This window comes from Pseudomonas sp. G7(2022) (assembly GCF_052660475.1).
In genome coordinates this window covers 2,989,289-3,044,555 of the sequence record NZ_CP109659.1, presented here as the reverse complement: position 1 = coordinate 3,044,555, position 55,267 = coordinate 2,989,289, and the positions used below count along the sequence as shown (strand labels likewise).

Annotated in this window: 56 protein-coding genes and 1 pseudogene (2 of these 57 cut by a window edge); 31 read left to right on the top strand and 26 right to left on the bottom strand. The window is 60.4% G+C overall.

Features of this window, described 5'->3' with window-relative positions; all coding sequences use genetic code 11:
• Positions 1-59, bottom strand: the start of a protein-coding gene (locus NE357_RS13770; RefSeq protein ID WP_169430329.1) for a DUF1652 domain-containing protein. 211 nt of this gene lie to the left of the window's left edge; only the first 59 of its 270 coding nucleotides appear in the window; its start codon is at positions 57-59; its stop codon lies beyond the left edge, outside the window.
• 371 nt (positions 60-430) lie between these two features.
• Between NE357_RS13770 and eco the strand changes: the two genes are divergently transcribed.
• Positions 431-916 (top strand): serine protease inhibitor ecotin, encoded by a 486-nt coding sequence (gene eco, locus NE357_RS13765; protein ID WP_169430328.1) that lies wholly within the window; start codon positions 431-433, stop codon positions 914-916.
• 26 nt (positions 917-942) lie between these two features.
• On the opposite strand, the pseudogene ilvA reads toward eco, so the two are convergent.
• Positions 943-1,932, bottom strand: a pseudogene (gene ilvA / locus NE357_RS13760) (threonine ammonia-lyase, biosynthetic); the annotation flags it as partial.
• Positions 1,933-2,182: 250 nt separating this feature from the next.
• Here ilvA and NE357_RS13755 point away from each other — a divergent pair.
• Positions 2,183-2,521, top strand: a complete 339-nt coding sequence (locus tag NE357_RS13755) for a DUF2834 domain-containing protein (RefSeq protein WP_169432637.1) — start codon at positions 2,183-2,185, stop codon at positions 2,519-2,521.
• On the opposite strand, the gene NE357_RS13750 is transcribed toward NE357_RS13755, so the two are convergent.
• Together NE357_RS13750 and NE357_RS13745 are read right to left on the bottom strand one after the other, a co-directional pair.
• Positions 2,502-3,425 (bottom strand): magnesium transporter CorA family protein, encoded by a 924-nt coding sequence (locus NE357_RS13750; protein WP_169430326.1) that lies wholly within the window; start codon positions 3,423-3,425, stop codon positions 2,502-2,504. The genes NE357_RS13755 and NE357_RS13750 overlap by 20 nt on opposite strands.
• 7 nt (positions 3,426-3,432) lie before the next feature.
• Complete coding sequence (locus tag NE357_RS13745) at positions 3,433-4,911, bottom strand: RimK family protein (RefSeq protein WP_169430325.1); 1,479 nt, start codon at positions 4,909-4,911, stop codon at positions 3,433-3,435.
• 188 nt (positions 4,912-5,099) lie between these two features.
• On the opposite strand from NE357_RS13745, the gene rimI reads away from it, so the two are divergent.
• Complete coding sequence (rimI, locus tag NE357_RS13740; RefSeq protein ID WP_169430324.1) at positions 5,100-6,203, top strand: ribosomal protein S18-alanine N-acetyltransferase; 1,104 nt, start codon at positions 5,100-5,102, stop codon at positions 6,201-6,203.
• 5 nt (positions 6,204-6,208) lie between these two features.
• Here rimI and NE357_RS13735 read toward each other — a convergent pair whose 3' ends face one another.
• Complete coding sequence (locus NE357_RS13735) at positions 6,209-7,354, bottom strand: PQQ-dependent sugar dehydrogenase (RefSeq protein ID WP_169430323.1); 1,146 nt, start codon at positions 7,352-7,354, stop codon at positions 6,209-6,211.
• A gap of 50 nt (positions 7,355-7,404) precedes the next feature.
• Complete coding sequence (locus tag NE357_RS13730) at positions 7,405-7,728, bottom strand: hypothetical protein (RefSeq protein WP_169430322.1); 324 nt, start codon at positions 7,726-7,728, stop codon at positions 7,405-7,407.
• Between the two features lie 193 nt (positions 7,729-7,921).
• On the opposite strand from NE357_RS13730, the gene ku reads away from it, so the two are divergent.
• The gene (gene ku / locus NE357_RS13725) at positions 7,922-8,782 is read left to right on the top strand and encodes a non-homologous end joining protein Ku (RefSeq protein ID WP_169430321.1); all 861 of its coding nucleotides are present in this window, start codon (positions 7,922-7,924) and stop codon (positions 8,780-8,782) included.
• Positions 8,783-8,822: 40 nt separating this feature from the next.
• Here ku and lpxO read toward each other — a convergent pair whose 3' ends face one another.
• Positions 8,823-9,722, bottom strand: coding sequence for a lipid A hydroxylase LpxO (lpxO, locus tag NE357_RS13720; protein WP_169430320.1), 900 nt, complete (start codon positions 9,720-9,722; stop codon positions 8,823-8,825).
• 572 nt (positions 9,723-10,294) lie between these two features.
• A complete protein-coding gene (locus NE357_RS13715; RefSeq protein WP_243433207.1) occupies positions 10,295-10,771 on the bottom strand; it encodes a hypothetical protein in 477 nt (158 codons plus the stop codon).
• A 515-nt stretch (positions 10,772-11,286) separates the two neighbouring features.
• Between NE357_RS13715 and NE357_RS13710 the strand changes: the two genes are divergently transcribed.
• Both NE357_RS13710 and NE357_RS13705 read left to right on the top strand, forming a co-directional pair.
• A complete protein-coding gene (locus NE357_RS13710; protein WP_169430318.1) occupies positions 11,287-12,873 on the top strand; it encodes an ABC-F family ATPase in 1,587 nt (528 codons plus the stop codon).
• A gap of 138 nt (positions 12,874-13,011) precedes the next feature.
• Positions 13,012-14,199, top strand: a complete 1,188-nt coding sequence (locus NE357_RS13705; RefSeq protein WP_169430317.1) for an MFS transporter — start codon at positions 13,012-13,014, stop codon at positions 14,197-14,199.
• Positions 14,200-14,202: 3 nt separating this feature from the next.
• On the opposite strand, the gene NE357_RS13700 is transcribed toward NE357_RS13705, so the two are convergent.
• Positions 14,203-15,240, bottom strand: coding sequence for an alpha/beta hydrolase family protein (locus NE357_RS13700; RefSeq protein WP_169430316.1), 1,038 nt, complete (start codon positions 15,238-15,240; stop codon positions 14,203-14,205).
• 235 nt (positions 15,241-15,475) lie between these two features.
• Positions 15,476-16,087: an FMN-dependent NADH-azoreductase gene (locus NE357_RS13695; protein ID WP_169430315.1), complete on the bottom strand. Its 612-nt coding sequence runs from the start codon at positions 16,085-16,087 to the stop codon at positions 15,476-15,478.
• A 131-nt stretch (positions 16,088-16,218) separates the two neighbouring features.
• Between NE357_RS13695 and NE357_RS13690 the strand changes: the two genes are divergently transcribed.
• Both NE357_RS13690 and NE357_RS13685 read left to right on the top strand, forming a co-directional pair.
• A complete protein-coding gene (locus tag NE357_RS13690) occupies positions 16,219-17,127 on the top strand; it encodes a LysR substrate-binding domain-containing protein (protein ID WP_169430314.1) in 909 nt (302 codons plus the stop codon).
• The gene (locus tag NE357_RS13685) at positions 17,124-17,483 is read left to right on the top strand and encodes an MmcQ/YjbR family DNA-binding protein (RefSeq protein ID WP_169430313.1); all 360 of its coding nucleotides are present in this window, start codon (positions 17,124-17,126) and stop codon (positions 17,481-17,483) included. Before NE357_RS13690 ends, NE357_RS13685 begins: the two co-directional genes overlap by 4 nt.
• Positions 17,484-17,485: 2 nt before the next feature.
• Here NE357_RS13685 and NE357_RS13680 read toward each other — a convergent pair whose 3' ends face one another.
• Together NE357_RS13680 and NE357_RS13675 are read right to left on the bottom strand one after the other, a co-directional pair.
• A complete protein-coding gene (locus NE357_RS13680; RefSeq protein ID WP_169430312.1) occupies positions 17,486-17,914 on the bottom strand; it encodes a DUF1294 domain-containing protein in 429 nt (142 codons plus the stop codon).
• On the bottom strand, positions 17,911-18,741 hold the full coding sequence (locus tag NE357_RS13675) for an undecaprenyl-diphosphate phosphatase (RefSeq protein WP_169430311.1): 831 nt from the start codon (positions 18,739-18,741) through the stop codon (positions 17,911-17,913). Before NE357_RS13675 ends, NE357_RS13680 begins: the two co-directional genes overlap by 4 nt.
• 303 nt (positions 18,742-19,044) lie before the next feature.
• Between NE357_RS13675 and NE357_RS13670 the strand changes: the two genes are divergently transcribed.
• The 9 genes from NE357_RS13670 (at position 19,045) to NE357_RS13630 (ending at position 27,146) form a co-directional block, all read left to right on the top strand.
• Positions 19,045-20,679, top strand: coding sequence for a methyl-accepting chemotaxis protein (locus NE357_RS13670; protein ID WP_169430310.1), 1,635 nt, complete (start codon positions 19,045-19,047; stop codon positions 20,677-20,679).
• A gap of 81 nt (positions 20,680-20,760) precedes the next feature.
• Complete coding sequence (gene pnuC / locus NE357_RS13665) at positions 20,761-21,324, top strand: nicotinamide riboside transporter PnuC (protein WP_169430309.1); 564 nt, start codon at positions 20,761-20,763, stop codon at positions 21,322-21,324.
• A complete protein-coding gene (locus tag NE357_RS13660) occupies positions 21,321-21,845 on the top strand; it encodes an AAA family ATPase (RefSeq protein ID WP_169430308.1) in 525 nt (174 codons plus the stop codon). The genes pnuC and NE357_RS13660 overlap by 4 nt, the downstream gene beginning before the upstream one ends.
• Positions 21,846-22,200: 355 nt before the next feature.
• Positions 22,201-22,650, top strand: a complete 450-nt coding sequence (locus tag NE357_RS13655; protein ID WP_169430307.1) for a hypothetical protein — start codon at positions 22,201-22,203, stop codon at positions 22,648-22,650.
• A gap of 1 nt (position 22,651) precedes the next feature.
• Positions 22,652-23,221, top strand: coding sequence for an adhesin (locus NE357_RS13650; RefSeq protein WP_169430306.1), 570 nt, complete (start codon positions 22,652-22,654; stop codon positions 23,219-23,221).
• A gap of 71 nt (positions 23,222-23,292) precedes the next feature.
• Positions 23,293-24,261, top strand: coding sequence for a heme utilization protein (locus NE357_RS13645; protein WP_169430305.1), 969 nt, complete (start codon positions 23,293-23,295; stop codon positions 24,259-24,261).
• 63 nt (positions 24,262-24,324) lie between these two features.
• On the top strand, positions 24,325-25,005 hold the full coding sequence (locus tag NE357_RS13640; RefSeq protein WP_169430304.1) for a C39 family peptidase: 681 nt from the start codon (positions 24,325-24,327) through the stop codon (positions 25,003-25,005).
• 44 nt (positions 25,006-25,049) lie between these two features.
• Positions 25,050-25,796, top strand: coding sequence for a hypothetical protein (locus NE357_RS13635; protein WP_169430303.1), 747 nt, complete (start codon positions 25,050-25,052; stop codon positions 25,794-25,796).
• Between the two features lie 45 nt (positions 25,797-25,841).
• Positions 25,842-27,146, top strand: a complete 1,305-nt coding sequence (locus tag NE357_RS13630) for a hypothetical protein (protein WP_207864406.1) — start codon at positions 25,842-25,844, stop codon at positions 27,144-27,146.
• 80 nt (positions 27,147-27,226) lie between these two features.
• On the opposite strand, the gene NE357_RS13625 is transcribed toward NE357_RS13630, so the two are convergent.
• A complete protein-coding gene (locus NE357_RS13625) occupies positions 27,227-28,552 on the bottom strand; it encodes a sigma-54 dependent transcriptional regulator (RefSeq protein ID WP_169430302.1) in 1,326 nt (441 codons plus the stop codon).
• Between the two features lie 344 nt (positions 28,553-28,896).
• On the opposite strand from NE357_RS13625, the gene NE357_RS13620 reads away from it, so the two are divergent.
• The 3 genes from NE357_RS13620 to nhaB all read left to right on the top strand — a co-directional run bounded on the left by NE357_RS13620 (position 28,897) and on the right by nhaB (position 32,311).
• Positions 28,897-29,163, top strand: coding sequence for a hypothetical protein (locus NE357_RS13620; RefSeq protein WP_169430301.1), 267 nt, complete (start codon positions 28,897-28,899; stop codon positions 29,161-29,163).
• Positions 29,164-29,444: 281 nt separating this feature from the next.
• A complete protein-coding gene (locus tag NE357_RS13615; protein ID WP_169430300.1) occupies positions 29,445-30,734 on the top strand; it encodes a hypothetical protein in 1,290 nt (429 codons plus the stop codon).
• A 74-nt stretch (positions 30,735-30,808) separates the two neighbouring features.
• Positions 30,809-32,311, top strand: coding sequence for a sodium/proton antiporter NhaB (nhaB, locus tag NE357_RS13610; protein ID WP_169430299.1), 1,503 nt, complete (start codon positions 30,809-30,811; stop codon positions 32,309-32,311).
• Between the two features lie 46 nt (positions 32,312-32,357).
• On the opposite strand, the gene NE357_RS13605 is transcribed toward nhaB, so the two are convergent.
• From NE357_RS13605 to gnd, 3 genes are read right to left on the bottom strand one after another with little or no spacing between them, the layout of a single operon-like run.
• Entirely contained in the window at positions 32,358-33,167 is an 810-nt protein-coding gene (locus tag NE357_RS13605; RefSeq protein WP_169430298.1) for an HAD family hydrolase, read from the bottom strand.
• Complete coding sequence (zwf, locus tag NE357_RS13600) at positions 33,164-34,687, bottom strand: glucose-6-phosphate dehydrogenase (RefSeq protein WP_169430297.1); 1,524 nt, start codon at positions 34,685-34,687, stop codon at positions 33,164-33,166. The genes NE357_RS13605 and zwf overlap by 4 nt, the downstream gene beginning before the upstream one ends.
• Positions 34,684-35,664: a phosphogluconate dehydrogenase (NAD(+)-dependent, decarboxylating) gene (gnd, locus tag NE357_RS13595; RefSeq protein ID WP_169430296.1), complete on the bottom strand. Its 981-nt coding sequence runs from the start codon at positions 35,662-35,664 to the stop codon at positions 34,684-34,686. The genes zwf and gnd overlap by 4 nt, the downstream gene beginning before the upstream one ends.
• 272 nt (positions 35,665-35,936) lie before the next feature.
• Between gnd and NE357_RS13590 the strand changes: the two genes are divergently transcribed.
• The 4 genes from NE357_RS13590 to NE357_RS13575 all read left to right on the top strand — a co-directional run bounded on the left by NE357_RS13590 (position 35,937) and on the right by NE357_RS13575 (position 40,867).
• Positions 35,937-36,119 carry a DUF6026 family protein gene (locus NE357_RS13590; RefSeq protein ID WP_169430295.1) on the top strand — a complete coding sequence of 61 codons (183 nt, stop codon included), beginning with the start codon at positions 35,937-35,939 and terminating at the stop codon, positions 36,117-36,119.
• A 213-nt stretch (positions 36,120-36,332) separates the two neighbouring features.
• Positions 36,333-38,081, top strand: a complete 1,749-nt coding sequence (locus tag NE357_RS13585; RefSeq protein WP_169430294.1) for a phosphoethanolamine transferase CptA — start codon at positions 36,333-36,335, stop codon at positions 38,079-38,081.
• A 146-nt stretch (positions 38,082-38,227) separates the two neighbouring features.
• The gene (locus tag NE357_RS13580) at positions 38,228-40,474 is read left to right on the top strand and encodes a TonB-dependent siderophore receptor (protein ID WP_169430293.1); all 2,247 of its coding nucleotides are present in this window, start codon (positions 38,228-38,230) and stop codon (positions 40,472-40,474) included.
• A gap of 186 nt (positions 40,475-40,660) precedes the next feature.
• Entirely contained in the window at positions 40,661-40,867 is a 207-nt protein-coding gene (locus NE357_RS13575; RefSeq protein WP_169430292.1) for a hypothetical protein, read from the top strand.
• Positions 40,868-40,948: 81 nt separating this feature from the next.
• Here the strand turns inward: NE357_RS13575 and NE357_RS13570 are convergent, their stop codons facing one another.
• The 7 genes from NE357_RS13570 to NE357_RS13540 all read right to left on the bottom strand — a co-directional run bounded on the left by NE357_RS13570 (position 40,949) and on the right by NE357_RS13540 (position 46,559).
• A complete protein-coding gene (locus tag NE357_RS13570; RefSeq protein ID WP_169430291.1) occupies positions 40,949-41,446 on the bottom strand; it encodes a GNAT family N-acetyltransferase in 498 nt (165 codons plus the stop codon).
• Between the two features lie 97 nt (positions 41,447-41,543).
• Positions 41,544-42,125 (bottom strand): DinB family protein, encoded by a 582-nt coding sequence (locus tag NE357_RS13565; RefSeq protein WP_169430290.1) that lies wholly within the window; start codon positions 42,123-42,125, stop codon positions 41,544-41,546.
• Positions 42,126-42,142: 17 nt separating this feature from the next.
• Positions 42,143-43,261, bottom strand: a complete 1,119-nt coding sequence (gene zapE, locus NE357_RS13560; RefSeq protein WP_169430289.1) for a cell division protein ZapE — start codon at positions 43,259-43,261, stop codon at positions 42,143-42,145.
• Positions 43,262-43,283: 22 nt separating this feature from the next.
• The gene (locus NE357_RS13555; protein WP_169430288.1) at positions 43,284-43,625 is read right to left on the bottom strand and encodes a nuclear transport factor 2 family protein; all 342 of its coding nucleotides are present in this window, start codon (positions 43,623-43,625) and stop codon (positions 43,284-43,286) included.
• Positions 43,626-43,676: 51 nt separating this feature from the next.
• A complete protein-coding gene (locus NE357_RS13550; protein ID WP_169430287.1) occupies positions 43,677-44,393 on the bottom strand; it encodes a helix-turn-helix transcriptional regulator in 717 nt (238 codons plus the stop codon).
• A gap of 88 nt (positions 44,394-44,481) precedes the next feature.
• Positions 44,482-45,441, bottom strand: a complete 960-nt coding sequence (gene speB, locus NE357_RS13545; RefSeq protein ID WP_169430286.1) for an agmatinase — start codon at positions 45,439-45,441, stop codon at positions 44,482-44,484.
• Positions 45,442-45,467: 26 nt separating this feature from the next.
• The gene (locus NE357_RS13540; protein ID WP_169430285.1) at positions 45,468-46,559 is read right to left on the bottom strand and encodes a polyamine ABC transporter substrate-binding protein; all 1,092 of its coding nucleotides are present in this window, start codon (positions 46,557-46,559) and stop codon (positions 45,468-45,470) included.
• Positions 46,560-46,658: 99 nt separating this feature from the next.
• On the opposite strand from NE357_RS13540, the gene NE357_RS13535 reads away from it, so the two are divergent.
• The 4 genes from NE357_RS13535 to NE357_RS13520 all read left to right on the top strand — a co-directional run bounded on the left by NE357_RS13535 (position 46,659) and on the right by NE357_RS13520 (position 50,277).
• Entirely contained in the window at positions 46,659-47,558 is a 900-nt protein-coding gene (locus NE357_RS13535) for a LysR family transcriptional regulator (protein WP_169430284.1), read from the top strand.
• Between the two features lie 100 nt (positions 47,559-47,658).
• Entirely contained in the window at positions 47,659-49,125 is a 1,467-nt protein-coding gene (locus NE357_RS13530) for a nucleobase:cation symporter-2 family protein (RefSeq protein WP_169430283.1), read from the top strand.
• Between the two features lie 70 nt (positions 49,126-49,195).
• Positions 49,196-49,669, top strand: coding sequence for an LEA type 2 family protein (locus tag NE357_RS13525; protein ID WP_169430282.1), 474 nt, complete (start codon positions 49,196-49,198; stop codon positions 49,667-49,669).
• Positions 49,670-49,719: 50 nt separating this feature from the next.
• Entirely contained in the window at positions 49,720-50,277 is a 558-nt protein-coding gene (locus tag NE357_RS13520) for a GNAT family N-acetyltransferase (RefSeq protein ID WP_169430281.1), read from the top strand.
• On the opposite strand, the gene NE357_RS13515 is transcribed toward NE357_RS13520, so the two are convergent.
• Positions 50,267-51,190: a carbon-nitrogen hydrolase family protein gene (locus NE357_RS13515; RefSeq protein WP_169430280.1), complete on the bottom strand. Its 924-nt coding sequence runs from the start codon at positions 51,188-51,190 to the stop codon at positions 50,267-50,269. The genes NE357_RS13520 and NE357_RS13515 overlap by 11 nt on opposite strands.
• Before the next feature lie 84 nt (positions 51,191-51,274).
• Between NE357_RS13515 and NE357_RS13510 the strand changes: the two genes are divergently transcribed.
• On the top strand, positions 51,275-52,189 hold the full coding sequence (locus tag NE357_RS13510) for a LysR family transcriptional regulator (RefSeq protein ID WP_169430279.1): 915 nt from the start codon (positions 51,275-51,277) through the stop codon (positions 52,187-52,189).
• On the opposite strand, the gene NE357_RS13505 is transcribed toward NE357_RS13510, so the two are convergent.
• On the bottom strand, positions 52,190-52,444 hold the full coding sequence (locus NE357_RS13505; RefSeq protein WP_007957535.1) for a hypothetical protein: 255 nt from the start codon (positions 52,442-52,444) through the stop codon (positions 52,190-52,192).
• A 154-nt stretch (positions 52,445-52,598) separates the two neighbouring features.
• On the opposite strand from NE357_RS13505, the gene NE357_RS13500 reads away from it, so the two are divergent.
• Positions 52,599-52,916: a DUF883 family protein gene (locus NE357_RS13500; RefSeq protein WP_096820293.1), complete on the top strand. Its 318-nt coding sequence runs from the start codon at positions 52,599-52,601 to the stop codon at positions 52,914-52,916.
• A gap of 55 nt (positions 52,917-52,971) precedes the next feature.
• Here the strand turns inward: NE357_RS13500 and NE357_RS13495 are convergent, their stop codons facing one another.
• The gene (locus tag NE357_RS13495; protein WP_169430278.1) at positions 52,972-54,003 is read right to left on the bottom strand and encodes an Ldh family oxidoreductase; all 1,032 of its coding nucleotides are present in this window, start codon (positions 54,001-54,003) and stop codon (positions 52,972-52,974) included.
• A 208-nt stretch (positions 54,004-54,211) separates the two neighbouring features.
• Between NE357_RS13495 and NE357_RS13490 the strand changes: the two genes are divergently transcribed.
• Positions 54,212-55,267 carry the start of a dermonecrotic toxin domain-containing protein gene (locus NE357_RS13490; RefSeq protein WP_169430277.1) on the top strand. The gene runs 3,735 nt beyond the window's last position, so the window shows 1,056 of its 4,791 coding nt (coding positions 1-1,056); its start codon is at positions 54,212-54,214; its stop codon lies beyond the right edge, outside the window.

The window sequence follows — 55,267 nt, the reverse complement described above, 5'->3', positions numbered from 1 at the left end:
CGCTTCGGCAGAAAGCTGCTTTCAATGATGTTGCGGAGTTCCAAGGCAGACAGAAACATGGCGAAACCTCTCCTTACTGTGAGACTGCCAATCAAGTATTCACGTCGACCGTTGCCACGGCTTCCCACGGGTGTATCCCCGCTGAATCCTTGGGTGTGACAAGCGGCTGTGATGCGAAATGCCCATTGGAGTGTAGGCGCCCGAACTCGGTGCGCCGCACCAAATCGACGCATAAAACGTGCCTTTCATCGGGTCGCATTCACCCCCTTGCAAATCAATGGCTTGGCGAAAAGGCAGGCAACTGGCCAGTTGCAAAATGCAAGATTCGATTGTGCAGGCACTGCAATTTGCAAGCGGCTGGCGGTTTGCATTCATCGCCTGTGACAGTGAGAATGCCCGTCAACCAACGTACACCCGCCAGGAGGCTTCAATGGGAAATTTCACTGTTTACGCGACCGCCGGCCTGATGCTCGCCAGCCTGTCCACCCTCGCCCACGCCGCCAAACTTGAAGACACCGCGCCTTATCCGAAGGCCGAAGCGGGCTTCACGCGCCAGGTGATCCACCTGCCGCAACAGGCCCAGGAAGAAAACTTCAAAGTCGAAATCCTTGCCGGCAAGACCCTCGAGGTGGACTGCAACCGCCAGCGTCTGGGCGGCACCCTTGAAGAGAAGAACCTGGAAGGCTGGGGCTATCCGTTCTACCGCCTGGAAAAAGTCAGCGGCCCGATGACCACGCTGATGGCTTGTCCGCCCGGCACCCAGAAAAAACGCGCGTTCGTACCGGTGATCGGTGACGGCTTCACCGTTCGCTACAACAGCAAACTGCCGATCGTGGTTTACGCACCGCAGGACGTTGAAGTGCGTTTCCGTATCTGGTCGGCTTCGGACAAGATTGGCGTGGCCATTCCCGAATAATCTCACGCCACAACACCACACGCCGCCGCTCGCTCGGCGACGTGACGCAAGCTGTCAAAGTTGATATTGGCGCCGGAATCGATGGCGATCAGCGTCTGATTCCGTGCGCCGGTCTGCGCCACGTACTGTTTGATGCCCGCAACCGCCAACGCGCCGGAAGGCTCGGTGATCGAGCGGGTATCGTCGTAGATATTCTTGATCGCCGCGCAGAGTTCGTCGTTGCTGACGGTGATCACTTCATCCACGCAGAAGCGACAGACCTCGAATCCATAGGCGCCGATCTGCGCCACCGCCACGCCATCGGCGAAAGTGCCCACGTTGGGCAGCACCACTCGCTCATCCGCTTGCATGGCAGCCTTCAGGCAGGCCGAGTGCTCCGACTCGACACCGATGATCCGCACCTCCGGCCGCAGGTATTTCACGTACGCCGCGATGCCCGCGATCAACCCGCCACCGCCCACCGGAACGAAGATCGCGTCCAGTGCGCCCTGATGCTCGCGCAGGATTTCCATGGCGACCGTACCCTGGCCAGCGATCACATCGGGATCGTCGAATGGTGAGACGAAGGTTCGCCCGGTCTGCTCGGCCAGTTGCAGCGCGTGGGCCAGGGCAAACGGAAAGCTTTCACCATGCAATAGCGCTTCAGCCCCACGACTACTGACGCCCAGCACTTTCAGTTCCGGGGTAGTCGCCGGCATGACAATGGTCGCGGCAATGCCCAGCTCACGCGCCGCCAGCGCTACGCCTTGCGCATGATTGCCCGCCGATGCCGTGATCACGCCACGGGCCTTCTGCGCGTCGCTCAATTGCACCAGTTTGTTGTAGGCACCACGGATCTTGAAAGAGAACGTCGGTTGCAGGTCTTCGCGCTTGAGCAAGATCCGGTTGCCCAGTGTTCCGGACAGGGCCGGCGCAGGTTGCAGCGGCGTGCGCACCGCCAGTTCATACACCGGCGCGGCGAGGATCTTTTTCACGTACTGTTCAAGCAAGGCTTTCTGGTCGGGGCTGTGGCGCATGGTCGTCTCCTGACTTTTTATTCAGACCCCGGAGACAGAAAGTAAAAACCCGCCTCTAGGGCGGGTTGGGTGCTGCAGTCGTGAGCTAGCCCGCCAAATGAGGAATGGCGGTAATAATGCTTGGCTGGCAGCGCAGTACGGTGGAAGTCATGAGCTCGAAATTAGCCCGGGCGCTGCGGGCAAGTCAATGGTGAATTTTGCAGCGAGTCTGTAGGCTGGCCTTTCGCTCATCTGCCCAAGGAAGGAATACCTGATGTCCATCGCCCTGCCCCTCACCGCTTTGATCGCGTTCAGCGGCTACACCGTTAGCGTGATGCTGCAAGCCGAACAATCGCTGATCGACTTCGGCATCAGCCTGATGTCGCGGCCGGACACCGCGCAAGTGGTGATCGATCTCTATCTGCTGGCAACGCTGGCCGGCGTCTGGATGTACAAGGACACGCGCAAGCGTGGGCAGTCGGGCTGGTCGGTGGTGCCTTATCTGTTGCTGACGGCGGTGTTTGTTTCGGTCGGGCCGTTGTTGTACCTGGTAGTCCGGGGCCTGCTGGATCGCAAGCGCCCGGCCCCGGTCATTTCGCCAGACGCCTGAGCCCGAACAGCATCCCTCCCGCCCCCAGCAACATCGCCGCCAGGAACAACGGGTACGACACCCACCACGGCGTGCCGGCGGTCATCATGCTGAATTCCGACATGCCGCCAATGCTGGCAATCAGGTTGAGCGGCAGGAACACCACGTTGATCAGCGTCAGCTTGCGCAGCAGGTTGTTCATGCTGTTGTTCATCAGGTTGCCCCGGGCATCGATCAGCCCGGAAAACACCGTGGAGTAAATTTCCGCCTGCTTGTAGCACTGGTTGTTTTCGATGATCAGGTCGTCGATCAGGCCGAGAACGTCGCTGTCGAAATGTTGTTTCTGTGCGTGATTGCGCAGCCGCGTCAGTACCGCGCCGTTGCTGTGCAGGGCGTTGATGTAATAGATCAGGCTTTCACTGAGGTTGAACATCTGCACCAGATGCTGGTTTTGCATCGAAGCGTTGAATTTTTGCTGCAACTCCCGGGCGACCAGTTTGATCACCTTCAGATGCCCGAGGTAGTGATGGATGTTGTTGAACAACAGGTCCAGCAACACATCCAGCGGCGCATTCAGTGGCCGGCCCGTGCCGAGCCCGTGCAGCGGGGTGTCGTCGGTGGCGATCACCAGCAACTGGCTCGGTGAAAACAGCAAACCGCAAGACGACACCTCGAACGCGAGGCTGCCACCGCCGGAATAGTTCTCGGGGCGTTTCCAGATCAGGAACAGATGATCCGGATGAAACTCGATCCGCGACACCTCGTCCGGGTCCAGCGCCGAGGCCAGCGCGTGTTCATCGAGCTTGAAATGACTGTGCAACAAGTCACGCTCGGCGGCGTCAGGGTTGCTGAACAGCATCACCTCGGCGTCCAGCCGTTCGACACGCTGCAGGGCGCCCTGGCTCAGTGCAAAGCTGTTGATCATCGGCCGGTCACCAGGCCTGGCCACGGCGTTTGAGCTCGAGACGGCGCACGAACTCTTCCAGTACCAACGAATACAGATCGTCCTGTAAGTAAGCGTCTTCGATGCCGGCGTCGAGGTTCGGGTTGTCGTTGACCTCGATCACCACCACTTTGTCGCCGGCCTGTTTCAGGTCGACGCCGTACAAACCGTCGCCGATCAGGTTGGCGGTCTTCACCGCCAGCTCCACTACGGCACGCGGCGCTTCGTGGATCGCCAACGTGCGACATTCGCCGTTGACGTCCTGGCCCTTGGCCTTGTGGTTGTAGATCTGCCAGTGGCCCTTGGACATGAAGTACTGGCAGGCAAAGATCGGTTTGCGGTTGAGCACGCCGATGCGCCAGTCGTACTCGGTGTAGAAAAATTCCTGGGCCAGCAACAGCACCGAGTGTTCGAAGAGTTCGGCGGTGGCTTCGAGCAAAGCCTCCTGGCTCTCGACCTTGATCACACCACGGGAGAAACAGCCATCCGGGATCTTCAGCACCAACGGAAAACCGAGGCGTTCGCCGACCCGTTCGAAGTCTTCGGGTCGCTCCTTGTAGAGAATTTCCGTGGCGGGCATGCCCAGTTGATGGCTGTTGAGCAGGTCAGTGAGATAGACCTTGTTGGTGCAGCGCAGGATCGACGTCGGGTCGTCCATCACCACCAGCCCTTCGCTCTCGGCTTTCTTGGCGAAGCGGTAGGTGTGGTTGTCGACGCTGGTGGTCTCGCGGATCAGCAAGCCGTCGTACTCGGCCAGCCGTGCGTAGTCCTTGCGTTCGATCAGCTCGACATCGATGCCCATGCCTTTGCCGACTCGCACGAAGTTTTCCAGTGCGCGGGCATTGGACGGTGGCAAGGCTTCTTGCGGATCGTGCAGGATTGCCAGGTCATAACGCGCCACTTGCGGCGAACGCGGTACACGCCAGATCTTGCGGCTGAAACCGTCCAGCGCATTGGCGAACTGATCTTCCTGATCGTCGCGCAACTTGTGCAGGGCACCGGACTTTATGCCTTCGATGTGCCATCCGTTAGTTCGACGGAATTCAACTAACAGAATCGGACACGGGAACACTTCAAACAATTGCCGGGCCAGATCCTGTAACGGTTCGATATGCGTTCTGCCGAAATAAAGTGTCAGCGTAAAACCTTCAGTGTCGTTGTAGAGATGATGACTGAGGGCTTTTTCCAGGGTTTTATCCAGGTCGTCCAGCGCCAGACCGTAAAGCGATTTTCGGGTCAGCTCGCTGATGGTGCGTACCGACGGAATCACCTTGTGCCCTCGGGCTTCAGCCAGCAGCGAGCAATAGTAGCCGTGCCCAAGATACTTGTAGCTGCGGCACAGGTTGATCACCTGCACCCGTTTTCCCGGCTCGCTGTCGGGCGGTTGTTCGAGATATTCCTGGGCCGTCAGGATGTCTTCGCTGGGAAAGTACGAGGCCCAGTCCTCCTTGCGTTCGACGATGATCATCACTTGACTGGAAGTTCTGACCTGCGGTTTTAAATAAGTTGCCGGTGGCAAACTTTGAATGGATACTTCGCGCCAATGACCCTGTACCGCTGACATAGAAATTGATCCGTTGGAGAACAAGACCTTTTCTATTAAGCACGAACTTTTTCGAAAGTCCCGTTTCGTTACGCAACTTTTACGGCGGTCATATGAACACTGTTTTTCGATTGGCGACAGTTGATGATTTACCGGCGCTGCTGGCACTGGAAATGCACTGTTTCACCACGGACCGGCTCACCCGCCGCAGCTTTCAATGGATGATCACCCGCGCCCACGGCCAATTGTGGGTGGCCGAACGCGGAGGTCAACTGCTGGGTTATGCGCTGGTGCTGTTTCATCGGGGCACGTCACTTGCGCGGTTGTATTCCATCGCCATTTCCCCCGATGCCCGGGGTGCAGGCCTGGGCAAGCAATTGCTGCAGCGCATCGAGGCCTGTGCCCTTGAGCACGACTGCGTTTACCTGCGGCTGGAGGTGCGCACTGACAACCCCGCCGCCATCGCGCTGTACGAACGCAGTGGCTATCGGCGCTTTGCGCTGATTCACGACTACTACGAAGACCATGCGGACGCGTTGCGTCTGGAAAAGCGCATTCTGCAACACCACGACTCACGCAGCATCAAGGTGCCCTATTACCGGCAGACCACCGATTTCACCTGCGGTCCGGCCTGCTTGCTGATGGCAATGGGTGCCTTGCAGGCAGCTCGTGTGCTGGAGCGTCGCGAAGAATTGCAGGTCTGGCGCGAAGCAACCACGGTGTTCATGACCGCCGGCCATGGTGGCTGCAGCCCTCAAGGGCTGGCTTTGGCTGCATGGCGCAGAGGGTTTTGCGTGCGTTTGCAGCTGAGCATGACCGGGCCGCTGTTTCTCGACGGCGTGCGTGACATGCATAAAAAAGACGTCATGCGCCTGGTGCATGACGAGTTCATGGCACAGCTGAACGACACCGATGTCGATCAAATCATCGGCACGACACTGGATTTGCCCCGCCTGCTCAACGCCGGCGGGCAACCTTTGGTGCTGATCAGCAGCTATCGTCTGACTCGCTCCAAGTCACCGCACTGGGTGATCGTCACCGACTGCGACGAAGACTTCGTTTATCTGCATGACCCGGATGTCGACCACAGCCAGCATCGCCAGCCCATGGACTGCCAGCATGTGCCGGTCAGCCATGGGGAGTTCGAAAAAATGTGTCGGTTCGGCCGGGGCAAGCTGCGGGCAGCAGTGGTGCTCTACGCCCGCTCACCTGTATGACGCGTTCATTTGAGTCCGACCTTGTACAGCGCACCATCGGACTCGTCCGTCAGCACATAAAGGTAACCATCCGGCCCTTGCCGGACGTCGCGGATCCGTCGCTTCAGGTGGCCCAGCAGACGTTCTTCATGCACCACCTTGTCGCCATCGAACTGCAGGCGGATCAGCTCCTGCGTGACAAGCGCGCCGATGAACACGTTGTGCTGCCAGGGTTTGAAGCGGTCGCCATCGTAGAACGCCATACCGCTGACACCCGGTGATTTTTCCCAGACATGATGCGGTGCGACGGTGCCTTCGACGGTTTTACCCTGGGCTTCCGGAATAGGCTGCATCGAGTAGTTGATGCCGTGGGTTGCCAGCGGCCAGCCATAGTTTTTTCCGCGTTCGATGATGTTCACCTCGTCGCCGCCGCGAGGACCGTGTTCGTTTTCCCACAAAGTGCCGCTCCATGGATTGAGCGCTGCCCCCTGCGGGTTGCGATGGCCATAGGACCAGATCTCCGGGCGGACACCGGACTGACCGACAAACGGATTGTCATCCGGCACCTTGCCGTCCGGATAGATCCGCACGACTTTGCCCTGCAGCTTGTCCAGATCCTGTGCGGTCGGGCGGTCGTTGTATTCGCCGAGGGTGATGAACAGATAACCATCACGGTCGAACACCAGGCGCGAGCCAAAGTGATTGCCGACCGACAATTTCGGTTCCTGACGGAAGATCACGTTGAAATCCTTCAGGGTTTTGAGGTCGTCCGACAGACGCCCGCGCCCTACCGCCGTGCCAGCCTTGTCACCGGCCCCACCGCCCTCAGCGTAAGACAGGTACACCAGCCGATCCTGTTTGAAGTCCGGCGACAGCACCACATCCAGCAATCCGCCCTGCCCCTTGGCCCAGACCTTGGGAACGCCATCGATCGGCGCCGACAGCTTGCCGTCAGCCCCGACCACCCGCAGGTTGCCCGGACGTTCTGTCACCAGCATGCCCTGACGATCCGGCAGGAACGCCAGGGCCCACGGATGCTCAAGACCCTGCGTAATGGTGGTGACTTCAAGGGTGCCCTGTTCGCTTTGCAGCGCTTTGGGAGCGTCGGCGGATACCGGGCCGCAGATCACTGCGCTGGCACACAAGCCGGCTAAAAGGGTTTTACGCAACATGCACGATTCCTTTTGTTCGTTTGAAGGGCTGACAGAAACGGTTCTGCCATTCAACGGTTGCTGTCGCCGTCACGGGCGGGTGGATTGGGAATGAATTTCGGCGGTGTGCTCGGCACCGAGCGCAATGGCTGACCATTGCCGATGCCGCCGTTCTCGACGGTAGGCTGGCGCGGCACTGGCGCCGTATTCGGCCCGCGGATCACCGGATTGGCAGGCTGGGTGCCCTGCATGCTGTTGGGATTGGCCCGGTGAATCGGGCTGTTGTAGGGATTGCTGCTGTTGCCGGTCGGACTTTGCGCCAGCCGCAGAGTATCGGCGTGAACCAGCCCGCCAGTGAGGGCCAGCAATGTGATGCCAAACAGAAAACGGTTCATGAACGGCCTCTCTCGATGCGCTGGGGTCAGAGCCTTCGAGTCCACGCTACGCCGAGGGTTCGGATTTGTTAACCCGTCACCGCTAAACAAGATGTAACACGGCTTGACCTGCCGTTTACCGCCGCCCCCGCAAACAACAGAAACTTTTACGCTGGCAAACAGGTCACCCGAACATCACTCGGAGAACAGCACCATGGCTCGGGCAATCTGGAAAGGCGCAATCAGTTTCGGTCTGGTGCACATCCCTGTGGCGCTGGTCTCGGCCACCTCGTCGCAGGGCGTGGACTTTGACTGGCTGGACAGCCGCAGCATGGACCCGGTGGGCTATAAACGGGTCAACAAGGTCACCGGCAAGGAAGTCACCAAGGACCACATTGTCAAAGGCGTGCAATTCGAAAAAGGCCGGTATGTGGTGCTCAGCGAGGAGGAGATTCGCTCGGCGCACCCGGTTTCGACCCAGACCATCGATATTTTTTCCTTCGTCGACAGCGCGCAGATCCCGCTGCAGAACATCGACACGCCCTACTACCTGGCGCCCGACAAGCGCGGCGGCAAGGTCTACGCCCTGCTGCGCGAAACCCTGAACAAAACCCACAAGGTCGCCCTCGCCCGGGTGGTTTTACACACACGTCAGTATCTGGCGGCGTTGATGCCTCTGGAGTCTGCGCTGGTATTGGTCAAACTGCGCTGGCCGCAGGAGGTACGCAGCCTGGACGAACTGGCGCTGGGCAGCGAAGTGACCAAACCCCAGTTAGCCAAAGCCGAACTGGACATGGCCAAACGGCTTGTTGAAGACATGAGCGCCGACTGGAATCCCGAGGATTACCGCGACGAGTTCGAGGACAAGATCATGGCCCTGGTGGACAAGAAGGCCCATGAAGGCAAGATCGAGGACGTTGAGACCGTTGACGGCGAAGAAGAGCGCAAGTCTGCGGATGTGATCGATCTGACGGAACTGCTCAAGCGCAGTCTGGGTGGCAAGGCTGCTGCCAAACCCAAGGCCAAGGCTGCCAGCAAGACAACGACGGCCAAAAAAACCAGAAAGGCCTCGTAAATGAAATCGGGCGACTGTCTTTCAACAGTCGCCCGATCTATCAAATCAGAATGAAGATCGCCAGCAGACCACCAAAGATCGCCCACTTTTCCAGGTAATAGCGCGCGCGATTGCGCTTTTTCAGCTCTTTGCCACGCAGGCGGATCTTGTAGATTTTGGTAAACAAGCGGTTGATACCGCCGGTGCGATCGCCCGCATCGTTCGGTGCACCGGCGGCCGACATCACGGTACGGCTGAACCAGCCATTGAATGCAGCGGCCCAGCGATACTTCATCGGGCGTTCGACGTCGCAGAACAGAATGATGCGGTTCTGGTCGGTGGTGTTTTCCGCGTAGTGAATGTAGGTCTCGTCGAACATCACCGCTTCACCGTCGCGCCAGTGATAGTTCTCGCCATCGACATTGATGTAGCAACCGGCGTTGTTCGGCGTTTCCAGCCCCAGGTGATAACGGTAGGAACCGGCATACGGGTCACGGTGACGCACCAGTTTAGAACCCGGTGGCAGTTCGGCGAACATCGCCGCCTTGATCGAACCGATGCTCTGCACCAGCTCAGTGGTGCGCGGGCACAGTTGCAGCGCCGACGGATGGCTGTCGCCGTACCATTTCAGGTAGAAACGCTTCCAACCGGTCTTGAAGAAGGAGTTGAAACCAACATCGTCATACTGGTTGGAGCGCTTGATCGCACCGGCTCGCAGCAGATTCTGACCTTCCTCGCGGATTTCTTCCCAATGGGCCTGCAACGGGCTCAGATCGGGAAAGTCCTTCGGGTCGAGGTAGGGTTTGTTCGGTTTCTTCGAAAACAGATAAAGGAAGCAGTTGATCGGCGCGAGAAACGTCGAGTGGTCGCTCAACTGACGGCCCAGTTTGTGACGCACACGACCGCGCAGGTGTACGTATGCAATGGAAATGACATAAATAGCAGCAATGATGAGTTTCACGGAAATCGTCACACGTCAAAAATGAACAAACTGCGCGCCTGCCGGCCATTGGCTCAGGGTCTGATGCAGTGGCATGAATACAAATACTGTCCCGGTGGCACTTCCTTGAGCCCTTGCCGTTAGCGGCTATTGGGTGATCGGATGGCATTTTAGCCATACTTTGTAACCAATGGTGAACCTCATCTGTGAAAAACTGTCCGCTGATTCGGCCAAACGGCAGCCGTTGCGATCGCGCGCGCGCCAGCCATGCCAGTGACATCAGCGTTACGGCAGATTGAGTTCGACGAAAAGAAGTGGCGGCAGCGCGCCAGACGTGGTGCTGAAGGCAGCTTGAGGCGTTGATTTCCTGGAACCCTACCGAAGAAATCAGAAGAGCACTGCAGAGTTTGTCTCTGAATGCGCGTGTGCTTGGCAGGACGATTCAGGATCGAAACAGATGGGAATCCGGCCACAACAAACGAATGGCCCGGTGGACTGGAGCAGAGTGCCGCAAATGCTGAAGCGAGATACGGATGATCCGCCAGGCCAAAGGATTAATGAAACCAATCGACCTGGCGAATCATGAAGCGCGTTTATTTGGAGGTGGAAAGGCTGGCCTTGCTCAATCCCTTGGTATTGTGATCGCCTGGCGTTGTAGCCGAGATCGCCGTCGCCTTCGACAAGCCCCGTGTCGCTTTAGAATGTGCAACACCTGAAGTCGCTGTACCGTGTCCACGATCAGCGTTGTGGTCACGTCCCGTGTGCTGACCACTCACGCCGTGATCCCGAACGGCCCTGCCTTCATGATCCGCCTCCTGGCCTTCGGCACGACCATTATTGGAAGCGCTGGCTGAGTGCCCGGCGCTATCGCCGCCATGCCCGGCACCGCCGACACCGCCACCGTGACTGCCGCCACCGCCACCCGCACCACCGTTACCACCACCATGACCACCGCCATCCTTGGCATAGGCAGAAGCCATGACGGACAGTCCGGCAGGCAGTAACGGCGCCGCAGCAAACATCATTACGCACGACATGACGGCAACGAGGTTTTTACTTTTGAAACGCATGATGGCATCCACAAGGGTTGATTTTACTGCCATCTAGGACGCACTCGGGGACATCGAGTTCAACCACGAGCGATAAAACAAGGTAGCGATACCTCACATATAAAGTGGGTGAGAACATGTCGCTATTGCTACCCGTGAAATGGTCAGGAAACATCCGAACCCGGCGGGCTGCTCCTCAGTGAAAAAAATCCCTTGTTGAAACCTGGACGAAATTGCAGGTATTACCGCTTGCGCGGAGTGACCGAAGGACGCGACGCCGCCGGCCGGGCCGCAGGTTCGTTATCGTCCGCCATACAACTGCCGCATTACTTATGCGACAATGCGCGCAATGTCTGGCATGAATCCCGCCTTTATTGCCCAACAGCTTGGACGCTGCGTCCAGAGGCTGCTCTCGCCCCACGCCCGCTGGCTCGACGCTGACGGTGACCGTGCCCGGGAAGAAAAAGCTCCAAAATGCCCCAGAAGTGGCCCAAGCGCCAAATGTGCGGCTCGCAACCCATTGATAGGTAAAGCAATTGATCTCCACAGCTAATATCACGATGCAGTTCGGCGCAAAGCCGCTGTTCGAAAACGTTTCGGTGAAATTCAACAACGGCAACCGTTATGGCCTGATCGGCGCCAACGGATGCGGCAAGTCGACGTTCATGAAAATCCTCGGCGGCGATCTGGAGCCGTCTGCCGGCCAGGTGATGCTCGAGCCGAACGTGCGCCTGGGTAAGCTGCGTCAGGATCAGTTCGCCTACGAAGAGTTCACCGTGATCGACACTGTGATCATGGGTCACGAAGAGCTGTGGAAGGTCAAGGCCGAGCGCGATCGTATCTATTCGCTGCCGGAAATGAGCGAAGAAGACGGAATGGCCGTGGCCGAGCTGGAAACCGAGTTCGCCGAAATGGACGGCTACACCGCTGAATCCCGCGCCGGTGAACTGCTGCTGGGCCTGGGCATTCCGCTGGAACAGCATTTCGGTCCGATGTCCGAAGTCGCGCCGGGCTGGAAGCTGCGTGTTCTGCTGGCTCAGGCACTGTTCTCCGATCCGGAAGTGCTGCTGCTCGACGAACCGACCAACCACCTGGACATCAACACCATTCGCTGGCTGGAATCGATCCTCACCGTGCGTAACAGCACCATGATCATCATTTCCCACGACCGTCACTTCCTGAACAGCGTCTGCACCCACATGGCCGACCTGGACTACGGCGAGCTGCGTCTGTTCCCGGGCAACTACGACGAGTACATGACTGCGGCGACCCAGTCCCGCGAGCAACTGCTGTCGGACAACGCCAAGAAGAAAGCCCAGATTGCCGAACTGCAGACGTTCGTCAGCCGCTTCTCGGCCAACGCCTCGAAAGCCAAGCAGGCCACTTCCCGCGCCAAGCAGATCGACAAGATCCAGCTGGCCGAGGTCAAGCCATCGAGCCGCGTGAGCCCGTTCATCCGTTTCGAACAGACCAAGAAGCTGCACCGCCAGGCCGTGACCATCGAGCAGATGTCCAAGGGCTTCGACGGCAAGACCCTGTTCAAGAACTTCAGCTTCACCGTTGAAGCCGGCGAACGCGTAGCGATCATCGGCCCGAACGGTATCGGCAAGACCACCCTGCTGCGCACCCTGATGGGCGAACTGACCCCGGACGCCGGTTCCGTGAAGTGGACCGAAAGCGCGGAGCTGGGCTACTACGCTCAGGACCACGCCCACGACTTCGAAGACGACGTGAGCCTGTTCGACTGGATGGGTCAGTGGACCCAGGGCGAGCAAGTGATTCGTGGCACCCTGGGCCGCATGCTGTTCTCCAACGACGAGATCCTCAAGTCGGTAAAGGTCATCTCCGGTGGTGAGCAAGGTCGCATGCTGTTCGGCAAGCTGATCCTGCAAAAGCCGAACGTACTGGTGATGGACGAACCGACCAACCACTTGGACATGGAGTCGATCGAGGCGCTGAACCTGGCGCTGGAAAACTACCCGGGCACGCTGATCTTCGTCAGCCACGACCGTGAGTTCGTATCGTCCCTGGCCACGCGCATCATCGAGCTGAGCCCGAACGGCGTGACCGACTTCAGCGGCACCTACGACGATTACCTGCGCAGCCAGGGCGTCGTGTTCTGATAGCGGCCTAGAGTCGAAAGCCCCGCCCCATGGCGGGGCTTTTTATTGCGTCCGGGAAAGATAGTTAGCCTGCTTTCTTTTATTTCACCGCCAAGCCATGATGCGGACTCTCCCACCGCCGCCCGCGAACGAGCCCTCATGTCTGCGCAGCAACAGCCACCTCAAAGCTCCATGGCGATCACCCTGCAGATCGTCTCCATCGTTTTCTACACCTTTATCGCCTTCCTCTGCATCGGCCTGCCGATTGCCGTGTTGCCAGGCTATGTGCACGAACAACTGGGCTTCAGTGCCGTCATCGCGGGTCTGGTGATCGGATCGCAATACCTGGCAACCCTGCTCAGCCGGCCGATGGCCGGGCGCATGTCGGACACCGTCGGGACCAAACGGGCGATCGTTTATGGCTTGTCGGGAATCGTGCTCAGCGGTTTGCTGACGCTCGTTTCCACGCTGCTGCAGGACGTCCCGCTGGCGAGCCTGATCATTCTGATTGCCGGGCGTCTGCTGCTCGGCATCGCGCAGGGCCTGATCGGTGTTGGCACCATCAGTTGGTGCATGGGCCAGGTCGGTGCAGAGCACACCGCCCGCTCCATCGGCTGGAACGGCATCGCTTCTTACGGCGCCATTGCCATCGGAGCGCCGCTGGGTGTGCTGATGGTGGCCGACTATGGGTTTACCAGCCTCGGTATTGCGCTGTCGGTACTGGCCGCTGGCGCCCTGCTGCTGATCCGCAACAAACCCTCCGTACCGGTGGTGCGCGGCGAGCGGTTGCCGTTCTGGGCGGTATTCGGGCGGATTGCGCCGTTCGGTGCCAGTTTGAGCCTGGCCTCGATCGGTTACGGCACCCTGACCACGTTCATCACCCTTTATTACCTCAATCGCGGCTGGAGCGGCGCGGCCTACTGCCTGACGGTGTTCGGCGTGTGCTTCATCCTGTCGCGGCTTCTGTTCATTGGCGCCATCGCCCGATTCGGCGGCTTTGCTTCGGCCATCGCCTGCATGAGCATCGAAACCGTCGGGCTGTTGTTGCTGTGGCTCGCCCCCTCGACCGGTTACGCACTGATCGGCGCCGGGCTGGCGGGGTTCGGGCTGTCGCTGGTGTACCCGGCGCTGGGTGTTGAAGCCATCCAGCAGGTGCCCAACTCCAGCCGTGGTGCCGGGTTGAGTGCTTTCGCAGTGTTTTTCGATCTGGCATTGGCGGTCGCCGGGCCGTTGATGGGCGCGGTGGCGTTGAATCTGGGGTATTCGAGGATATTCCTGGTTGCAGCACTGCTGTCCGTGACCGGACTGGCGCTGACCTTGTGGCTCAAGCGTCGGGCAATGGCCTGACGCTTACTGATCCGCCGTCTGCATCCCCGCCCGGGAAGGCTTGCCCAGTGCATGGGAGAAGAACCGCCCGGCTTCGGAAATCAGGTTGCGGTGAATGTCTTCACGATCCACCCCGTCAGCATCGGTGCACAGTGCCGGCATCGCACGGATCTGCTCTTCATTGCACGGCGCCATGAACACAAAGTGTCCCGCACCGGCCAGCAACTTGAAGTCTGGCGCAGTCGGCAGTTTGCGCGCCAGGGCGGCGGCGTTCTTGTCGAACGCCACCAGTTTGTCGCCGTCGCCGCTGTACAGGAGCACCGGCACATGCACGTCGGCTAGGGTGTGCCGGCCGAACTTCAGGCTCAGCGGCGCCATCAACAGCAAGGCGTGGACTCGCGGGTCGGCCACCGGTTGCAGGTCATCGCGATCGACGATCAGTTCGCCCTGGGTGTTGCAGGCGTCGCGATCATCCGGACGTTCCTGGCAGTAACGACGCAGGCGATCAAGGTCAGGCTGCGCGCCGGAGAGAATCAACGCGGTCTCGCCCCCCGCCGAGTAGCCGATGACGCCCACTTGGTCGGCGTTGACGAACGGCGCCAGCATGCGATCGCCAAGGGTGGCGGTAATGGCTTCGGAAATCTGGATCGGCCGGCCATAAAGATTGCTCAAGGTGCCGAGGCGGCTGTGATCCCTGGAGTTGTCACCGGGATGAATCACCGCCACCACCACAAAGCCCTTGCGGGCCAGGGATGTGGCCAGATCGTGCAAGGCCAGCGGCGTGCCGGTGTTGCCGTGGGACAGCATCAGCATCGGAAAGCGGCCGAGGGCGATCCTGGTGTCTTCGCCGGCCTCGACCGAATAGCCCTCGATCAGGCTCATGTGCTCGCGGTCGCTGGAGGGATAGAACGCGATGGCACGCATGGGTTGCAGGTCGAGCGGATCGAGGAACGTCATCTCGTGATAACCGACGCTCCAGCGTGGGTACTGGCCGGGGGCTGCGTGCACTGAATTCAGGCTGCCGAGCAGGCAAATCAGTAACGTTGCACAAAGACGCATCATGGGATGCCCCACCCTGTTGTTACTCAATCGAAAGATCCGTTGTGTTCGACGCCCGAAACTCCGAGGTTCGGTGATCCGGCGCGGCGCTGCACTCAGACGTTGATCGTAAGACTGCATAACCCGGGCCAGATTATGTAACAGTCAGACACAAAAAACTCCGTATCTGGCCCTTGCAGAACCAGAATACAGAGTTTTTTGGGTGTTGCCTGAACGAGAGCTGTTCTTTACGAAAGCCTTACGCAGCGGCGAACAGTTGCTCGCTGATGCGGGCGTGGGCCGCGCTCATGGCGTTGTTGCGAACTTCTTCGCCGTAGGCCAGGCCTTCGGCACGGACGATTTCGATGTCGGTGATGCCGAGGAAGCCGAAGACCAGTTTCAGGTAGTCTTCGTGAGCCACGCCCGAGGCCTGACCGGCGTGGATGCCGCCCGAAGTCGATACGATGATCACTTTCTTGCCACCGCACAGACCTTCAGGGCCGGCTTCGGTGTAGCGGAAAGTCTGGCCGGCGACGGCGATGCGGTCGATCCAGGCCTTGAGCTGGGTTGGCACGGTGAAGTTGTACATCGGCGCGGCAACGACAATGGCGTCAGCCGCGATGAATTCGGCCAGGGTGTTGGCGCTCAGTTCGGCTTCGTGCTGTTGTGCAGCGTTGCGCAGTTCAGCGGCGGTGCCGGCGGCCACCAGAGTGGTCGACGAGAAGTGGCTGATGGCGTCGGCGGCCAGGTCGCGGTAGGTCACGACAGCGCTTGGCTCGGCGGCTTGCCAGGCTTTCACGACTTCGGTGCTCAGCTGACGGGAAGCGGAGTTGTCGCCCAGAATGCTTGAATCGATGTGCAGCAGTTTCATAGTGGAATCTCCTGGAAAGAATCGCCGGTGGCGACGGAATGGAGACAATCCTACCTACGAAACCAATAGCTGATTAGACGGCAACAATGCGATAGTTCGTCCCACCGATAGAACAGTTGGATTCGCCCCACATGCAAGACCTCAACGATCTCTACTATTTCGCCAAAGTGGTCGAGGCCGGCGGATTCGCTGCTGCCGGCCGCTTGCTCGGCATTCCCAAGTCGCGCCTGTCGCGGCGCATTGCCGAACTGGAAGAACGCCTCGGTGCGCGCTTGCTGCAACGCACTACCCGGCAATTGAAGCTGACTGCGGTTGGCGAGCGCTATTTGCGTCACTGCCAGGCGATGCTGCTGGAAGCGGAAATGGCCGATGAAACGGTGGCCAGCATGTCCAGCGAGCCCCGTGGCCGTTTACGGGTTTCGAGTCCGACGGGGCTGGCCCATGAAATGCTGCCAGTGGTGATCAGCAACTTCCTCGGCAAATACCCGCAGGTGCAACTGGAAGTCACCTTGATCAATCGTCGCGTGGATCTGATCACCGAAGGCATCGATGTAGCCCTGCGCGTGCGCGAACACGGCGACGAAGAGCCGATGCTGGTGACCCGCCGTCTGCGCCAGGCACAGATGGTGGTGGTCGCCAGTCCTTCCTTTATACAGGGCGTGGAAATCAATCATCCGCAGGACCTCAAAGCCCTGCCGGTGCTTGGTGCGCTGGAAGCCGATCGCATGGTGCATGTGCGCCTGCTCGATCAGCACGGCAAGAGTTGCGATCTGGCGCTGGAAGCCCGGCTGGGCATCGACGATTTCATCGTACGCAAGGCCTGCGTGCTGGCCGGCCAGGGTTTCACCCTGCTGCCGATGATGTATTGCGAAGCGGAACTGAACAACGGCACGCTGGTGCAATTGCTGCCGGACTGGTCGTTGCCCGGCGGCTGGCTGCAAGCCGTATACCCGCATCGACGCGGGGTGATGCCGGCGGTACGTGCCTGGATCGATCATTTGGTGGAATCGTTCAATGCCTGTGGAGAACGGCTGTTATGAAACAAGGAAAGATGAGCGAAGCGGACGTTGCGGATTTCTGCCTGACATTGCCGGGCGCCCGGGAAGACTACAAATGGGGCGGTGTGCGGGTGTTTTCGATTGCCGGCAACAAGATGTTCGCCTTGCAGGGGCTGCGCGGTGAGTCGCTGGCGTTCAAGGTCGACAAGGACCTGTTTCTCGGTCATTGCGACCGGCCGGGCATTCACCCGGCGCCTTATCTGGCGCGGGCACAATGGATCATCATGCACCCGCCCTACCCCTTGGGCGCCGAGGAACTGCGAGGGTTGCTGCAACGTTCTCACCAGTTGGTGGTGAGCAAATTGCCGAAGAAAACCCGGGTCGGGTTGCTGCTGTAGCTCTACCCCAACGCCAGCAGGTTCGAACCGAGGAACAACTGATCGATCCAGAACACCTGGTGCAGCGCAACGATCACCCAGAACAAAATCTGGAACGACACCTTGCGCGTCTTGTGCCGCAAGACCTGCTGGGCGATCAACGCGCCCGGCCAGCCACCCGCCAGTTCCACGGCGTGCAGGATGTTTTCCGGAGTGCGCCAGGCATCGGCGCGGGCCTTGCGCTTGTCGGCCCAGTACAGGAAGAACGCCAGCACGCTGACAATCCCGTAGGCCGCCAGCGGCACGCGAGAGATCCCGCGCAACCACATCGACAGCGAGCCGAACAGCGGCAACGCGCAGACGATCAGCAGCACGAACAGCTTCAAATTGAGGTGCTGGATGCGGCCGCCGGACGAGCCGCGATCCGGACGACGTGCGCGGGAATCACTCATGCCCTGGCCGCCGCCCAGTCCACCCAGCCGAACTGCCAGGTCGCCAGAATCAACAGACCGAACACGATCCGGTACCAGGCGAATGCCGCGTAACTGTGGCTGGCAATGAATTTCAGCAAGCCACGCACCGCGATCATGGCGAATATGAACGCCGTGACGAAACCGATGGCGAACACCGGAAAGTCGGCCGGCACGAACAGGTGGCGATACTTGTAGCCCGAATACACCGCCGCACCGACCATGGTCGGCATCGCCAGAAAGAACGAAAACTCGGTGGCGGTCTTGCGCGACAGGCCAAACAACAGGCCACCGATGATGGTCGAGCCGGAGCGCGAGGTGCCGGGGATCATCGCCAGGCACTGGGCGAAGCCGATCTTCAGCGCATCCGTCCAGCGAATTTCGTCGACCGTTTCAGCGTGAACTTCATGCTGACGCTGCTCGGCCCACAACATCACGATCCCGCCCACCACCAGCGCCGCGGCCACGGTGATCGGGTTGAACAGGTATTTGTGAATCAGATCGGCAAAGATCACGCCGAGCACCACGGCGGGCAGGAAGGCGATCAGCAGGTTGGCGGTAAAGCGCCGGGCGCTCGGCTGAGTCGGCAAGCCGATGACCACGTCGAGAATCTTGCGTCGAAATTCCCAGACCACTGCGAGAATCGCGCCAAGCTGAATGATGATGTTGAACGCCATCGCTCGCTCGCCTCCGAAATCGAGCAAGTCGGCAACAATGATCTGGTGTCCGGTACTGGAAATGGGCAAAAACTCCGTCAGCCCTTCTACAACTCCAAGAATCAGTGCCTGCAAGGCGGTCCAAAGGTCCATCAATCCCCCAAAGAGCGATGCGCTCAGGCATGCCCCGATAGTATTTTTTTACGTTCACTGCGTTCAGCGTAGCTGTTTGTCGCTGTACCGATTCCGCGCGCCAAGGATCCACACGAAACGGTCAAAATTCCGTGAAATGGCAACTTGGATTCAGGTTTTCACGCACGGGGCCGAAATCCTATCAGACAAGCCGTAATAGCGCTGCCGCGCTCTACGACTTGGGTCGCGTATGCCCGGGCACGGAAACGTGCTTGGATGCTGGCGGTGATTTATTACAAGAAAAAAAACCGGAGTGACAGCGTTATGAACAGCTTGCGCAGTGTGTCGATCAGCCGACGCTTGTGGCTCATCTTGATTGTGGCGGTGGTCATGCTGCTGACCCTGGGCCTGTTGATGCTCAAGCAGATCCACGATGACCTGTATCACGCCAAGGCCCAGAAAACCCAGCATGTGGTGCAGACCGCCAGTGGATTGCTGGCCTACTACCAAGGCTTGGAAGCGGCGGGGACCCTGACCCGCGACGCCGCCCAGAAACAGGCGCTGACCGCGATTCGCGGCCTGCGCTACGATCAGAACGACTACTTCTGGATCAACGACCTCACCCCCGTGATGGTCATGCACCCGACCAATCCCAAGCTTGAAGGCCAGAACCTCTCGGCGATTCGCGATCCGGACGGTTTTGCGGTGTTCAACGAAATGGTTGCCATCGCCAGGGCCAAGGGCGCCGGCATGGTCGATTACCGTTGGCCGAAACCCGGTGCCAGCGAGCCGGTGGCCAAGACCTCCTACGTGAAACTGTTCGAGCCATGGGGCTGGGTGCTGGGTTCCGGCGTCTACGTCGACGATGTGCAGGCCGAGTTTCAGGGCCAGGTGATCAAGGCGTCCGTTGTAGGGCTGGTCATCGCACTGATCATGGGCGTGCTGGTGATCCTGATTGCCCGCAGCATTGTCCGCCCCTTGCAGGAAACCGTGAACGCCATGGCCAACATCGCCAGCGGCGAAAGCGACCTGACCCGCAGCCTCGATACCCATGGCCAGGACGAAGTCACGCAACTGGCGCATCACTTCAATGCCTTCACTGCCAAGCTGCGCCGGGTCATCGGCGATTTGCAGGTGTCCGCCAGCGCGCTGGGCGAGTCGTCGCGGGAGCTGGGCAACGACGCAACCCAGGCCCAGCAGCGCAGCCAGCAACAGTCGCAGCAGATGGAGCTGGTGGCGACCGCCATCAACGAAGTCACCTACGGCGTGCAAGATGTGGCGAAGAACGCCGAACATGCCGCCAGCGAAATGCGTGACGCAGAAGCCCAGGCTCAACAGGGCCAGGTCAACATCGACGGCAGCTTGCAACAGATCGACAAGCTCTCCGGCACCATCGATCAGGCCGTCGAAGTCATCCGCACGCTGGCGACCGAAAGCACGCAGATCGGCAGCGTGCTGGAAGTGATCCGCTCGATTGCCGAGCAGACCAACCTGCTCGCCCTCAACGCCGCCATTGAAGCAGCCCGTGCCGGTGAACAGGGTCGCGGGTTTGCGGTGGTGGCTGACGAAGTGCGTTTGCTCGCGCAACGCACGCAGAAATCCACGGCGGAAATCCAGTCGATGATCGAGCGTCTGCAAAACCATTCCGAGGCCGCCGTGAAGGTGATCGGCGACAGCAGCAAGGCTTCGCAATTGACTATCGAGCAGGCGGGACTGGCCGGGGCGAGTCTCAATGCCATCGGCCAGGCGTTGCGCAACCTCAACGGTCTGAACGCCTCGATCGCCAGCGCGACCCTGCAACAGGCGCACGTGGTCGAGGACATCAACCAGAACGTTACTCAGGCGGCGGGCTTGTCTCACAGCACGGCGCTGGCGGCCGAGCAGTCGAGCGTGGCGAGTGTGAAACTCGGCCAGCTCAGCGAACAACTGAACGGGCTGCTGCGCCAGTTCCGCGTCTGATCCCTGCAACAGGTGGGAACTCATTTCCCACCTGTTTTTCGGTACAATCCGCTCCCTTCCCAACTCCCCCAAGGATCTTGCATGTCCGGGCTCGAACTGTTTGCCGCCGCCCTCGGTGTAATCGCCGTCTGGCTGACGGTCAAACAGAACCCGTGGTGCTGGCCGATCGGGCTGGTCATGGTGCTGCTCTACAGCTGGGTCTTCTTTGAAGTGAAGCTGTATTCGGACATGTTGCTGCAGGTGGTCTACGCCGCGCTGCAAGTCTACGGCTGGTGGCAATGGACCCGCGTCGGAACGCTGCACGACGGACGTGAGGTCAGCCGGCTCGATTTCCGTTCGATTCTGCAAGGGCTGGCCATCGGCGCCGTCGGCAGCCTTTTGCTGGGCGCGGCCATGGCGCACTGGACGGACGCGGCGCAACCCTGGCTCGACGCGGCGCTGACCGCTTTCAGCCTGGTCGCGCAATTCTGGATGGCCCACAAGCGCCTGCAATGCTGGGCGCTGTGGTTCGTGCTGGATGTGATCTTTGTCGGGCTGTTTCTCTACAAGGCGCTGTATCTCACGGCGGCGCTGTACGCCCTCTTCACCCTGATCGCGGTGCAAGGCTGGCGGGAATGGCGCGCCGATCCGGCGTTGCGCACATGAAAGTCGTGGTTCTGACCGGGCCGGAATCCACCGGCAAGAGCTGGCTGGCGGCCGGACTGCAGCGACAGTTCGGCGGTCTGCGGGTCGACGAGTACGTGCGCTGGTTCATCGAGCAGAATCCCCGTGATACCTGCCTTGCCGATATTCCCGAGATCGCTCGCGGCCAGTTGCGATGGGAAGACGAGGCGCGAGCGCAACAGCCGAGCCTGCTGATTCTCGATACGCATCTTTTGAGCAACATCCTCTGGAGCCAGACGCTGTTCGGCGACTGTCCCGACTGGCTGGAACCGGAACTGCTGGCGCGTCATTACGACCTGCACCTGCTGCTGTCTGCGCAACAGATCGACTGGACAGACGACGGTCAACGTTGCCAGCCAGCGCTCAGCGAACGTCTGGCCTTCTACGACGCCACCAAAACCTGGCTGGAACAGCACCGGCAACCTTTGCAGATCATTCAGGGTGACTGGGCCGAGCGCCAGGCTCAAGCCTTCGACGCCGTACGAAACCTGCTGGCAGGTTGACCCGGGTCCGGGTGCCTGCCCCGTGCATTTTCCCCGATCAGGGGTAAAAGTGTCCGATCCTGAAACACTCCTTCCTCTGCAAAGCCCCCGTCTCAACGGCCTTCATCGCTTTGTCATGCGACTTGTTACATCGCTGAAACACCCTTCTGCAAACCCTTGTCCCAGAGCATTGCAATGGCTTTGCCCCGCAGAAACTGCAGGGACCTGTTTCAGCGTTGAAACAGCATTTGTATCAGCGCTGCACACTCTTCAGCCAACCCATTGAAAACCCGGAAGATTTAAAAACCGGCACAGCTTTCGCTCTCTCCTTCACAACGCTGACTCGGGCCAGCCCACTGAAGAAGGAATTGCCGCCGTGGGAAACATCAACAAAGCCTTCACTTGCCTTCTGCTGATCGGATCAGCCGCCAGCACTTTCCTCAGTGTCAACGTTCAGGCTGAAGGCAATGGCGTGATCGTGCTCAGTCGCGACGTGCAGCCGATTCCGATCGGACGCAGCGCATTCGGCAAAGACCCCTACCCGACCACTGTCAATGCCAACCCGTCCGCGCGTATCGACCAGGCAATGACCAGCACCGAACTCAATGACGGCGACTTTGCCAGTGTAGCCAGTGGCTCATCTATCCGCGGCAACATATCCGTAGGGTCCAGCCTGCCGGGCACCAACGTCTTGACCAATCCAAACGGTCTGCCCGGCATGAGCGCCGGCCATGGCGGCGGCGGTGGCGGGACGATTTCCAACACCATCAACCGCTCGCTCAGCAGTGGTCTGGCTCCGCTGACCCGCATGGCCGGAGGCCAATGAAATGAATCGTTCCCTGCTCCTTTTGGCGCTGCTCGGCTGCACCAGCGTGATGGCCGATCCAGGCGCCGTGGACAGCGCCAACATTCAGAACTCCGGCGCGCAGTACAACGGCAACTTCAACGTCAACCAGGCCGCCGGCGACCAACAGCAACAGACCAACGTCAAATCGATTGCCATCGGCACGTCGGCCAGCGCCACCACCATCATTCACCAGAAACTCGACACCCCCGCCGACCGCTCGATCAATGCGAGCTCCACTATCGGCGGTACCTCATTCAGTAACGGCAACGGCGCACTGGGCGTGAACCAGGGTTCCGGGGCCAACAACCAGATGGCCAACGCCATGCGGATCAGCATCAGTGCTGCACCGCAGAGCATTGACGATAGCGCCCTTTCCCAACAGAACGTGGCGTTGTTACCGAGCTCAGGAGCAACTGGCATCCCCGGCAGTCGCCAGGTCACGACAAGTGATCAGGCCTTCACCGGCAGTCGCGGGGTAATCCAGGTGAACCAGAGTGCCGGGGTGGGGAACCGAATGGCTAACACCCTGAGCATCCGGGTCGCTGACTGACCCAAACAAGAAGCAGTGCAATTAGAAAGTACCAACACTTAACCAACTAATAAGCACGACGGAGAAACACCATGAAACCTACAATGGCTCTCAAACCACTGGTTTTCGCACTCGCCGCAGTGATGGCAATCGCAGCTCAGGCAGGCGGCCGTGATGAACATCACGGTCATGATCACGGACCGAAAGGCCCAACTCTGGAAGAACTGCTGCAAATCTCCGCCGGTGCGGGCGCTGCAGTGATCGACCAGCAAACCAGCGACGGCAACATTGTGCTGAACCAGGGCACCAACAACAACGCCAATGCCAGCAACGCTGTCAACGGCGCCAACGGCAACATCGGCATGAACAACGCCGCAGGCGATGGCAACCAACAAGACAACGCCGCCGCTCTGGCCACTGCTGACGAAAGCTTCATCTTCGGCGCTGCGGTTTCCGCCTCCAGTGCAACTCAAATGAACACCGGCAACACCGTTGCGAACTACTCCAGCACAGCCAATGCCAGCCTCAACAACGTCGGCAACGGTGGCTCGGGTAACATCGGCGTGAACAACGCTGCCGGCGACTTCAACCAACAGAAAAACAACCTGGCAATTGCTGTATCCGGTGGTCGTGTAGCTAACGCCGCTGCTGCCGCCAACCAAACCTCGACGGGTCTGGGCGTCGCCAACAACGGCACTCAAACCTACAAAAAAGATACCCTCACTGGCACTGTCAACGCCGCCGGCGCATTCGTGGCCGCAGGCACCGCAGTCACCAAAGACGATGATCACGGTCACGGTGGCTATGGCAACAACGACAGGGGCCATGGCAAAGATCAGAAATCTGATTTCGTTGCCGTGGGTGTCTTCGGTCTGGCTGGCGTGACCACTCAACAAGTGTTGACTCCAGACGGCTGGAAAAACCCAGTCACCAACACCGCCAGCATGACCAACGTAGGCAACAACTGGTCCGGCAACGGCGGCTTCAACAACGCTGCTGGCGTTGGCAACCAACAAAGCAACTCGCTGTCCATCGCTGCAGGTTGCAAAGCCTGCATGTAATCGCGATCGAAACGAAAGCCCCGGAAACGGGGCTTTTCCTCAGTCCGCAAAGGCGTATCGATCATGCGTAAGACTGCCCTCCTCGCTCTGCTTTGCTTCTGTGGCCTGACCCAGGCTGCTCAGATTCCCGTTGCTGCCCTGCCCGGCGGCACGCTCGTCTACAAAAACGTGCAAAGCATCCGTGAGCGCAAGTTTGCCGACATCGTCGAACAAAAAACCGATTTCAGCTGCGGCGCCGCCGCGCTGGCAACGGTACTGCGCCAGGCTTATTGGCTCGACGTCGATGAAGAGCACATCATCAAAGGCATGCTGGTCAATTCCGACCAGGACCTTGTCCGTACGCAAGGTTTCTCCATGCTCGACATGAAGCGCTACATAGAAAGCATCGGCATGCGTGCCAGGGGCTACAAGATCCCACCGGAAAAACTCGATGCGGTCACTATCCCGGTGGTGGTACTGATGGAAATTCGCGGCTACAAGCATTTCGTGGTGCTGCAGCGGGCGGACAAGGATTGGGTCTACATCGGAGACCCCGTTTTAGGACACAAACGCTACAGCCATGATGACTTTGTCAAAGGTTGGAACGGCATTGTCTTTGCCATCGTCGGCCCCGGATACGACAAGACCAATGCATTACGCAGTCCTCCGGCACCGCTGACCGCCAAGAACAAGCTGGATAACTTCAACCCCGTCAAAGATGCTGAATTGATGGACTTCGGGTTCATACAGAGCGACTTCTTTTAATCGCCGATTATAAAGAGTGGGGCTGGATGTCCCGGGAGCAGCAGATGAAAACCTCATACTGGCTGGCCGCCGCCTGCCTGGCAGCGAGCGCGTCAGGCTATGCCAATGCAGGGTTCAAACCCATCGAAATCCAGGATTCGGAGCTGTCACAGCTTCGCGGTCGTTATGTGATGCCGGGCCGGATCATCAGCTTCGGTGTCGTCATGAGCAGTACCTGGCGCAACGCCAGTGGAGATCTGATCGGGGCCTCGGCCACGATGCAATTGCAGGCCGCTTCGGTAAAACCTGAATTCTACGTCTCGACCATCAAGGAACACGGCAATGGCAGTACCCCGGAACTGGGGACTGGCTCGGTCGTGGGTGGTGCGGGACTCAACTCCAGCCAGGGCGTGACGCAGAGTGTGCGCGCCGCTGGCGACGGCAACTCCGCCTACAACAACGTTGCGATCAACGTCAAAGAAGCCAGTCAGGCACCTGCCCTGATGCCCGCCCAGGGCCAGGCCTTGATGGCCGGCCAGACCATTTCCGGCAGCAACGGTGCCGGCAGCGTCGCGGTTTCAGCCACAAACGGCGGTGTGCAAATGGCCATTCAGGCCTCCGGCAATCAGGGTACAGCCTTGCAACAGGTCGCCCAGGGCGGACTGCTGCAAAATACCCGCTTGCTGGGTAACGCGAACGTAGTCAACAACCTGACACAACTCAACGTTGTCCTTAACAATAACGGTATGAGTGCCGGCGCACTGGACTGCAACCTGACTCAACTCAGAGCACTACGCAATATCGGATATTGAACTACGCTGAGTCTCGATCATTGGGCTTAAAGGGACGGCTTATTCATGTATCGATCAGTATCACTGCGTGCCGCTGTATGTTTGAGTACTCTTCTACCCGCGGCGATGCTGCAAGCAGCACCCGATGCCGATGTAGAAGCCCTGAAACAGGAACTTCTGGAGCTTAAGCAACGATACGAAGTACAACAAAAAGCCTTGGCGGTGCTCGAACAGCGAGTCCGCCAGGTCGAAGAGCAACCCGCTTCTCCACCCCCAAAACGCCTGGCCAAATCGCCTTCGGACATGAAAGGCAACCGGGTCGCCACCGGCACCGGGGCTGCAGCAGCGTCGGGGGGCGCCGCCGGGGGCAGTGGCGCATCCTATGGCCAATCGTTGGCCGACGATTCACAACCGGCACAGAGTGTGTCCAACCTGTACGACGAAGCCAGCGGTTTCTTCGGGGGCGGCAAATTCAGCTTCGAAACCGGTATCACCTATTCGCGTTATGACACGCGCCAGCTGATTCTCAACGGTTTCCTGGCTCTGGACTCGATTTTTCTCGGCAACATCAACCTCGACCGGATCAAGGCCGACACCTGGACGCTGGACCTGACAGGCCGCTACAACTTCGACAACCGCTGGCAATTCGACCTGAACGTGCCAGTGATCTACCGGGAATCGACCTATCAGTCCGGCGGCGGCAACGGCGGCGCCTCCAACGTCACCACCGAACAGGACGTCAGCCGCGACCCGACTATCGGCGACGTCAACTTCGGCATTGCGTACAAGTTCCTGGACGAATCGGCCAACACCCCGGACGCCGTGGTCTCCTTGCGGGTCAAGGCGCCAACCGGCAAGGATCCGTTCGGCATCAAGCTGCGCAAGACCGACGACAACAACAACCTGTTCGTTCCCGACACCTTGCCGACCGGCAACGGCGTCTGGTCGATCACACCGGGCATCTCGCTGGTCAAGACGTTTGACCCGGCCGTGCTGTTCGGCAGTCTGTCCTACACCCACAACTTCGAGGAGTCGTTTGACGACATCAGTTCCGATGTCAACCAGAAGAACCCAGGCAAGGTACGCATCGGCGACAGCTTCCAGATTGGCGCCGGGGTTGCCTTCGCACTGAACGAGAAGATGAGTATGTCGTTCTCCGTATCCGACCTTGTGCAACGCAAGAGCAAGCTGAAACAGGATGGCGGGGATTGGCAATCGGTGGTGTCCAGCGACGCCAACGCCGGTTACTTCAACGTCGGCATGACCATCGCGGCCACCGACAATCTGACCATCGTGCCCAACCTGTCCATCGGCATGACCGACGATGCCCCGGACTTCTCCTTCAGCCTGAAATTCCCGTACTACTTCTAACCCGCCACACTATGAAAAGGCCCGCTGCGAGTGCATCGCAGCGGGCCTTTTCAGCTTCTTGTCGGAAGAAGCACCGCGCCCTAGCGGATCTGGTGTTTATGCAGCAAGCGGTAGAACGTCGGCCGGGAAACCCCCAGCACCTTGGCGGCCACGCTGAGGTTGTCGCTGTGCCGGTTCAGCACATCGCACAATGCCTGGCGTTCGGCGCGGGTCTTGTAGTCTTCGAGGGTACCCATCGGGGTGGCAATCGATTGCTGGCTGATCAGGCCCAGGTCACGGGCTTCGATCTGTCGTCCTTCGGCCAGCACCAGGCCCCGGCGTACACGGTTGGCCAGTTCCCGGACATTGCCCGGCCAGTCGTGCTTGCCCATTGCAATCAAGGCATCTTCACTGAAACTGCGCGGCCGGCGCCCGGTTTCGTGGCTGTAGAAGTGGGAAAAATGGTTGGCCAGCATCGACAGATCGCCATGGCGCTCACGCAAAGGCGCGGTGACGACTTGCAGCACATTCAGCCGGTAGTACAAATCCTCACGAAAGCGCTTCTTCTCGATCGCCGCTTCAAGGTCGACGTGGGTGGCCGCCAGCACGCGCACATCCACCGGGATCGGCTGGCTGCCGCCCACCCGTTCGATGTGTTTTTCCTGGAGAAAGCGCAGCAGATTGGCTTGCAGCTCCAGCGGCAGATCGCCGATTTCATCGAGAAACAATGTCCCGCCGTTGGCCGCCTCGATACGCCCGACCTTGCGCTGGTGGGCACCGGTAAACGCGCCTTTTTCGTGGCCGAACAGCTCGGACTGGATCAAATGCTCGGGGATTGCCCCGCAGTTGATGGCCACGAACGGTTTGTTGTGCCGTTGCGATTGTCGATGCAGGGTACGGGCGACCAGTTCTTTACCGGTGCCGCTTTCGCCGCGAATCAGTACCGGCGACTCGGTGGGCGCCAGTTTACTGAGCAGCTTGCGCAGTTCGCGAATCGGTTTGCTGTCGCCGAGCAGCTCGTGTTCCGGCTGGTCGACATGAATCGTGCCCTGGCCGCGCAGGCGCGCCATGCCGAACGCCCGGCCCAGTGTGACCTGCACCCGCGACACGTCGAAGGGCAAGGTATGAAAGTCGAAAAACCATTCACAAACGAAGTCCCCGACGTTCTGCAGGCGCAACACTTCCTGATTCAGTACGGCGATCCACTCGGTGCCGCTACGGCTGATCAATTCCTTGACCGCTTCGGGTCGCTCCAGGTGAAAAGGCTGCAAACGCAGCAAGCCGACATCGCAACTGCGGTCGGCGGCATTTTCCAGGCTGCAACTGTCAACATCCCAGCCGACCGAACGTAGACCGGGCAGTAATCGGTGACAGTCGTCACAAGGGTCGACTACCAATAAACGTCGTAACGCAGGCGCTTCGCTCATGACTGTTCCTTGGCGCCAAATTATAGGAAATGATTGTAAAAACAGTCATTTGGCAGACCTGGCTGTAACATTAGCAAGAATTTGACGGCGCCTTGTATCAATTGCTTATAGGCGTACAAGCGAAGCAGTTATAAGAACCCGTTTTATTAGTCAGCTATCGACTCGAATCTTTCACCCAGCTTTCAAAAAACGCCGTAACAGAGATTGTATGAAAGAAAGTCGAAATTTCTTTAAATCCGGTGTGACCTGTCAGCGGGTTGCGTGCATCAGTACAAGTAACTCGCCGAACGGTAAGCCCAACCGACGGCACATCACTTGATTGGGCACTATAGAGAGAAGACCCCATGACCGCCCCGCTCCGTATCAACGAAGCTCTTTTGATTGCCAACCACGCCTTCAAACCTTTCCAGTGCGTGGCCTGGGCTCCACAAGACGGCAATGGCGAACTGAGCCTGACCGTCATCGACCGCACCAATTCGCAGATTGGCCGCACCTGCATCCCAAGCAGCGCCTACTCCGATCCTGCGCAACTCGAATACCTGCTGCAACAAGCCCGTGCCGAACTGAGCGACGAAGGTTACGCACTGCAGTCCTGGTCGATGCCACACTGATCCGAGGGCAATGCGGATGACTTTCCAGTCATCCGCCCTCTTCTTCAAGTTGCTGAATCCTTTTTAACTTCAGCCACTTTGTATAACTTTCCTCAATACTTTCGCGCCTGAATGCTTGGCAGGCTTGCGACTGGTTCAAAAAGTCACTGTTCTGGCACAGTGCGACCCTCCACCTGTTAGTTCTGTCAGTTGTACTTGCGCTTGTTCAGGGATTGAATGTTTCGCCATGCCGTTATCGCCCCTCTTCATGAATACGGGTCGACTCGCAAGGAGAAACATGCATGTCAATCCAAACCGCTATTGCGCTGCCGACGCTGGCGAACAATGCCGGACAACTCGACAAGTCGTTTGCCAACAACGGCGTGACTCAGGTTTATTTTGCCGGCAGCACATCCAGCCTGACCCAGCATGTAGCTCTTGACCCGCAAGGTCGTATCCTGATTGCCGCCAAGGTCGGCACGCCCCAAGGCAGCCGTTTCGGCCTGGCCCGTCTGCTGGATGATGGCTCTGCGGATCTAGGCTTCGGCTTTCAGGGCAGCGTGATCGGCCAGTTCGCCTCTGGTTTCGAAGCCACGGGCAGCAAGGTTCAGGTCTTGTCCGACGGGCGAATCCTGCTGGCCGGCCTGCATTACGAGTCCGAACATCGCACCTTGCCCGCCCTCGCCCTGTTCGATGCGCAGGGCCGACGCGCCCCGGAGTTCGGCGACAACGGCCGGAAAATAGTGTGTTTGCCCGGTGATCTGTCCATGGGCACTCGCGACACCTGGCTGCCACCCGGCGTCCCGGGGGCAGAAGCCTGCGATTTCGCAGTCCAGGATGACGGGCATATCCTGCTTATTGCCAATCACCACTGCTCACTGGCGGACCACGTCGGCATGCTGATCCGCGTCACCCCCGATGGCCTTCTGGACAAGACCTTCAATGGCCGGGGCTTTGTGATGGTTCGGCACTTGTTGCTCAACACCTGGCTGGGCGGCCTGTTGTTGCAGAAAGACGGACGCATCGTGGTGGCCGGCGCCATTGACTTCCCCCAGCAAGGCCTGCTCGCACGCTACCTGCCGGACGGGCGGCTCGACGAACGCTTTGCGCTGGATGGTTTCCTGGCCTTCAAGGCTCAAGGGCACAGCGCGCTGGTCAACCAGGTCATCGAATCCTCGGATCACCTGCATTGCTTTGGCAGCAGCCGCGACCCGATCCGCTGCCTGGCGCTCTCTGTCCACATCAACGGCCGCCCCGACCTGCATTGCCACAACGGCCAATCCACCCTGCTGGACATCGGCCCCAGCGGCTGCCAGTGGAGCGCCGCACAGCGCATGCCGGACGGTCGACTCATCGCGGCAGGCGCCACGATTGGCGGGGTCGAGGCCGACTTCATCGTCGCGCGCTATCTGGCCGACGGGCGCCTCGACCAAAGCTTCGGAGCGGGCCGCGGCTGGTTGCGCACGCGACTGGGCCGCAGCCTCGATACCGCCACGTCGCTGGCGCTGCGACCGGAAGGAGGCATTCTGGTGGGCGGCTATTCGCTGGATGGCAATTACCGCGCCGTAGTGGCGCGCTATCTGAACCCATGAACAGAAACTTCCTGCACTTGATCTTGCTCAACGCTTGCGGCACCTTGCGCGCTTCTTAAAGCAAGGAGCAACCGATGTCCGGTTCGATGGCTCAGGCGTTCGCGCACAATTTTCTCGGGCATTCGCCCCGCTGGTACAAGGCGTGCATCGTCGGGTTCCTGATTCTCAATGCCGTGGTGCTGTGGTCGGCAGGCCCGGTGGCCGCTGGCTGGCTGTTGGTGATCGAATTCATTTTCACCCTGGCCATGGCGCTCAAATGCTATCCGCTGATGCCTGGCGGTTTGTTGCTGATCGAAGCCCTGCTGTTGAAGATGACAACACCCCAGGCACTGTACGAAGAGTTGCAGCACAACTTTCCGGTGATTCTGCTGCTGATGTTCATGGTCGCCGGCATCTACTTCATGAAGGATCTGCTGCTGTTTCTGTTCTCGCGCCTGCTGCTTGGCGTGCGTTCGAAGATGCTGCTGGCGTTGATGTTCTGCTTTTTGTCGGCGTTTCTTTCGGCCTTTCTCGACGCATTGACCGTGACCGCCGTGATCATCAGCGCGGCCGTCGGCTTCTATTCGGTCTACCACCGGGTCGCCTCCGGCAACGATCCGCGCCAGGACAGTGAGTTCAGCGACGATCAACATTTGCCCAAGCTGCATCACGAGGATCTGGAGCAGTTCCGTGCCTTCCTGCGCAGCCTGCTGATGCATGGTGCTGTCGGGACTGCACTGGGCGGCGTCTGCACGCTGGTCGGCGAACCACAGAACCTGCTGATCGGCCATGAAATGGGTTGGCACTTCGCCGAATTTTTCCTCAAGGTTGCGCCGGTTTCCCTGCCGGTACTGGTGGCCGGTCTGTTGACCTGCATGCTGCTGGAGAAACTGCGCGTGTTCGGCTACGGCACCTTGCTGCCGGACAACGTCCGCGCCGTTCTCGCCGATTACGCCACCGAAGACGATGCCGAACGCACGCCTCGCCAGCGTGCCGCGCTGCTGGTACAGGGCGCTGCCGCCTTGATCCTGATTGCCGGGCTGGCATTTCATATCGCTGAAGTGGGCCTGATCGGCCTCATGGTGATTGTCCTGATTACCGCTTTCAGCGGCATCACTGATGAGCATCGGCTGGGTAGCGCGTTCAAGGACGCCATGCCGTTCACTGCGCTGTTGGTGGTGTTTTTTGCCGTGGTGGCGGTAATCCATGATCAACAGTTGTTCGCGCCGTTGATCCAGTGGGTGCTGGCATTGCCCGCCGAGCAGCAACCGGGGATGCTGTTCATCGCCAATGGTCTGTTGTCGGCGATCAGTGACAACGTGTTTGTGGCGACGATCTACATCACCGAGGTCAAACAGGCATTCCTGTCCGGCCACATGAGCCGTGAACACTTCGAGACGCTGGCCATTGCCATCAACACCGGCACCAACCTGCCAAGCGTGGCGACACCCAATGGTCAGGCTGCATTTCTGTTTCTGCTGACGTCGGCGATTGCGCCGCTGGTGCGGCTGTCGTACGGGAGAATGGTGTGGATGGCGTTGCCCTACACCGTGGTGATGGGATTGCTGGGCTGGTATGCCGTGAGTTACTGGCTGTAAAAACAACAACGGGAGCCCTGGGGCTCCCGTTTTTTTTATGCATCGATCAACGCGACAGTATGTGCTGCTCGATGACTTGCGCCACACCGTCCTCGGTGTTTGGCCCGGTCACCACATCCGCCTGACGCTTCACTGCGTCTTCTGCCTGGCCCATGGCAATCGACAGGCCGGCGACATGGAACATTGCCGGGTCGTTGCCGCCGTCGCCGATCGCTGCCGTCTGGGCAAGCGGCACGCCCAGATGTTCGGCCAGAGTCACCAGTGCGGCGCCCTTGTTGGCTTCCAGCGCCGTCACGTCCAGATACACCGGCTGCGAACGCGAGACCTGCGCCATCCCCTCGACCGTAGGCAGCAAACGCGCCTCCAGCTCGATCAACAGGCCGGTGTTGTTGCTGGTCGCCACAATCTTGTCGATGCGCTCCAGGTACGGCTCGAAACTGTCGACCACCACCGGCGGATAACCCAGGCCATGCTGTTCACGCGGGACCATCGGCCCGTGCGGATCCTTGAGCAGCCAGTCGCCGCCACTGAACACCCAGATTTCGACCTCCGGCTGATCGGCAAACAGTGCCAGTGCCGTCAGCGCCGCTGTGGCCGGCAGGTAGTGAGCGACCAGAATGCTGCCGTCCGGGTTGACGATCGTGCCGCCGTTGAATGCCGCAGTCGGCAGATCGACGCCCAGGGCTTCGATCTGCTGCAACATGGCCTTGGGCGGGCGCCCGGTAGCGAGGCTGAACAGCACGCCCGCTTCGCGCAACGAGCGCACCGCATCAATGGTGCGCTGACTGAGGCTGTGATCGGGCAGCAACAACGTGCCGTCCATGTCGCTCAGCAGAAAACGGATCGGCTCTCTCATCCGAGACCATGCCAGACGCGACCATCGCGAGTCAGCAGATCATCGGCGGCCTGAGGCCCGTCTTCGCCAGCGGCGTAGCTCTGTACGCTCGCGTCCTGTTGCCAGGCGTCGAGAAACGGCTGCACCGCACGCCAGCCGTTCTCGATGTTGTCGGCACGCTGGAACAGCGTCTGGTCACCGGTCAGGCAGTCGTAGATCAGGGTTTCGTAGCCGGTGGAAGGCTGCATTTCGAAAAAGTCCTTGTAGGCGAAACCCAGTTCGATGTTGGCCATGTTCAGCGCCGGCCCCGGCCGTTTGGCCAGCAGGTCGAACCACATGCCTTCGTTGGGCTGGATCTGGATACGCAGGTAGGTCGGCTGCAACTCATCGACCTCGGTGTCACGGAACTGCGCATACGGCGCCGGTTTGAAACAGATGACGATCTCGGTGTCGCGCACGCTCATGCGCTTGCCGGTGCGCAGGTAGAACGGCACGCCGACCCAGCGCCAGTTGTCGATCATCACCTTCAGCGCCACGTAGGTTTCGGTGGTGCTGTCGGGTGACACGTTGGCCTCTTCGCGATAACCGGCCACCGGTTTGCCTGCGACTTCACCGGCGCTGTACTGGCCGCGCACCGAGTTGGCCCGCGCCTCTTCGGTGGTCCATGGACGAATCGCGCCGACCACCTTGGCCTTCTCGCCCCGCACCGCATCGGCGCCGAACGCGGCCGGCGGCTCCATTGCGACCATGGCCAGCAACTGGAACAGGTGATTGGGCACCATGTCCCGCAGGGCGCCGGTGTGCTCGTAGAAACTGCCACGGGTTTCGACGCCGACGGTTTCGGCGGCGGTGATCTGCACGTGGTCGATGTAGTGGTTGTTCCAGAACGCCTCGAACAGGCTGTTGGAGAACCGGCTGACCAGGATGTTCTGTACGGTTTCCTTGCCCAGATAGTGATCGATCCGGTAGATCTGCTTTTCCGACATGACCTTGAGCAGGCAGGCGTTCAACGCCTCGGCGGTTTGCAGATCGGAGCCGAACGGCTTTTCGATCACCACCCTTCTGAACGCTTCGGGGGTTTCTTCCAGCAGTTTTGCGGCGCCGAGTCGGCGCACCACTTCGCTGAAGAAACGCGGCGCGGTGGCCAGGTAGAACACCGCATTGCCGGTACCGCTGTCGGCGATTTTCGCCGCCAGCGCGGAATAAGTGCTGTCGTCCAGGAAATCGCCCTGGACGTAGCTGATACCTTTGGCGAGCTTGGCCCACAAGGCTGGATCAAGCATCTGATCGCCCTTGCCGACCTTCGCTGCCACTTCGGTGCGGATGAAGTCTTCAAGCTTTTGGGCGAAGGCTTCATCCGTGATGGCGTTGTGATCAACGCCCACGATCCGCAGATTTTCGTCAAGCAAGCCGTCGCGGCTGAGGTTGTACAGCGCCGGCATCAGCAAGCGCTTGACCAGGTCACCGTGGGCACCGAACAAAAACAGCGTGGTCGGTGGTGCGGGTTCTGCCTTGGATTTTCTGCGGATCGTATGGGTCATTTCTTCGCAGTCTCTACGTGGCCGCCGAAGCCGAAGCGCTGGGCCGAGAGGATCTTGTCACCGAACGTGCCCTGGCCGCGGGAGCGGTAGCGCGAGAACAGCGAGTTGGACAGCACCGGTACCGGCACCTTTTGTTCCATGGCCGCTTCGATGGTCCATTGACCTTCACCGCTGTCGGCCACGGAGCCGGAGAAACCGTCGAGTTTCGGGTCGACCGCCAGGGCATCGGCGGTGAGGTCGAGCAGCCACGACGACACCACGCTGCCACGACGCCAGACTTCAGCGATGTCGGCCACGTTCAGGTCGAAACGCTGGTCTTGCGGCAGAAGCTCGCTGGACTTGGTCTTGAGGATGTCGAAGCCCTCGGCGAAGGCCGCCATCATGCCGTACTCGATGCCGTTGTGAATCATCTTCACGAAGTGACCGGCACCGGCGGGACCTGCGTGGATGTAGCCGTGTTCGGCACGCTGGTCATCGGATTTGCGATCCTTGGTGCGCGGGATGTCGCCCATGCCCGGCGCCAGAGCGGCGAACAGCGGATCCAGACGCTTAACGGTGTCGGCATCGCCGCCGATCATCATGCAGTAGCCGCGCTCCAGGCCCCAGACACCGCCGGAGGTACCGACGTCGATGTAGTGCAGGCCCTTCTCGGCCAACGTCTTGGCCCGACGGATGTCATCCTTATAGTTGGTGTTGCCGCCGTCGATGATGGTATCGCCGGCCTCGAGCAGATTGCTCAGCGTTTCGATGGTGTCTTCAGTCGGTGCGCCGGCCGGCAGCATGACCCAGACGGCACGCGGCTTGGCCAGGCCCGCGACCAGCGCAGGCAGATCGGCGACGCCGGTAGAGCCCTCGGCGGCCAGGGTGTCGACAAAGGCGGTATTGCGGTCGTAAACAACGGTGGTGTGACCGTTGAGCATCAGACGCCGTGCAATATTGCCGCCCATGCGGCCCAGTCCAATAATCCCGAGTTGCATGTGCTGATGCTCCTTACTACAAATAAAAGTGTGTCAAAGGTTATAGCCCAACGCTCTCAAGGAGGTTAGTCCAGAGCGTCGGTGTGAAGTTTCCGGGCATTGTGCCCGATCCAGACTGATAACGTCGGGAAACGTGGCGAAGACACAACGACCATGAAAAATAAAAAAGTTCCATTCACGAGCAAAAGAAACCAGAATCGGCGCCGATAGCAGGTCAAGGCTCGAAACCGGGGCTGATCTGCAGTTGAGACACGCCATTTGCGAGGTGAGCAATGGGCACAGTACACACAGCAATGCCGCCACAAACCCTCTACGTCACGATCCGCCGCGATGAACTTCGTCAGCTGAAGGACGAACGCGACCAGCTTAAACAAGAGTTGGCGCAACTGCGTCTGATGACCCAAGGCGTCGAGCCACAGCCTCTGCCACGCGTCCAGCGCTCACCCCACGCCTGACCGCCCGCCTGATCGGGAACCGCTGCCCTGCTGTTCCCGACATGATCCGCCCTCCGCCATTTGCAGCAACTAACGAAGTTTTCACATTCGCTTGTTGATACTCCTGCCCATTCTGCCGTGCGTGTCCGCGCGCGGCTTCCGTTCGTCGGTTTCATGCTCCCGAGTTCATGAAACGTCCCGGCGGTGGCAATGGTGACTGAGTTGGAGTGCTGAATGGCATTGTTTAAACGCAGCAAGACTGCTGCGGCAGGTTTTGACTGGGCCGGTTTCATCTGGCTGTTTGTATTCTTCTGGTACTTCTCCGGAATCACTCAACTGCTGATCCAGCTGACGGGCACCTCCGGCTTCACCGGATTCCGTCAAGCGTTCGTGATGAGCGCCGTCTGGCTGGCGCCGATGCTGCTGTTTCCCAAGCGCACCCGTCTGCTCGCCGCCGTGATCGGCGTGGTGTTGTGGGCCTGTTCGATGGCCAGCCTGGGTTACTTCTTCATCTATCAGCAGGAGTTCTCCCAGAGCGTCATCTTCATCATGTTCGAGTCGAACGTGTCGGAAGCCGGCGAGTACATCACCCAATACTTCGCCTGGTGGATGATCCCCGCGTTCCTCGCTCACACCGCCTTCGCCTACTTCCTGTGGACTCGCCTGCGCCCGGTCTACATGCCTCGCGGGCGGGCCTTCGTGGCGGCCATGGCGATTCTGATCGCAGTGGTCGGTTATCCGCTGGTCAAGCAGACCCAGCGCACCGGCAGCTTCGCCGGCGGTTTCGAGAAGTTCGAAACCCGCATCGAACCGGCCGTGCCATGGCAGATGGCCGTGGCCTATCACCGCTACCTCGAAACCCTCGGCGAAATGCAGGGCATGCTCCACAGCGCGAGCAAGATTCCGCCCCTGCATAACCTCAAGGACTCCGGTGCCAATCAGCCCGCAACACTGGTGCTGGTGATCGGCGAGTCCACCAACCGTCAGCGCATGAGCCTCTACGGCTATCAGCGCAAGACCACACCGGAGCTGGACAAGCTCAAGGATCAACTGTCGGTCTTCGATAACGTCGTCACCCCGCGCCCGTACACCATTGAGGCGCTGCAACAGGTGCTGACCTTCGCCGACGAAGAAAACCCGGATCTGTACCTGTCCACACCATCGCTGGTCAGCATGATGAAACAGGCGGGCTACAAGACCTTCTGGATCACCAACCAGCAGACCATGACCAAGCGCAACACCATGCTCACGACCTTCTCCGAACAGGCCGACGAGCAGGTGTACCTGAACAACAACCGCAACCAGAACGCCGCGCAATACGATGGCGACGTGATCGAGCCGTTCAACAAGGCTCTGACCGATCCGGCACCGCGCAAGCTGATCGTCGTGCATCTGCTCGGCACGCACATGAGCTACCAGTACCGTTATCCGCCGAGCTTCGACAAGTTCCAGGACCGCAACGGCGTTCCGGCCGGCGTGCGTGACGATCAGGTACCGACCTACAACAGCTACGACAACGCAGTGCTGTACAACGATTTTGTGGTCTCGAGCCTGATCAAGGACTACGCCAAGTCCGATCCGAACGGTTTCCTGCTGTACCTCTCCGACCACGGTGAAGACGTGTTCGACTCGGCGGGCCACACCACCCTGGGTCGTAACGAAAACAAACCGACCGCGCCGATGTACACCATTCCGTTCATGGCCTGGGCGTCGCCGAAGTGGCGCGAAAACCACTACTGGAGTTTTGCCGCGGATCTGAGCCGGCCTTACAGCAGCGCGCACCTGATCCACACCTGGGCGGACCTGGCGGGTTTGAGTTTCGATGAACTGGACCGCAGCAAAAGCGTGGTCAGCGACAGCTTCAAGCAGCGTCCGCTGCTGATCGGCAACCCTTACGAACGCGAACAGCGCGCCTTGATCGACTTCAGCCTGATGAAGCCGAAAAAGCCCGAGGACGCACCGAAAGAAGTGGTCAAGCAGTAACCTGGAAAGGGCCGGAAACGGCCCTTTTTTCATGCCCTCGCAACACCTGGAAATGACAATATTTCTCGCTTGTCACTAAATCGCCCTTTCCCCCTTCGTCTTTGAACCAAAGGAAATTTTCCCCCGAAGACAAGGAGTCGGCTGCGATGTTCGCGCCCATCACCCGTTCCATGACCCTCACCCTGGGCCTGTGCAGCGCAGCACTGAGCCCCGACCTGCTGGCTGAAACCGAGGCTGAAAAACAGCCGCAGAGCGCCGCCTCGGCACTGGAACTGGCCTCCACCAGCGTCACCGCCGAAAGTCTCGGCAGCACCACCGAAGACACTGCGTCCTACACCACTGGCGCCATGAACACGGCGACGCGATTGAACCTGTCGATCAAGGAAACCCCGCAATCGGTGTCCGTGGTCACCCGTCAGCAGATGGACGATTTCAAGCTCGGCACGTTATCCGAGGCCATGAGCCAGACCACCGGCGTGGTGGTCCAGCACAACGACTCGGACCGGGTCAGCTATTCGGCACGCGGCTACCCGATCAACAACTTCCAGATCGACGGGATGCTCAACACCTTCAGCCGGATGAAGTCCGACGCCGACACGATTATCTACGACCGGATCGAAGTGGTTCGCGGCGCCACCGGCCTGACCACCGGTGCCGGTGATCCTTCGGCGACGATCAACATGGTGCGCAAGCGCCCCACCGCGCAATTGCAGGCGCTGGCCGGGGTCAGCGGCGGCAGTTACGACGATTACTACAGCTACGTGGATGTGGGCGGGCCGCTTGCCTTCGACGGCCGTCTGCGCGGGCGCAGCGTGCTGGCTTATCGCGACAGCCAGTCGTTTCGCGACAAATATGCCCTGCAACGGGAAGTCGGCTACGGCATTCTCGAAGCCGACCTGACGGAGTCGACGGTACTGGCAGTCGGTTATGACTATCAGGACAAGCAGGTGCAAGGCAGCTCCTGGGGCACGGTGCCCTACTGGAACGCCGACGGCAGCAGGGCCGGCCTGGGTCGTTCGACCAACATGGCGACGTCCTGGAGTTCCTGGCCGATCAAGGACAAGACGGCCTTCGCCACTCTCGATCAGGCACTGGCCGGTGGCTGGCATCTGAAAGCGGCCTACACCCATCGCCAGAGCGATACCGACGGCAAGGTCTACTACGGCGGCGCGGGGTTCCCTGCGCACGACCGCAGCGGGATGACGGCCTATACGTCACACATGATCGGCACGCAGAAAATGAAGACGTATGACTTCAATGTCTCGGGACCCTATACCTTGCTCGGTCGCGAACACGAGTTGATGTTCGGTTACGGCGAAGCCGATCGCAGTGAACGCAATCCTTACACGATCGCAGGCGTGGTGCCGCCAGGTTACGGGCAGATTCGCGACTGGAAATACATGGGTGATATCGCCAAATTTCCGGACACTGTCACCGGCCTGACCGGTTCCACTTCAAGCACCCGGCAGAAGGCCGGTTACCTGGCCACGCGCCTGAGCTTCACCGATGACCTGCATGCGGTACTGGGCAGCCGCTACGGCAGCTGGAAATCCTCGACCTCCTCCACCGCGTTCGATGACCACCTGCAAGTGAGCGGTATCGACGCCAGCCGTCAGCAACACAACGACATGTGGACGCCCTACGCGGGTCTGCTCTACGACCTGACGCCCGAATACACCGTGTATGTCAGCTACACCGACATCTTCAACCCGCAGGAATACCGCGACGCCAACCGCAAGTTCATCGAGCCGGTGGTCGGCAGCAATTATGAAGTGGGCCTCAAGGGCAGTCTGCTCGACGAGCGCCTGAACCTGGCCACCGCCGTGTTCTGGAGCAAGCAGGACAATGTCGCCGAGCTGGACGACTCGGTCGCGCCGGATCCGGTGACGGGCGAAGAGTTCTACAAGTCCGGCGGCAAGGGCAACAAGGTCAACGGTTTCGAAGCCGAAGTCTCGGGCGAGGTCCTCGATGGCTGGAACATGACCGCCGGCTACACCTACACCCACGCGGTCAACGGCGAAAAAAATCGCGCCAATACCAACCAGCCGCTGAACATGCTGCGTCTGTCCACGGCCTATCGCCTGCCGGGCGACTGGCACGCCCTGACCGTGGGCGGCGCGGTGAACTGGCAGAGCGATGTCTATGGCAGTTCGAACCGACCGGTCGGCCGTGGCACCGATGGCCGGATCATCACCGAGCGAGCGCGGATCAGTCAGGGGGCGTACACCGTGGTCAAGCTGATGTCGCGCTATGAATTCGACAAACACTTGTCGGCATCGCTGAACGTCGACAACCTGTTCGACAAGAAGTATTACGACAACGTCGGCTTCTACAACGGCGTTTACTGGGGTGATCCGCGCACCGTAACGCTGAGCCTCGACTGGAAACTTTGAAGCCCTTCCCTGCGACCTGCGCGCGCCATCGGCGCGTGCAGCATTCGTCTGCCACACCTCGGAAACAATCAGTAAAACCTGCACGAAACGCGCGTTAACCCCAGGTTAATACCCGTGGCTGAGAGTGCGCCCCGAGGCACTGATTCATGGACGAACGGCTCCGACATTTTTCCGTAGGAGACAACCATGAAAACCACGACTGCACTCCTGGCCGGTCTGATCACACTTGCATCCGCCAGCGCTTTCGCCGAAGGCGGTGCCGAGCGGATGCGGTATCACTGGGAAAACTTCCCGGTCCACACCGCCCAAAGCCAGCAGGCTGACACCAAAACCAGCGAACTTCGGGTCCCGGACGACCAGACCGCACAGGTCACCGAACATTACCGTCCGTGAGACAAGAGTTTACCGATGGACCTGCGACGGCTGCGTTCTGGCTTCGCAGATGACAGTTGGGCGCCCTTCAGGGCGCCTTTTTTATGCCTGCAATTCCTTGATCCAGAACAGCATGCGCCCGTGACTCGGGTCAAACATGCCCGGCGCAAAGCCGAATTTGGTGTAGGAGCCCTGAGCGACGGCGTTACCTTCGAGCACCTCCAGGGTGATTTTGCAGCAGCCGCGCTGCCGGGCGATTTCCTCGACCTTGCGCAGCATTTTCTGGCTCAGTCCCAGACCACGAAACTTTGTCACCACCGACACGTCGTGGACGTTGACCAGCGGTTTGCAGGCGAAGGTCGAAAAGCCCTCGAAGCAGTTCACCAGCCCGGCCGGTTCTCCACCGACAAAGGCCAGGACGCTGAATGCGTGGGGCCGTTTGGCCAGTTCTGCGGGCAATTGCTGCAACAGTTCAGGGGCAATGGGATGGCCCCCGCCCATCGGGTCTTCGGCGTAATGATTGAGCACCACACCGATGGCCTCGGCATGCAGCGGGTTGGTGTAACTGGCTTGAAGTACAAGAATCTCTGCGGAATCCATTTCCATCCTCGATCGCACGGGGCCCCGGTGCGTTTGATACGCACTGATAGGCTCGGCGACCTTAGCGCGAGGCAGGCCCGGCCACAACCCGACGTTTTCAGTGGCCCCAGATGAGTGCTTCGGTCCAGCCCAGTTCGGCGAAATCCTCGGCCCGCAGACCGGACTCGCCAGCACAGAAAAATTCGTCCAGTTGCGGCGGTTTCACCGGTGTGCCGCTGAGCATGGCGTGGACCTGACCACGATGGTGGATCTGATGTTCGAACAGGTGCGAGATCATCCGCAGACGACTGTCGTGTTGCGGCGTTTCACGAGCGATGGTGACGATGCGCCCCAGATCGGCATCGCGCAGTTGCTCGCAGTAGGCGATCAAGCGGCGGTCGACATGGCCCTGTTCGCGGCGCAAGGCCTGCGCCTCGGTGAAAGGCTCGTGCGCATTGAAGAACACGTAGCAATCGGGATGCGGCTCATCACCCCGCAACTCGCGCTCCAGTGCATCGACGTAGAACCAGTCGCAGGTAAGGATGTGGTTGAGGGTCAGGCGGATGCTCGGGAAGAAACTCACCCGTGGCGCTGCCAGCTGCGCGTCGTCGAGCTGGCTCCAGGCCTTGGCCAGTCGATGGTTGGCCCAGGCATTCTGATAGGCCATGGTCAGCAAATGGTGGGACAGTGGCTGAGTCATGTCGCGCCCTCCGTGCATCAAGTGTCGGCAAAGCGTTGCAGCTGCATCTCCTGCAAACGGCTGAGGGTCCGGCGGAACGGGAATTCCAGGTAGCCCTCGGTGTACAGCGCGTCCATCGGCACATCGGCCTCGATGTACAGCGGCACCTTGCGGTCGTAGCACTCGTCGACCAGGGCAATGAAACGCCGTACGCCGTCATCGTGCACCGACAGTTGCGGCAACTCGCGGTCGCCGGCCACCACCCGCTCGGCGCCGTCCTCGGTGCCACGGGCAATCCGCCCTTCGCGCTTTTGTGCGCTCAGGTTCGGCACCTCGCTCAACAGAATAGCCCGGTAGGTGTCGCACAGCGCGATGAAGTCCATGGCCGCGAACGGTTGCTCGCACAGATCGGCATAACGGCACCACAACACCGACTCGCTGGCCTTCACCACATTCAAGGCACGGTAGCCGACCGGAACCGGTTCCGAGCTGGCGCTCTGCCCGGCCGCCAGCGCGTCGAACACCCCGGCCAGCGCGCAATCCTGCTCCGGCGCCGCCACCCAATAACGTTGCTCGATGGCGCCCGGATGCAAACGATGATCCTCGGCGCCGTTCACCGCGACCACCTGCATATGCTGCTTGATTGCGGTGATCGCCGGCAGGAAGCGGTCGCGGTTGAAGCCGTCGGCATACAGTTGATCCGGCGGCAGATTGGAGGTGCAGACCACCACCACGCCTTCGTCGAACATCACCTGGAACAGGCGCCCGAGAATGATCGCGTCACCGATGTCATTGACGAACAGCTCATCAAAACACAACACCCGCACTTCAGCCGCCAGTTCCCGAGCCAGAGCCCGCAACGGGTCGGCGATGCCGGTCAGTTGAAACGAGCGCTGATGGACCCAGCCCATGAAGTGATGAAAGTGCTGCCGCCGGGCCGGCACCCGCAGGCTTTGATGGAACTGGTCCATCAGCCAGGTCTTGCCGCGCCCGACCGGGCCCCACAGGTAAACGCCGGTGACCGAACGGGCACCGGCGTGCAGGGCTTCATGGCATTTTTGCAACGCCCAGACCGCGTGCTCCTGGGCTTCATCCTGGATGAAGCCCTTGTGCTCGACGGCATGTTGCCAGGCGCTTAAAGGGGAGTCGAAAGTCATGCGCGGCAGTATGCCACGATGGCTACACGGAAATATCCAGCCGTGCGATTTTGCCCTGCTCGTTGAGGCGGAAGGTGTAGCGCAGTTCCAGCGGGCTGCCGGGAAACGTCCCGGAAATCAGCCCTTGCACCAGCACCTTGCCGGTGCGCTGCTGAACGCCGAGCACTTCGACCCGCGGCTGATAGCGCTGCGCAGTATCTTGCATCCACTGCGCGATGGCCTGCGGGCCGACCTGATGATGACCTTCATCGAACACGTGGGCATCCTCGGCAAAAAAACTGCCGACCCGGGACGTATCCCGAGCATTGGCGGCGTTGATGTACTCAACGATGGCCGGAGCGAGTATCGAGGTGGGATGGAACATGAGTGCAACTCCTTGTTTTCGATTCTGTCGCCATCCTAGAACAGCCCTGCGTCAGTTTTTGTCAGGAGTGAAACGCCCGCTTTCGTCCAGTTGCATCTGCCGCTGCCAGGTGCGCAGCAGGTCACTGCGACGTCCCGGATAACGCTCGCCCTGCAGACTGGCGGCGGAGATCCGGTCGGTTCTGAAGGTGCGATACGCGCTGCGCAACTCGCACCACGCCACGATAATCCGCACCTCGTTGAGAAACCCCAGCGCCAGGGGCCAGATCAAGCGCTGGCTCGGCACCTGTTGTGCGTCGGCATAATCGATGTGCAGCTTGGCCTGATCGCGGATCGCCTGACGGAACACATTCAACGGCACCGCGTTCTGCGGGAACCCGTAACCCGGCGGCCCGGGCATCACCGTCGGATTGCGCAGCGCTTCCTGGGCCTGCGGGTCCAGCACCGCCGCAATTTTCGCCAACGCGTCGGCAGCGGCTTTGCTCAGGACCTCGTCGCCACGCTGATCGACATAACGCAGGCCCAGCACAATGGCTTCGGTCTCATCGGCGTTGAGCATCAGCGGCGGCAGAAACAGACCGCTGCGCAACACGTAACCGATGCCCGCCTCGCCATGGATCGGCGCACCGAGTGCGGTCAGTTCGGCGATGTCGCGATAGAGGGTGCGTTCGGAGATTTCCAGCTCGCAGGCCAGCGTCGCCGCGGTCACCGGGCGCTTCTTGCCACGCAGCACTTGCAGCAGGGTCAACAGACGAGTGGTGCGCGACACGGTGTGAGGCTCCGGGCAGAAATTTGCCGGAGCTTAGCAGAGCCTGGTGTCAGAAATTGTCAGGAGCTTTCACCAGGCTCAGAGCTGATCACGCGTCGACTTTGTGCCTGGCCGCGTACAGGCACAGCATCTCCATGGCCAGGGTCGCCGCCGCCAGCGACGTCACGTCCGCATGGTCATAGGCCGGCGCCACTTCCACCACGTCCATGCCCACCAGATGGATCCCGCGCAATCCGCCAAGGATTTCCAGCGCCTGCACCGTGCTCAACCCGCCGCAGACCGGCGTCCCCGTGCCCGGAGCAAAGGCCGGATCCAGACAATCGATGTCAAACGTCAGGTACACCGGGTTGTCCCCGACCCGCGCCCGAATGGCCTCGACAATCGCTTCGCAGCCGCGGCGATGCACCTGCCGCGCGTCCAGCACCTGAAAGCCCTGGTGATCGTCATTGGTGGTGCGCAAACCGATCTGCACCGAACGCGCCGGATCCACCAGCCCTTCCCGCGCCGCGTGCCAGAACATGGTGCCGTGATCGACCCGCTTGCCGCCCTCGTCCGGCCAGGTGTCGCTGTGGGCATCGAAGTGGATCAGCGACAATGTGCCGTGCTTGCGGGCGTGAGCCTTGAGCAGCGGATAGCTGATGAAGTGATCGCCGCCGAATGTCAGCATCGCGCTGCCGGAGCTGAGGATGTGCTCGGCGTGGGCCTCGATGCTTTCGGGGATGGTGTGCGGCGAGCCGTAATCGAAGTCGCAGTCTCCGTAGTCGATCACCGCCAGATGATCGAACGGGTCGAACGCCCACGGCCAGTGCCGTTCCCAGGCAATCCCGGTGGATGCAGCACGAATCCCGCGAGGCCCGAAACGGGCGCCTGGACGGTTGCTGGTGGCGGTGTCGAACGGCACGCCGCTGACCGCCACGTCCACGCCGCGCAAGTCGCGGCTGTAGCGCCGGCGCATGAAACTGGTGATCCCGGCGTAGGTGCTTTCGGCAGCAGTGCCGAAAAGGCTGTTACGGGTCAGGGCCTGATCGTTTTGCGTTGGCACGTCCATCGGTGTGCTCCTGTTGTTAGGGAAGGCTATTGGCGGCTACGGAAAGTGGTCCACAGGCGTGTGCGCTGGCGCATGTCCTTGAGGCTCATGCTGTGGTCGGCGTACAGACGCTCGCGCACTTCGGGTTTCGGGAAAATGTCCGGATCGTTGCGCACCGCTTCATCCACCAGCGGCGTGGCGGCCTGGTTGGCGGTGGCAAAGAACAGCGTATTGGTCAGGGCCGCCACGGATTCGGGGCGCAACATGAACTCGATGAAGGCGCGTGCGGCTTCCGGATGCGGCGCGTCTTTGGGGATGGCGAGGTTGTCCTGCCATACCAGCGTGCCTTCCTTGGGAATCCGGTAAGCCACTTCAAACGGCTTGTTGGCCTTGCGTGCCTGATCGGCGGCCATGCTCGCATCGCCGTTGTAGGTCAGCGCCAGGCAGACGCTGCCGTTGGCCAGATCATTGATCTGCCGGCCCGTGGCGACGTAGAGCACCGAGGGCTGCAACTGCTGCAACAAGGCTTCGGCGGCGGCCAGATCGTTCTTGTCGGTGCTGTAGGGATCTTTACCGAGATAGTGCAGCGCGAGGCCGATCACTTCCTGCGGCGAGTCGAGAATGGCGATCCCGCAATCCTTGAGTTTGCTGGCGTATTCAGGCTTGAACAGCAGATCGAGACTGTTGAGCGGCACATCCGGCAGCCGCTGTTTGACTGCCTCGACGTTCATGCCCAGGCCGAGGGTGCCCCAGGTGTACGGCACGCCGTAGCGGTTGCCGGGATCGACCGCCGCCAGTTTTTCCAGCAGATCGGGATCGAGATTGGCGTAACCCTTGAGCCCTTCGTGGGGAATTTCCTTGAGCGCTCCAGCGGCCAGACCTCGGGCCAACACGCTGGACGAAGGCACCACCACGTCATAACCGCTGCCGCCGGTGAGCAGTTTGGTTTCCAGCACCTCGGACGTATCGAAGGTGTCGTAGCGCACGTGAATGCCGGTTTCCTTTTCGAAGCGCTGCAAGGTTTCCGGTGCCACGTAATCGGCCCAGCTGTAGAGATTGAGCGTCTTCTCTTCGGCCTGGGCGGCGATGGAGACGGAAAGCAACAAAGCGGGCAAACACAGCTTGAAGACGGGAGCCATGACGAACACCTGACCGAAGGAAGTGGTTGCAGGATGCGCCGTCGGATACATTCGAGAAATATCAAGTTTGTTAACCTGACTTTATCCCGGAGTAATGTGATGCTCGGTCAGCTCCATGATGTCGATCTTCAGCTTTTACGGCTGTTTCTCGGCGTGGTCGAAGCCAATGGCTTCAGCGCGGCGCAGGGTGAACTGGGGCTGAGCCAGTCGAGCATCAGCCAGCAAATGGCCAAGCTGGAAACCCGCCTCGGCTACCGGGTGTGCAACCGGGGCAAGGGCGGCTTCAGCCTGACGCCCAAAGGCGAACAACTGCTGATCGCTGCGCGAGGCCTGTTCGATTCGATCGAGACTTTTCGTCATCAATCCAATGGCGTGGCCGGACGCCTGATCGGCGAAGTACGCCTGGGCCTGTCGGAAGCGGTCGATCAATCGGTGCTGCAACGGGTGGCGGATGCGATCCGGCGGTTTCGCGAGCGGGACGAATCGGTGCGCATCGAGCTGATCAGCGCCATGCCCGGCGAAATGGAGCGCCTGCTGCTGCAACAGCGGCTGGACCTGGCCATCGGTTACTTCTCCCAGGTGCAGAACGCGTTCGACTACCGCGAGCTGTTCCGCGAAACCCAGCATCTTTATTGCGCGCCCGGGCATCCACTGTTTAACGACGATGCGCCCGACGACGCGGCGTTAAAGGCGTGCGACCGGGTCGATCACCCCTACAGGTTTCTGCGCAGTGACGAGCCGTTCCAGGGCAAGGTCTGCTCGGCACGTTCGGAACAGGTCGAAGGCACCCTTGCCTTCATTCTGTCCGGCAAACACCTCGGCTACCTGCCCGACCATTACGCCCGCCAGTGGCAGGACAAGGGTCTGCTGCGGCCGGTGCGCGAAGGGGAATTGAGTTTTGACGTGGCGTTCCATCTGGCCCGGCATCGGGCGCAGGTGCCGGGAGATGCACAAAGGGCTTTTGAAGAAGATCTGCTCTCAGCCTTTGGTCGAACCTGACCTTTTGGGCAGTTTTAATGCGTTGCCCTCGCCCCTCGCTTGCGGCATCCTGCGCACCCATTTTCCGACCCGGCCCCGCATTGCGGCACGCAAACCCACCATGACCGCCTCTGAAAAAGCCCCGCGCAACAACGATCTCATCTACGGCCTCAACGACCGTCCGCACTTCACCGCAACGGTGTTTGCCGCGCTGCAGCACGTGCTGGCCAGCTTCGTCGGCATCATCACCCCGACCCTGATCATGGGCGGCGCCCTCGGCCTGCAAAGCGAAATCCCGTACCTGATCAGCATGGCGCTGTTCGTCTCGGGCCTCGGCACCTTCGTTCAGGCCAAGCGCTTCGGCCCGGTCGGTTCGGGGCTGCTGTGCCTGCAAGGCACCAGTTTTTCCTTTATCAGCGTGATTCTCAGCGCCGGTTTCATGGTCAAGGCACGGGGCGGCGGCACCGATGAAATCCTGTCGACGATCTTCGGCGTGTGCTTCTTCGCCGCGTTCATCGAAGTGGTGCTGAGTCAGTTCATCGGCAAGTTGCGCATGCTGATCACCCCGGTGGTGACCGGCACCATCATCACGTTGATGGGCCTGTCGCTGATCAAGGTGGCGATGACCGACATTGCCGGCGGCTTCGGCGCGGCGGATCTGGGCGCGGCCAGCCATGTGTTCCTGGCGGCGCTGGTGCTGGGCACCATCGTGGTGTTGAACCGGGTCGACGTGCCGTTCCTGCGCCTGGGCGCGATCGTCATCGGCCTGACCCTCGGCTACGTGGTGGCGTGGCTGATGGGCACCGTGGACTTCGCCAACCTCCCCGAAGTACCGGTGGTCAGCGTACCGGTGCCGTTCAAGTACGGTTTCAACTTCGACTGGGTGGCGTTCGTGCCGGTGGCAGTGATTTTCCTGGTGTCGCCGCTGGAAGCGGCCGGTGACCTGACTGCCAACTCGATGATTTCCCGGCAACCGGTGAAAGGCCCGCTGTACATTCGCCGGATCAAGTCCGGACTGCTCGCCGATGGCCTCAACTCCGCGATGGCGGCCGTGTTCAACAGCATGCCGATGGTGACCTTCGCCCAGAACAACGGGGTGATTCAGCTCACCGGCGTGGCCAGCCGTTACGTGGCCTTCTTCATTGCCGGCCTGCTGGTGCTGCTGGGTCTGTTTCCGATGATTGGCGCGGTGCTGCAACTGATGCCGAAGCCGGTACTTGGCGGCGCTGAGCTGGTGATGTTCGGCACCGTGGCCGTGGCCGGGATCAAGATCCTCGCCGAGGCCGGCCTGCATCGGCGCAACATGCTGATCGTGGCGATTTCCGTCGGCATGGGCCTGGGCATCGCTGCCGTGCCGGAAGTGCTGCGCGAACTGCCGCAGGCGTTGCGCAATATTTTCGAATCGCCGATCACCGTGGGCGCACTGTGCGCGATCGTGCTGAATATCTTCCTGCCGGAAGAGTTCATCGAACTGGAAGAAGATGACTTCGACCCGGAAGCCTCTATCCTTCAGGTCATGGAAAACCCCGACCTGCCGGCCAAAGCTGAACCCGTCGCGCCGGCCGCTGTCGCACAGTTGAACCGCTGATCCTGTCCGCTCGATGAAAAAAGGGCTGATACCGGCAACGGTTCAGCCCTTTTTCAATGAGAGAGCATCAATGCGTCGTATCCAAGCCGTCATCCTGTCCCTGCTTCTGCTCTCACTCAGCGCCTGTGCGCTGTTTCCCAACCGCGACCCGGTGAACATCAACGTGGTCGGCCTCGAACCGCTGCCGAGCCAGGATCTGGAAGTGCGCTTCGCGATCAAGCTGCGCGTGCAGAACCCCAACGAAACGCCCATCGACTACAACGGCATCGCGCTGGATCTGGAGGTCAACGGCCACTCCCTGGCGTCGGGTGTGAGCGATCAGACCGGCTCGATTCCACGGTTTTCCGAAACCATCGTCAGCGTGCCGGTGAGCATTTCCGCGTTCTCGGTGCTGCGCCAGACCCTGGGCCTGAGCCAGACGCAAACCCTCGACAACCTGCCCTATGTGCTGCGCGGCAAACTGGCGGGCGGGCTGTTTGGCACGATGCGCTTTGTCGACACCGGCAAGCTGAGTCTGCCCAGGGCCAGTGCCGCCACCTGGTAAAGATGCGTTAGGCTGCACGGCCCACCGTCAGAACATGGAAATCGTGGTTTATGGAAGACACGCCCACGCTGTACACCGAACGGCTGATGTTGCGCCCGCTTGAACTCGCGGATGCCGAGGCCATCCAGCAGCAATTTCCCCACTGGGAAGTGGTGCGTTATCTGAACGTCTTCGTGCCCTGGCCGTATCCGGACGACGGCGCCCTCACCTACCTGCGTGACATTGCGCTGCCGGCTATTGCGGCAGGCAAAGAGTGGCACTGGACGATTCGCCTCAGATCGGCGCCAGAGCAATTGATCGGCAACATCAGCCTGATGGACGAGCCGGACAACCATCGCGGGTTCTGGCTCGCACCGGCCTGGCAGGGCCAGGGTTTGATGACCGAAGCCAGTGAAGCCGTGACCCGATATTGGTTCGAAACCCTCGATCGACCGTTGATGCGCGTACCGAAAGCCGCCCCGAACCTTGGCTCGCGAAAGCTATCGGAACGCAGCGGCATGCGCTTGATTCGCACGGACGAGGATGACTTTGTCGGCGGTCGCTTCCCACGGGAAATCTGGGAAATCACCCGCGAAGATTGGCGGCGCCGACAAACCGTCAAACCGTGAAACGCACGCCTGGCTTGGCCCGCTCGTCGACGCTCAGCTCGAACACATCCGGCCGCGCATAGTGGCCGACCACGTCGTAGTCGTAGCGGGCCCGCACCAGTTCATCGGTATCGATCTCGGCGGTGAGCAAGCCAGCCTCGCCGCGCAACGGCCCGGCCAGCACATCGCCCATCGGCCCGACGATCACACTGCCACCGGCAATCAGCGGTCGATTCCCCGGCCAATTGGCGATCTCCACGCCCAGTTCGTTCGGCGAGGCCTGCACCTGACAGGCGCTGACCACGAAGCAGCGCCCTTCATGGGCGATGTGGCGCATGCTGACCTGCCACATCTCGCGCTCATCCACGGTTGGCGCGCACCAGACTTCAATGCCCTTGGCGTACATCGCCGTGCGCAGCAGCGGCATCATGTTTTCCCAGCAGATCACTGCGCCGAGCTTGCCGACCTGAGTGTCGAGCACCGGCAGCGTCGAACCGTCACCCTTGCCCCAGATCAGCCGTTCGGTGCCGGTGGGCATGAGTTTGCGGTGTTTGGCCACCAGGCCTGCCTGCGGGTCGAAATACAGCGCGGTGCAATGCAAGGTGCTGCCGACCCGCTCGATAACGCCGATCACAAGGTTGGCCCCGGTACGCGCCGACAGCCCGGCCAGTGCTTCAGTTTCAGCGCCCGGCACATCGATGGCGTTGGCGAAGTAACGGGCGTAGGCCTCGCGGCCTTCCGGCAAGCGATAACCCAGCTGCGTGCCAAAGCCCTCGCCCTTCGGGTAACCACCGAGCAAGGCTTCGGGCATTACCACCAGCGCGGCGCCGGATTCTATGATTGCGCCTTCCCAGCTCAGGATCTGTTCCAGTGTTTCACCCTTGCCACCGGGCAAGGCGCCGATCTGCAGGGCGGCAACGATTGATTTTGGCATGGCGGTCACTCCGTGAAGTTCAGATGTTGCTCATTCTCCGGCGCCACGGGATCATGAATAAAGCCCGACTCACTGCTGAATGATATGAACCAAATGAATATCGCAGACATCGATCTCAACCTGCTGAAAGTCTTCGAAGCGCTGCATGAAGAATCCAGTGCGAGCCGTGCGGCGTTGCGTCTGGGCGTGACCCAGTCGGCGGTCAGCGCAGCGTTACGGCGATTGCGCGAGGTGTACGGCGATCAATTGTTCGTGCGCACCGGTCGGGGCCTGGCGCCCACCCTCAAGGCCAATCAGTTGAAACCGGTGGTCAGCGATGCGCTGAACAAGTGCCGGCAGAGCCTGGCGATGGTCGACCCGGCGGCCAATCAGTACGACGGGCGCTCGGTCAGCGTCGGGCTGTCGGATGATTTCGAGATTGCTTATGGGCGCCGCCTGATCGAAGAGATCGGCCGCCGCGCGCCGAAGCTGCGTCTGATCTTCCGCCAGACCCACAGCCAGATCGTCGCCCGGGCCCTGATGGAGCGCAGCATCGACCTGGCGATCACCGCCGGCGGGTTCGCCGAGCGGCTGCTCAGCCGTCAGGTGCTGGGTGAAGGGGGTTACGCGTGTCTGGTGGACCCGGCGAGCCTTGAGCCCGGCCAGCAGCAGATCGGTCTGGAAGAGTTTGTCGCCCGGGAACACATTCTGGTGTCGTCGGGTGGTTTTATCGGAATCACCGATGAAGGGTTGGCAGCGCTGGGGCTGACTCGCCGGGTCTGCGCCTCGACCACGCACTTTGCGGCGTTGCCGCATCTGCTCAGGGGCAGTACGGCCGTGGCGACCATCCCGGCCCATGCGGCGCAGGCCATTGCATCGCTGAGCGGGCTGGCACTGCTGCCCTGCCCGCTGGCGCTGCCACGCTATCCGGTCGAACTGGGCTGGCGCACCAATACCCAGATCGATCCAGTGGTGCTGAAGGTTCGCGAAGCGATTGTTGCCAGTTTCAAGACCGAATGATTACTTGTTGGCCGCCATCAGCCGATTGACTTCACTGCGCACCATGTTGGCAAACTCCGGCGGCGACATGCCGTCCAGTTCAGCGCGTACGAACTCGGCCCATTTGCCCTTGCGCTTGGAGCGCTCGCCGAACAACCGCGCGGCTTCGCCCTTGGCTTTGCCCAGATTGTTCTGCCAGAGTTCGAACAGTCGGGATTTCTCGTCTTCCAGCGCAGCGCGCTCTGCGAGGGATTTGTCGGCCAGATTGAAACTCATGGGGAAATACCTGTTGCGTGAAAATGGCGACATCTTACACGCTGGAGGGAAATCTCCGGCGCTGGTTTTTCCTTCGCGGAGAAATTCGCTGCAACTTTTCAAACAGCGCCATACTCCATTGTTCACTGTCCATTCACCTGCAAGGAGTCACCCAATGGCCCGCAAAAGCGCCGTTCAAGCCGCTGAAGACCAAATCAAGGATCAAGCGTTCAGCGAACTTCAGGCTCTGATCGAAGAGTCGGACAAACTGCTCAAAAGCAGTGCTTCACTGGTCGGCGAGGAAGCGGAAACCCTGCGCGGACAAATCGCCCTGAAACTGCAGCAGGCGCTGGACTCCGTCTCCAGCGTGCGTGACCGTACGAAACCGGCGGTGGATGCCACCGAAAACTACATCGGTGGCCATCCGTGGCAGACCGTCGCCATCTCGGCCGGTTTCGGTCTGGTGGTCGGTCTGCTGCTCGGCCGCCGCTGAGCGCAACGAAAAAAAGGCGAGCCCTGCGGCTCGCCTTATTCATGTCCGGCAAATGTCACTCGCCCGCCAGTTCCCGCAACTGCGCCAGGGTTTGCTCATCCAGCACGATGCCCTCAGCCAATGATTTGGCCCGCTGCAAATGCCGCCGATCACCCGGCAAACGCTTGAGCCCTACCCCATGCATCTGCCTGACCAGTTCCTGGCTGCGTTCGGCAAAGCTCTGCCCGGAAGTCTTGCTCGGGTCGATCACGATCAACAACTGACCGGTCCACGGAGTCTTGGCCCCGGGATGATTCTTCCAGTCGAATTCGAACGAGAAGTTGCCACCCGTCAGCGCAGCGGCGAGCAGTTCAACCATCATCGACAGCGCCGAGCCCTTGTGCCCGCCAAACGGCAGCAACGCGCCGCCTTCGAGAATCGCTTTCGGGTCGCAGGTCGGCTGGCCGAGACTATCCACGCCCATGCCCGCCGGCAGTTTTTCGCCCTTGCGCGCGGCAATCTGCACGTCGCCGTGAGCGATGGCACTGGTGGCCAGGTCGAACACGATCGGCGCACCGTCGGCCCGTGGCGCGGCGAAGGCGATCGGGTTGGTGCCGAACAGGGGTCGGTCGGCGCCGTGCGGCACCACGCAGGTCATGCTGTTGACTACGCTCAGCGCCACCAGGCCTTCGTCGGCAAACGGCTCGACGTCCGGCCACAGCGCGGCAAAGTGGTGGGAGTTGCGAATGGCCAATATCGCGATCCCGGCGCTGCGGGCCTTTTCCACCAGCAATGGACGTGCCGCCGCCAGGGCGGGTTGGGCAAAACCGTTGCCGGCATCGACGCTGACAAACCCTGAAGCCACATCCTCGACTTTCGGCACGGCCTGGCCGTCGACCCAGCCACTGTCGAGGGTCGAGACATAACCGGGAATCCGGAAAACGCCATGGCTGTGGGCGCCGTCCCGCTCGGCGTTGGCACAGTTGTATGCCAGAGTCCTGGCGACCTCGTGCGAGGTGCCGTGACGGATGAAGATTATTTCCAGCAGTTGAGTCAACTCGTCCAGAGACACCCTGGACGAGACCGCATGATCGTTTGGCGCAGACATCTGAAGCTCCAGAATGATTATTGGAGGGAACAACAGCGTACGAACTGACGCATCCGGATTAACCACGGGCAGCCGGTGGCCTGTCAACCCTGCAATGCATGCAGCCATGGTTACCGTGCGATACCCCGGTACCACCTTCGTCTGTCTGCCTGCTTTTACTTTCCGGTCTCGAACCTCACTGCACTTTCATTTTTTTCGAGACTTGACGATGACCGTACCCACTGGCGCATTACTGTTCCCCGAAGCGCTCGACAACCCGGGGCTGTGGCCCGAGCTGGGCAGAACCCATGGCCTGGCGGAAAAGGATTTCAGATGGCTGGCCAACGTCAGGCTGGCGTCCGATGCCTTGCGGCGCCAGCAACGGCCGCCCATGCTGGCCGAACGCATTCTGCTCAATCCTGACGGACAGAACCCGGTGCCACTGCCCGGCGCATTCGTTCTGAGTGATATACCGTACGAAAAGGGCCAGATTCTCTACACCCCCTATGACGGCATACGCAAACACCACAGTCGCGCGAACCTGACGGCTCAACTTGAAGAACGCCTCAGAGAGGCCGACGATCAGGACACGTTGCTGGCGTTTGTGCCCTTGACCCAAATTCGAAGGCTGCAAAATGCCAAGCGTGTTTCGGTGACGTTTTCGATCATTGAAGGTGATGTATTCGAGGATCGTGATGCCACCCTGAGCCAGGGTTCGCTGCTCAATGCCCAGGCCATGCTGGACGAACTCAAAAAACTGCCGACCCTTACGCAATTGCTCGACAGCGTGCTGGATGAACTGCTCATGCCTCACTTCGGAGCATTGCAACAAAGCCGCACCCGCGTGAGCGTTTACACAATCAGCGAAAAAGAAGGCAATCAAGAGCCCATCGGGAATACCCGCAAGGCACAGTCCATGACTCTGAGCGAGGCGGTGCTGACTCACTACCGCCATCAGCGCTGGCCGAGTATTCGGCTTGCGGAGTTTTCCCACCCCGCCAGGACACCAGGCCCCCACGATCAGGAACAATGGAGAACCGCCGCCATCCAGGCGTCGGGCATGCTGCCGGCCCTGCTGTTTCGCCAGCTGGAACATTACTGGAATGCCGCTGCAGTCTTCGGGTCAACGCGCCGCACATTCCTGGCCCGGGTGCTGGAGGACCAGGCCCGCGTCGACTGGATGCTCAAGCGTGAAGCCGGAGTCCTCGAGGCAAAGCAGTTCAACACGCTGCATCAGTTGATCCGGCCGACTGTCGACGGCGGCCCCGGCCCCTTCGCTGAAACC

Coding starts and splice junctions, on each gene's coding strand:
- eco (WP_169430328.1), top strand. CDS start 431: ATGGGAAATTTCACTGTTTACGCGACCGCCGGCCTGATGCTCGCCAGC.
- NE357_RS13750 (WP_169430326.1), bottom strand. CDS start 3,425: ATGATCAACAGCTTTGCACTGAGCCAGGGCGCCCTGCAGCGTGTCGAA.
- NE357_RS13745 (WP_169430325.1), bottom strand. CDS start 4,911: ATGATCATCGTCGAACGCAAGGAGGACTGGGCCTCGTACTTTCCCAGC.
- rimI (WP_169430324.1), top strand. CDS start 5,100: ATGAACACTGTTTTTCGATTGGCGACAGTTGATGATTTACCGGCGCTG.
- NE357_RS13735 (WP_169430323.1), bottom strand. CDS start 7,354: ATGTTGCGTAAAACCCTTTTAGCCGGCTTGTGTGCCAGCGCAGTGATC.
- NE357_RS13730 (WP_169430322.1), bottom strand. CDS start 7,728: ATGAACCGTTTTCTGTTTGGCATCACATTGCTGGCCCTCACTGGCGGG.
- ku (WP_169430321.1), top strand. CDS start 7,922: ATGGCTCGGGCAATCTGGAAAGGCGCAATCAGTTTCGGTCTGGTGCAC.
- NE357_RS13715 (WP_243433207.1), bottom strand. CDS start 10,771: ATGCGTTTCAAAAGTAAAAACCTCGTTGCCGTCATGTCGTGCGTAATG.
- NE357_RS13705 (WP_169430317.1), top strand. CDS start 13,012: ATGTCTGCGCAGCAACAGCCACCTCAAAGCTCCATGGCGATCACCCTG.
- NE357_RS13700 (WP_169430316.1), bottom strand. CDS start 15,240: ATGATGCGTCTTTGTGCAACGTTACTGATTTGCCTGCTCGGCAGCCTG.
- NE357_RS13695 (WP_169430315.1), bottom strand. CDS start 16,087: ATGAAACTGCTGCACATCGATTCAAGCATTCTGGGCGACAACTCCGCT.
- NE357_RS13690 (WP_169430314.1), top strand. CDS start 16,219: ATGCAAGACCTCAACGATCTCTACTATTTCGCCAAAGTGGTCGAGGCC.
- NE357_RS13685 (WP_169430313.1), top strand. CDS start 17,124: ATGAAACAAGGAAAGATGAGCGAAGCGGACGTTGCGGATTTCTGCCTG.
- NE357_RS13680 (WP_169430312.1), bottom strand. CDS start 17,914: ATGAGTGATTCCCGCGCACGTCGTCCGGATCGCGGCTCGTCCGGCGGC.
- NE357_RS13675 (WP_169430311.1), bottom strand. CDS start 18,741: ATGGACCTTTGGACCGCCTTGCAGGCACTGATTCTTGGAGTTGTAGAA.
- NE357_RS13670 (WP_169430310.1), top strand. CDS start 19,045: ATGAACAGCTTGCGCAGTGTGTCGATCAGCCGACGCTTGTGGCTCATC.
- pnuC (WP_169430309.1), top strand. CDS start 20,761: ATGTCCGGGCTCGAACTGTTTGCCGCCGCCCTCGGTGTAATCGCCGTC.
- NE357_RS13660 (WP_169430308.1), top strand. CDS start 21,321: ATGAAAGTCGTGGTTCTGACCGGGCCGGAATCCACCGGCAAGAGCTGG.
- NE357_RS13650 (WP_169430306.1), top strand. CDS start 22,652: ATGAATCGTTCCCTGCTCCTTTTGGCGCTGCTCGGCTGCACCAGCGTG.
- NE357_RS13645 (WP_169430305.1), top strand. CDS start 23,293: ATGAAACCTACAATGGCTCTCAAACCACTGGTTTTCGCACTCGCCGCA.
- NE357_RS13640 (WP_169430304.1), top strand. CDS start 24,325: ATGCGTAAGACTGCCCTCCTCGCTCTGCTTTGCTTCTGTGGCCTGACC.
- NE357_RS13635 (WP_169430303.1), top strand. CDS start 25,050: ATGAAAACCTCATACTGGCTGGCCGCCGCCTGCCTGGCAGCGAGCGCG.
- NE357_RS13630 (WP_207864406.1), top strand. CDS start 25,842: ATGTATCGATCAGTATCACTGCGTGCCGCTGTATGTTTGAGTACTCTT.
- NE357_RS13625 (WP_169430302.1), bottom strand. CDS start 28,552: ATGAGCGAAGCGCCTGCGTTACGACGTTTATTGGTAGTCGACCCTTGT.
- NE357_RS13620 (WP_169430301.1), top strand. CDS start 28,897: ATGACCGCCCCGCTCCGTATCAACGAAGCTCTTTTGATTGCCAACCAC.
- NE357_RS13615 (WP_169430300.1), top strand. CDS start 29,445: ATGTCAATCCAAACCGCTATTGCGCTGCCGACGCTGGCGAACAATGCC.
- nhaB (WP_169430299.1), top strand. CDS start 30,809: ATGTCCGGTTCGATGGCTCAGGCGTTCGCGCACAATTTTCTCGGGCAT.
- NE357_RS13605 (WP_169430298.1), bottom strand. CDS start 33,167: ATGAGAGAGCCGATCCGTTTTCTGCTGAGCGACATGGACGGCACGTTG.
- zwf (WP_169430297.1), bottom strand. CDS start 34,687: ATGACCCATACGATCCGCAGAAAATCCAAGGCAGAACCCGCACCACCG.
- gnd (WP_169430296.1), bottom strand. CDS start 35,664: ATGCAACTCGGGATTATTGGACTGGGCCGCATGGGCGGCAATATTGCA.
- NE357_RS13590 (WP_169430295.1), top strand. CDS start 35,937: ATGGGCACAGTACACACAGCAATGCCGCCACAAACCCTCTACGTCACG.
- NE357_RS13585 (WP_169430294.1), top strand. CDS start 36,333: ATGGCATTGTTTAAACGCAGCAAGACTGCTGCGGCAGGTTTTGACTGG.
- NE357_RS13580 (WP_169430293.1), top strand. CDS start 38,228: ATGTTCGCGCCCATCACCCGTTCCATGACCCTCACCCTGGGCCTGTGC.
- NE357_RS13575 (WP_169430292.1), top strand. CDS start 40,661: ATGAAAACCACGACTGCACTCCTGGCCGGTCTGATCACACTTGCATCC.
- NE357_RS13570 (WP_169430291.1), bottom strand. CDS start 41,446: ATGGATTCCGCAGAGATTCTTGTACTTCAAGCCAGTTACACCAACCCG.
- NE357_RS13565 (WP_169430290.1), bottom strand. CDS start 42,125: ATGACTCAGCCACTGTCCCACCATTTGCTGACCATGGCCTATCAGAAT.
- zapE (WP_169430289.1), bottom strand. CDS start 43,261: ATGACTTTCGACTCCCCTTTAAGCGCCTGGCAACATGCCGTCGAGCAC.
- NE357_RS13555 (WP_169430288.1), bottom strand. CDS start 43,625: ATGTTCCATCCCACCTCGATACTCGCTCCGGCCATCGTTGAGTACATC.
- speB (WP_169430286.1), bottom strand. CDS start 45,441: ATGGACGTGCCAACGCAAAACGATCAGGCCCTGACCCGTAACAGCCTT.
- NE357_RS13540 (WP_169430285.1), bottom strand. CDS start 46,559: ATGGCTCCCGTCTTCAAGCTGTGTTTGCCCGCTTTGTTGCTTTCCGTC.
- NE357_RS13535 (WP_169430284.1), top strand. CDS start 46,659: ATGCTCGGTCAGCTCCATGATGTCGATCTTCAGCTTTTACGGCTGTTT.
- NE357_RS13530 (WP_169430283.1), top strand. CDS start 47,659: ATGACCGCCTCTGAAAAAGCCCCGCGCAACAACGATCTCATCTACGGC.
- NE357_RS13525 (WP_169430282.1), top strand. CDS start 49,196: ATGCGTCGTATCCAAGCCGTCATCCTGTCCCTGCTTCTGCTCTCACTC.
- NE357_RS13520 (WP_169430281.1), top strand. CDS start 49,720: ATGGAAGACACGCCCACGCTGTACACCGAACGGCTGATGTTGCGCCCG.
- NE357_RS13515 (WP_169430280.1), bottom strand. CDS start 51,190: ATGCCAAAATCAATCGTTGCCGCCCTGCAGATCGGCGCCTTGCCCGGT.
- NE357_RS13510 (WP_169430279.1), top strand. CDS start 51,275: ATGAACCAAATGAATATCGCAGACATCGATCTCAACCTGCTGAAAGTC.
- NE357_RS13505 (WP_007957535.1), bottom strand. CDS start 52,444: ATGAGTTTCAATCTGGCCGACAAATCCCTCGCAGAGCGCGCTGCGCTG.
- NE357_RS13500 (WP_096820293.1), top strand. CDS start 52,599: ATGGCCCGCAAAAGCGCCGTTCAAGCCGCTGAAGACCAAATCAAGGAT.
- NE357_RS13495 (WP_169430278.1), bottom strand. CDS start 54,003: ATGTCTGCGCCAAACGATCATGCGGTCTCGTCCAGGGTGTCTCTGGAC.